Source organism: Acinetobacter sp. YQ_14 (genome assembly GCF_043102985.1).
GTDB lineage: Bacteria > Pseudomonadota > Gammaproteobacteria > Pseudomonadales > Moraxellaceae > Acinetobacter > Acinetobacter venetianus.
The window spans coordinates 1-57,671 of record NZ_JBICJJ010000023.1 but is presented as its reverse complement, the minus strand read 5'-3'; the positions used below and the strand labels follow the sequence as shown (position 1 = coordinate 57,671).

General features: G+C 39.1%; 53 protein-coding genes (1 of these 53 running past the window's edge). 29 read left to right on the top strand and 24 right to left on the bottom strand.

Going from position 1 to position 57,671, the window contains the following annotated elements; all coding sequences use genetic code 11:
• From adeJ to sdsA, 5 genes are all read right to left on the bottom strand, one after another.
• Positions 1–2,932, bottom strand: partial view of a multidrug efflux RND transporter permease subunit AdeJ gene (gene adeJ, locus ACF8D3_RS11800; protein ID WP_004877001.1) — the 5' portion only. It extends 242 nt beyond the left edge of the window; the window shows 2,932 of its 3,174 coding nt (coding positions 1–2,932); it begins with the start codon at positions 2,930–2,932; its stop codon lies beyond the left edge, outside the window.
• A 12-nt stretch (positions 2,933–2,944) separates the two neighbouring features.
• Positions 2,945–4,204 (bottom strand): efflux RND transporter periplasmic adaptor subunit, encoded by a 1,260-nt coding sequence (locus tag ACF8D3_RS11795; protein ID WP_004877000.1) that lies wholly within the window; start codon positions 4,202–4,204, stop codon positions 2,945–2,947.
• Positions 4,191–4,841, bottom strand: a complete 651-nt coding sequence (locus ACF8D3_RS11790; protein WP_004876998.1) for a phosphatase PAP2 family protein — start codon at positions 4,839–4,841, stop codon at positions 4,191–4,193. The genes ACF8D3_RS11795 and ACF8D3_RS11790 overlap by 14 nt, the downstream gene beginning before the upstream one ends.
• Positions 4,842–4,994: 153 nt before the next feature.
• Positions 4,995–7,049, bottom strand: coding sequence for a site-specific recombinase (locus ACF8D3_RS11785; protein WP_312104413.1), 2,055 nt, complete (start codon positions 7,047–7,049; stop codon positions 4,995–4,997).
• Between the two features lie 16 nt (positions 7,050–7,065).
• A complete protein-coding gene (sdsA, locus tag ACF8D3_RS11780; RefSeq protein WP_019383878.1) occupies positions 7,066–8,043 on the bottom strand; it encodes an All-trans-nonaprenyl-diphosphate synthase in 978 nt (325 codons plus the stop codon).
• A 448-nt stretch (positions 8,044–8,491) separates the two neighbouring features.
• On the opposite strand from sdsA, the gene rplU reads away from it, so the two are divergent.
• On the top strand, positions 8,492–8,803 hold the full coding sequence (rplU, locus tag ACF8D3_RS11775; protein WP_004652230.1) for a 50S ribosomal protein L21: 312 nt from the start codon (positions 8,492–8,494) through the stop codon (positions 8,801–8,803).
• An 18-nt stretch (positions 8,804–8,821) separates the two neighbouring features.
• Positions 8,822–9,076 (top strand): 50S ribosomal protein L27, encoded by a 255-nt coding sequence (gene rpmA, locus ACF8D3_RS11770; protein WP_004640422.1) that lies wholly within the window; start codon positions 8,822–8,824, stop codon positions 9,074–9,076.
• A gap of 67 nt (positions 9,077–9,143) precedes the next feature.
• Here the strand turns inward: rpmA and ACF8D3_RS11765 are convergent, their stop codons facing one another.
• The gene (locus ACF8D3_RS11765) at positions 9,144–10,013 is read right to left on the bottom strand and encodes a pirin family protein (protein WP_312104408.1); all 870 of its coding nucleotides are present in this window, start codon (positions 10,011–10,013) and stop codon (positions 9,144–9,146) included.
• 301 nt (positions 10,014–10,314) lie between these two features.
• Here ACF8D3_RS11765 and lolA point away from each other — a divergent pair, with 301 nt between their 5' ends.
• From lolA to ACF8D3_RS11735, 6 genes are all read left to right on the top strand, one after another.
• Positions 10,315–11,010: an outer membrane lipoprotein chaperone LolA gene (gene lolA, locus ACF8D3_RS11760; protein ID WP_312104405.1), complete on the top strand. Its 696-nt coding sequence runs from the start codon at positions 10,315–10,317 to the stop codon at positions 11,008–11,010.
• 166 nt (positions 11,011–11,176) lie between these two features.
• Positions 11,177–12,652, top strand: a complete 1,476-nt coding sequence (locus tag ACF8D3_RS11755; protein ID WP_312104402.1) for a carotenoid oxygenase family protein — start codon at positions 11,177–11,179, stop codon at positions 12,650–12,652.
• A 106-nt stretch (positions 12,653–12,758) separates the two neighbouring features.
• Positions 12,759–13,508 (top strand): RsiV family protein, encoded by a 750-nt coding sequence (locus tag ACF8D3_RS11750; protein ID WP_312106193.1) that lies wholly within the window; start codon positions 12,759–12,761, stop codon positions 13,506–13,508.
• 117 nt (positions 13,509–13,625) lie between these two features.
• Complete coding sequence (gene serS, locus ACF8D3_RS11745; RefSeq protein ID WP_192414294.1) at positions 13,626–14,897, top strand: serine--tRNA ligase; 1,272 nt, start codon at positions 13,626–13,628, stop codon at positions 14,895–14,897.
• 67 nt (positions 14,898–14,964) lie between these two features.
• The gene (gene cysG / locus ACF8D3_RS11740; RefSeq protein WP_392471633.1) at positions 14,965–16,338 is read left to right on the top strand and encodes a siroheme synthase CysG; all 1,374 of its coding nucleotides are present in this window, start codon (positions 14,965–14,967) and stop codon (positions 16,336–16,338) included.
• An 89-nt stretch (positions 16,339–16,427) separates the two neighbouring features.
• Entirely contained in the window at positions 16,428–16,898 is a 471-nt protein-coding gene (locus ACF8D3_RS11735) for a tRNA (cytidine(34)-2'-O)-methyltransferase (protein ID WP_019383884.1), read from the top strand.
• A gap of 11 nt (positions 16,899–16,909) precedes the next feature.
• On the opposite strand, the gene ACF8D3_RS11730 is transcribed toward ACF8D3_RS11735, so the two are convergent.
• Together ACF8D3_RS11730 and ACF8D3_RS11725 are read right to left on the bottom strand one after the other, a co-directional pair.
• Positions 16,910–17,290, bottom strand: coding sequence for a VOC family protein (locus ACF8D3_RS11730; protein WP_312106199.1), 381 nt, complete (start codon positions 17,288–17,290; stop codon positions 16,910–16,912).
• Positions 17,291–17,301: 11 nt separating this feature from the next.
• The gene (locus ACF8D3_RS11725; protein ID WP_004876977.1) at positions 17,302–17,685 is read right to left on the bottom strand and encodes a helix-turn-helix domain-containing protein; all 384 of its coding nucleotides are present in this window, start codon (positions 17,683–17,685) and stop codon (positions 17,302–17,304) included.
• A gap of 117 nt (positions 17,686–17,802) precedes the next feature.
• Between ACF8D3_RS11725 and ACF8D3_RS11720 the strand changes: the two genes are divergently transcribed.
• On the top strand, positions 17,803–18,357 hold the full coding sequence (locus ACF8D3_RS11720; RefSeq protein ID WP_312106201.1) for a flavodoxin family protein: 555 nt from the start codon (positions 17,803–17,805) through the stop codon (positions 18,355–18,357).
• A gap of 50 nt (positions 18,358–18,407) precedes the next feature.
• Here the strand turns inward: ACF8D3_RS11720 and ACF8D3_RS11715 are convergent, their stop codons facing one another.
• The 7 genes from ACF8D3_RS11715 to rpoD all read right to left on the bottom strand — a co-directional run bounded on the left by ACF8D3_RS11715 (position 18,408) and on the right by rpoD (position 25,710).
• The gene (locus tag ACF8D3_RS11715; protein ID WP_004876974.1) at positions 18,408–19,820 is read right to left on the bottom strand and encodes an APC family permease; all 1,413 of its coding nucleotides are present in this window, start codon (positions 19,818–19,820) and stop codon (positions 18,408–18,410) included.
• A gap of 240 nt (positions 19,821–20,060) precedes the next feature.
• Positions 20,061–21,245 carry an iron-containing alcohol dehydrogenase gene (locus tag ACF8D3_RS11710; protein WP_004876973.1) on the bottom strand — a complete coding sequence of 395 codons (1,185 nt, stop codon included), beginning with the start codon at positions 21,243–21,245 and terminating at the stop codon, positions 20,061–20,063.
• Between the two features lies 1 nt (position 21,246).
• Complete coding sequence (locus ACF8D3_RS11705; RefSeq protein ID WP_004876971.1) at positions 21,247–21,780, bottom strand: hypothetical protein; 534 nt, start codon at positions 21,778–21,780, stop codon at positions 21,247–21,249.
• Positions 21,781–21,861: 81 nt separating this feature from the next.
• A complete protein-coding gene (lipB, locus tag ACF8D3_RS11700) occupies positions 21,862–22,518 on the bottom strand; it encodes a lipoyl(octanoyl) transferase LipB (RefSeq protein WP_392471632.1) in 657 nt (218 codons plus the stop codon).
• A complete protein-coding gene (locus ACF8D3_RS11695) occupies positions 22,505–23,251 on the bottom strand; it encodes a hypothetical protein (RefSeq protein ID WP_392471631.1) in 747 nt (248 codons plus the stop codon). The genes lipB and ACF8D3_RS11695 overlap by 14 nt, the downstream gene beginning before the upstream one ends.
• Before the next feature lie 146 nt (positions 23,252–23,397).
• On the bottom strand, positions 23,398–23,685 hold the full coding sequence (locus ACF8D3_RS11690; protein ID WP_004652212.1) for a YbeD family protein: 288 nt from the start codon (positions 23,683–23,685) through the stop codon (positions 23,398–23,400).
• A 138-nt stretch (positions 23,686–23,823) separates the two neighbouring features.
• Positions 23,824–25,710 (bottom strand): RNA polymerase sigma factor RpoD, encoded by a 1,887-nt coding sequence (gene rpoD, locus ACF8D3_RS11685; protein ID WP_026094036.1) that lies wholly within the window; start codon positions 25,708–25,710, stop codon positions 23,824–23,826.
• 352 nt (positions 25,711–26,062) lie between these two features.
• Here rpoD and ACF8D3_RS11680 point away from each other — a divergent pair, with 352 nt between their 5' ends.
• A complete protein-coding gene (locus ACF8D3_RS11680) occupies positions 26,063–26,269 on the top strand; it encodes a PA3496 family putative envelope integrity protein (protein ID WP_004876963.1) in 207 nt (68 codons plus the stop codon).
• A 76-nt stretch (positions 26,270–26,345) separates the two neighbouring features.
• On the top strand, positions 26,346–26,870 hold the full coding sequence (locus ACF8D3_RS11675; RefSeq protein WP_004876961.1) for a YecA family protein: 525 nt from the start codon (positions 26,346–26,348) through the stop codon (positions 26,868–26,870).
• A 138-nt stretch (positions 26,871–27,008) separates the two neighbouring features.
• Here ACF8D3_RS11675 and ACF8D3_RS11670 read toward each other — a convergent pair whose 3' ends face one another.
• A complete protein-coding gene (locus tag ACF8D3_RS11670; protein WP_312101871.1) occupies positions 27,009–27,614 on the bottom strand; it encodes a LysE family translocator in 606 nt (201 codons plus the stop codon).
• A 101-nt stretch (positions 27,615–27,715) separates the two neighbouring features.
• Here ACF8D3_RS11670 and ACF8D3_RS11665 point away from each other — a divergent pair, with 101 nt between their 5' ends.
• Entirely contained in the window at positions 27,716–28,597 is an 882-nt protein-coding gene (locus ACF8D3_RS11665; protein WP_312101874.1) for a LysR family transcriptional regulator, read from the top strand.
• Here ACF8D3_RS11665 and tmpT read toward each other — a convergent pair.
• The 3 genes from tmpT to ACF8D3_RS11650 form a co-directional block, all read right to left on the bottom strand.
• Positions 28,591–29,235 carry a thiopurine S-methyltransferase gene (tmpT, locus tag ACF8D3_RS11660; RefSeq protein ID WP_392471628.1) on the bottom strand — a complete coding sequence of 215 codons (645 nt, stop codon included), beginning with the start codon at positions 29,233–29,235 and terminating at the stop codon, positions 28,591–28,593. The two genes, ACF8D3_RS11665 and tmpT, sit on opposite strands and share 7 nt — an antisense overlap.
• Positions 29,236–29,290: 55 nt before the next feature.
• Positions 29,291–29,911: a DedA family protein gene (locus tag ACF8D3_RS11655; protein WP_312101880.1), complete on the bottom strand. Its 621-nt coding sequence runs from the start codon at positions 29,909–29,911 to the stop codon at positions 29,291–29,293.
• Positions 29,912–30,057: 146 nt separating this feature from the next.
• The gene (locus ACF8D3_RS11650; protein ID WP_007484151.1) at positions 30,058–30,990 is read right to left on the bottom strand and encodes a rhodanese-related sulfurtransferase; all 933 of its coding nucleotides are present in this window, start codon (positions 30,988–30,990) and stop codon (positions 30,058–30,060) included.
• A gap of 110 nt (positions 30,991–31,100) precedes the next feature.
• On the opposite strand from ACF8D3_RS11650, the gene ACF8D3_RS11645 reads away from it, so the two are divergent.
• Positions 31,101–31,592: a DUF1289 domain-containing protein gene (locus ACF8D3_RS11645; protein WP_029424821.1), complete on the top strand. Its 492-nt coding sequence runs from the start codon at positions 31,101–31,103 to the stop codon at positions 31,590–31,592.
• Here ACF8D3_RS11645 and ACF8D3_RS11640 read toward each other — a convergent pair.
• Complete coding sequence (locus tag ACF8D3_RS11640) at positions 31,589–32,245, bottom strand: DUF2306 domain-containing protein (protein ID WP_312101884.1); 657 nt, start codon at positions 32,243–32,245, stop codon at positions 31,589–31,591. The genes ACF8D3_RS11645 and ACF8D3_RS11640 overlap by 4 nt on opposite strands.
• Before the next feature lie 69 nt (positions 32,246–32,314).
• On the opposite strand from ACF8D3_RS11640, the gene ACF8D3_RS11635 reads away from it, so the two are divergent.
• Entirely contained in the window at positions 32,315–32,980 is a 666-nt protein-coding gene (locus ACF8D3_RS11635; protein WP_312101887.1) for a YARHG domain-containing protein, read from the top strand.
• Positions 32,981–33,052: 72 nt separating this feature from the next.
• On the opposite strand, the gene gltA is transcribed toward ACF8D3_RS11635, so the two are convergent.
• A complete protein-coding gene (gene gltA, locus ACF8D3_RS11630) occupies positions 33,053–34,327 on the bottom strand; it encodes a citrate synthase (RefSeq protein ID WP_004876951.1) in 1,275 nt (424 codons plus the stop codon).
• Positions 34,328–35,229: 902 nt separating this feature from the next.
• Between gltA and sdhC the strand changes: the two genes are divergently transcribed.
• The 11 genes from sdhC (at position 35,230) to ACF8D3_RS11575 (ending at position 48,083) form a co-directional block, all read left to right on the top strand.
• On the top strand, positions 35,230–35,631 hold the full coding sequence (sdhC, locus tag ACF8D3_RS11625; protein ID WP_023014208.1) for a succinate dehydrogenase, cytochrome b556 subunit: 402 nt from the start codon (positions 35,230–35,232) through the stop codon (positions 35,629–35,631).
• Positions 35,631–35,996 (top strand): succinate dehydrogenase, hydrophobic membrane anchor protein, encoded by a 366-nt coding sequence (gene sdhD / locus ACF8D3_RS11620; RefSeq protein WP_004876948.1) that lies wholly within the window; start codon positions 35,631–35,633, stop codon positions 35,994–35,996. The genes sdhC and sdhD overlap by 1 nt, the downstream gene beginning before the upstream one ends.
• Positions 35,997–36,008: 12 nt before the next feature.
• Positions 36,009–37,904, top strand: coding sequence for a succinate dehydrogenase flavoprotein subunit (gene sdhA / locus ACF8D3_RS11615; RefSeq protein ID WP_004876946.1), 1,896 nt, complete (start codon positions 36,009–36,011; stop codon positions 37,902–37,904).
• A gap of 14 nt (positions 37,905–37,918) precedes the next feature.
• Entirely contained in the window at positions 37,919–38,629 is a 711-nt protein-coding gene (locus ACF8D3_RS11610; RefSeq protein ID WP_004664446.1) for a succinate dehydrogenase iron-sulfur subunit, read from the top strand.
• Positions 38,630–39,323: 694 nt separating this feature from the next.
• The gene (locus tag ACF8D3_RS11605; RefSeq protein WP_061392654.1) at positions 39,324–42,164 is read left to right on the top strand and encodes a 2-oxoglutarate dehydrogenase E1 component; all 2,841 of its coding nucleotides are present in this window, start codon (positions 39,324–39,326) and stop codon (positions 42,162–42,164) included.
• Positions 42,164–43,354, top strand: coding sequence for a 2-oxoglutarate dehydrogenase complex dihydrolipoyllysine-residue succinyltransferase (gene odhB / locus ACF8D3_RS11600; RefSeq protein ID WP_005227096.1), 1,191 nt, complete (start codon positions 42,164–42,166; stop codon positions 43,352–43,354). The genes ACF8D3_RS11605 and odhB overlap by 1 nt, the downstream gene beginning before the upstream one ends.
• A 60-nt stretch (positions 43,355–43,414) precedes the next feature.
• Positions 43,415–44,848, top strand: a complete 1,434-nt coding sequence (lpdA, locus tag ACF8D3_RS11595; RefSeq protein WP_061516954.1) for a dihydrolipoyl dehydrogenase — start codon at positions 43,415–43,417, stop codon at positions 44,846–44,848.
• Positions 44,849–44,985: 137 nt separating this feature from the next.
• Positions 44,986–46,152: an ADP-forming succinate--CoA ligase subunit beta gene (gene sucC / locus ACF8D3_RS11590; RefSeq protein WP_004640348.1), complete on the top strand. Its 1,167-nt coding sequence runs from the start codon at positions 44,986–44,988 to the stop codon at positions 46,150–46,152.
• Between the two features lie 12 nt (positions 46,153–46,164).
• Positions 46,165–47,055: a succinate--CoA ligase subunit alpha gene (sucD, locus tag ACF8D3_RS11585; RefSeq protein ID WP_003655479.1), complete on the top strand. Its 891-nt coding sequence runs from the start codon at positions 46,165–46,167 to the stop codon at positions 47,053–47,055.
• Positions 47,056–47,250: 195 nt separating this feature from the next.
• On the top strand, positions 47,251–47,727 hold the full coding sequence (locus tag ACF8D3_RS11580; RefSeq protein WP_392471623.1) for a DUF6985 domain-containing protein: 477 nt from the start codon (positions 47,251–47,253) through the stop codon (positions 47,725–47,727).
• Positions 47,728–47,747: 20 nt separating this feature from the next.
• Complete coding sequence (locus ACF8D3_RS11575) at positions 47,748–48,083, top strand: hypothetical protein (RefSeq protein ID WP_392471621.1); 336 nt, start codon at positions 47,748–47,750, stop codon at positions 48,081–48,083.
• A gap of 59 nt (positions 48,084–48,142) precedes the next feature.
• On the opposite strand, the gene ACF8D3_RS11570 is transcribed toward ACF8D3_RS11575, so the two are convergent.
• The 3 genes from ACF8D3_RS11570 to trpS all read right to left on the bottom strand — a co-directional run bounded on the left by ACF8D3_RS11570 (position 48,143) and on the right by trpS (position 51,944).
• Positions 48,143–49,852 carry a flotillin family protein gene (locus tag ACF8D3_RS11570; RefSeq protein WP_023014213.1) on the bottom strand — a complete coding sequence of 570 codons (1,710 nt, stop codon included), beginning with the start codon at positions 49,850–49,852 and terminating at the stop codon, positions 48,143–48,145.
• Between the two features lie 29 nt (positions 49,853–49,881).
• On the bottom strand, positions 49,882–50,526 hold the full coding sequence (locus ACF8D3_RS11565; protein WP_061396671.1) for a YqiJ family protein: 645 nt from the start codon (positions 50,524–50,526) through the stop codon (positions 49,882–49,884).
• A 404-nt stretch (positions 50,527–50,930) separates the two neighbouring features.
• A complete protein-coding gene (gene trpS, locus ACF8D3_RS11560) occupies positions 50,931–51,944 on the bottom strand; it encodes a tryptophan--tRNA ligase (protein ID WP_004876928.1) in 1,014 nt (337 codons plus the stop codon).
• Positions 51,945–52,108: 164 nt separating this feature from the next.
• On the opposite strand from trpS, the gene ACF8D3_RS11555 reads away from it, so the two are divergent.
• The 4 genes from ACF8D3_RS11555 to ACF8D3_RS11540 all read left to right on the top strand — a co-directional run.
• Complete coding sequence (locus ACF8D3_RS11555) at positions 52,109–53,032, top strand: DUF808 domain-containing protein (protein WP_392471618.1); 924 nt, start codon at positions 52,109–52,111, stop codon at positions 53,030–53,032.
• 35 nt (positions 53,033–53,067) lie between these two features.
• On the top strand, positions 53,068–53,961 hold the full coding sequence (locus tag ACF8D3_RS11550; RefSeq protein ID WP_312101907.1) for a neutral zinc metallopeptidase: 894 nt from the start codon (positions 53,068–53,070) through the stop codon (positions 53,959–53,961).
• A 280-nt stretch (positions 53,962–54,241) separates the two neighbouring features.
• Positions 54,242–55,741: a sodium:proton antiporter gene (locus ACF8D3_RS11545; RefSeq protein WP_136456944.1), complete on the top strand. Its 1,500-nt coding sequence runs from the start codon at positions 54,242–54,244 to the stop codon at positions 55,739–55,741.
• Positions 55,742–56,454: 713 nt separating this feature from the next.
• Positions 56,455–57,671 (top strand): BapA prefix-like domain-containing protein (locus ACF8D3_RS11540; protein ID WP_392471614.1); only part of this gene is annotated, 1,217 nt, incomplete at its 3' end.

The window sequence follows — 57,671 nt, the reverse complement described above, 5'->3', positions numbered from 1 at the left end:
GTAACGTTGCTTCAAACAGGTCTTCACCTTTTTCTTGCAACTCTTTTGCAAATTCTACGATCAAAATCGCATTTTTCGCAGACAAACCAATTACCGCAACAATCGCGACTTGGAAGTAGATGTTAAAGGATAAGTTTGGATCGCCTTTAATCACCATGCCTAACCATGTCAAAGTAAATGCACCGATGATACCTAATGGAACAACAAGCAATACTGATACAGGGATAGACCAGCTTTCATATAACGCAGAAAGACATAGGAATACAATCAATAATGAAAGAATCAATAAAGGAACTGTCTGGTTACCAGAATCACGTTCTTCTAAAGATAAACCTGTCCATTCGTAGTCAAAACCTTGTAAGCCCATTGACGGTAACTTGCCAATAATTTCTTCCATCGCAAGCATTGCATCACCCGAACTGACGCCTGGAGCTGGAGTACCTTGGATGTTAACAGATGATACACCGTTATAACGCTCTAAACGAGGTGAACCATAAGTCCATTCACCTTTTGCAAAGGCAGAGAATGGAACCATTTCACCTTTGTTATTACGCACATACCACTTGTTCAAGTCTTCAGGCATCATGCGAGTATCCGCTTCACCTTGGACATAAACTTTCTTCACACGACCACGATCAACGAAGTCATTGATGTATGAACCACCCCAAGCCATGCTCATCGTACTGTTAATATCAGCGATACTGATACCCATAGCACCTGCTTGCGCTTGATCAATCGTAATTTGATATTGAGGTGTATCTTCCTGACCGTTAGGACGAACACCAGCAAGACGTTTGTCTTGAGCTGCCATACCTAAGATCGCATTACGTGCAGCAACAAGTTTATCGTGACCTTGGCCACTGACATCTTTCAACTGAATATCGAAACCAGACGAAACACCGAGTTCAGGCATCGCAGGTAACTGCAATGGCATGATGTACGATGCATCTTTCACGATCATATTCAATGCCATACCACGTTGAATGATGGCACCAATTTGTGATTCAGGTGTGGTACGCTCGCCCCAGTCTTTCAATTTAATGAAGGCTAGACCCGCATTTTGACCGACCCCAGTGAATGAGAAACCAGATACCGTAAAGATAGAATCTACGTTATCTTTTTCTTTATTCATGAAGTAATCAGTCATTGTCGTGATCACTTTATCTGTACGTTCAAGGCTGGCACTTGGCGGTAATTGTACCAGTGTCATGACTACGCCTTGGTCTTCCTCTGGTAAGAATGAAGACGGCAGCATTTTGTACAGACCGACTAACGCAGCAATCACAGCAATATAAATAACCCCAGAGAAAAGCTTATGGTGTGTCATACGATTGACACCACCTTGGTATTTCACAGAAAGTTTATCAAAGCTGCGGTTAAACCAACGGAAGAAACGTGCAAAGATATTGTTGCTTTCTTGCTTGTTTGGATCGTGTTGTTTTAACAATGTAGCGCATAGGGCAGGGGTAAAGGTTAATGCAACGATCAAAGAAAGAATCATCGCTGTAACCAAAGTGATCGAGAACTGACGGTAAATTACCCCAGTTGTTCCACTGAAGAACGCCATTGGTACGAATACAGCGGTTAATACGCTGGTAATACCAACCAAGGCACCCGAGATCTGGCTCATTGATTTTTCAGTTGCAGGTACAGGTTCAAGATGTTCTTCTTGCATAACCCGCTCTACGTTCTCTACAACGACAATTGCATCATCGACGAGGAGACCGATTGCTAATACCATCGCGAACATGGTTAATGTGTTGATCGAGAAGCCGAACATGTTAATAACGGCAAATGTACCTAACACTACTACTGGAACGGCAAGTGTAGGAATAATCGTCGCACGCCAGTTCTGTAAGAACAGGAACATGACGATAAATACTAAAACAACTGCTTCAATTAATGTATGTACAACACTTTCAATCGATAAACGAATAAACGGTGTTGTGTCATACGCAAGTTTGTCTTTTAAGCCACTTGGATAGTTATGGCGCAATTCTGATAAACGTTTTTCTACAGCTGCAGCTGTATCCAATGCATTGGCACCAGTTGCAAGTTTAATTGCTACACCACCAGCAGGACTACCATTGAATTTAGAATCGAACTGATAGTTATCAGAACCTAACTCAACACGAGCAACATCACCCAAAAGAACCTGCGCACCAGTCGAAGTATTCTTGAGGAAGATTTTTCTAAACTGTTCAGGTGTTTGCAGCATACTTTGTGCATTTACAGTTGCGTTCAGTACTTGTCCTTTAGTTGAAGGCGCACCGCCTAACTGACCTACAGCAACTTGAGAGTTCTGCGCGCGAATTGCAGCTGCAACATCACTTGGAGTGAGGTTGAAACTTGTTAATTTCGCTGGATCTAACCAAATACGCATCGCATAAGAGCCACCAAAGACTTGGATCTCACCAACACCCGCAACACGACTGAGTGGCTCAGAAATATTTGAGTTCACATAGTCTTTAATATCTGATGCTGATAAGCTTCCATCTGGTGAGTAAAAGGCAACAACCTGCATAAAGCTTGCACCAGATTTAGTTACTCGGACGCCTTGGCGTTGTACGTCTTCGGGTAAAAGTGCTGTCGCAGATTGTAATTTATTTTGAACCTGAACCTGTGCGATATCTGGATCGATACCTTGTTCGAAGTTCAAGTTAATCGATGCTTGACCATTACCCGCACTGTTAGAAGAAATGTAACGTAAACCATCTAAACCATTCATTTGTTGTTCGATGATTTGAGTTACTGTGTTTTCAACAGTTTTAGCAGATGCCCCAGGATAAGTTGCAGAAATGGTTACCGTGGGGGGAGCAATCGTCGGATATTGAGCAACTGGCATTTTTGTTAGCGTGAGAATCCCCGCCAGCATAATCACCAGTGCAATCACCCATGCAAAAATTGGGCGATGAATAAAAAATTGAGCCATGCAATCTACCCCTTAAGCTTGTGCAGTTGCTTTTTGTTCAGCTTTTGGTGCGTCGGCCTGTTTTTTCTGTTCGGCTGCTTGTGGTGCAGCACCTTGAGCTTGAGGCGCATTTGCTTGTGGTTGGTAAGGCTTAGTTGAAACCTCTTGACCTTCTTTCACCTTAGCAACACCATCTACGACGACTTTATCGCCAGCTTTTAGACCTTCAGTCACGATCCAATCTTGACCTTTAACACCTACAGTTGTAATTGGACGAGTCTCAATAACCCCTTTAGCATTTACAACCATTGCAATCGCTTGACCTGTAGGCAAACGAGTAACCGCTGCTTGAGGAACCAAATAAGCATTTGGCAAAATTCCCTGAGAAATTTTGGCAGTTGCATACATACCTGGTAATAGCAAATGGTTCGGGTTTGAGAATACGGCACGTAATGTCACTGTTCCAGTGTCGGGATTTACACTTGCGCCAGAGAATGCTAACTGACCTTCAATAGGATAGTCAGAACCATCTTCAAGTGTGATTTTTACGCGTGTATTACCACTGCTATCCAAGCTACCTTTGCTCATTTGCTGACGAAGGCGTAGTAACTCAGCGCTTGATTGGTTGATATCAACATAGATTGGATCAAGTTGTTGAATCGTCACCAATGGATCAGCCTGATTCGCTGTCACTAACGCACCAGAGGTTACGGAAGAACGGCTAGATTGGCCTGAAATCGGTGCACGTACAGTAGAGTAACCCAAATTAATTTCAGCATTTTTAAGTGCTGCTTGAGCCGCTGCAACATCTGCTTCCGCTAATTTCACTTGAGCATTAATGTCATCATATTCTTGTTTAGAAACAGCATTTGTTCCAACAAGTTGACTATAACGACCTTCTTTTACACGTAAAGCATTTAAGTTTGCTTGTTGGCGTAACAGAGCCGCTCGAGCATTATCAGCCGTTGCACGATTGGTATTTGCGTCGATTTGATAAAGCGCTTGACCTGCTTGAACGTAACTACCTTCAGCAAATAAACGTTTTAAAATCACACCACCAGTCTGTGGACGAACTTCAGAGATTTGATATGCAGCCGTTCGTCCTGAAAGTTCTACACTTTGTTCTACGCTTTGTGGTTGAGCAACAATGACACCAACTTCTGGAGGCGGCATTTTTTGAGCAGCAGCTGCTTGCTGTGCATCTTTAGGATCTTTGCTACAACCAACAAGCGCGATGCTTGTTGCTAATGCGCAAGCAGTGAGGGCAGGTGCCCAAAGCTTAGCCGACATCATTATTCCACCTCAATTTAGATTTTTTATCTAAAAACAAATTGTTGCTGAAATTGCTTTGATACAGCCAAAACCAAAGCAACGAAGTCCAAATTAACCCAATTCCCCAACCTGCAAGTACATCGGTTGGATAGTGAACCCCTGCATAAACTCTAGATAACCCCATGAAAATAAACCATAAAGTAGATACTAAAATGACGCTTTTGCGGTACTTATGCTCTCTAAATAGCAACATAGATAAACTCGCAAGGGTTGCAGCATATAGGCTATGGGCACTTGGGAAGGATGCTCCATAACTTTGAACCAAATGATAAAATTCCAAAGGTCTTGGCCGATCAATGCCCCATTTCAGAAGCCAACCAATCACAATACTTCCACTTACACTCAAAGCAAGAAAAGTCACTTTTTTATAATCTTTAATCCGAATGTGGTAGACACAAAAAAACACAGTTAAAAATAGTAAAAAAGGCATTCCGCCTAGTCTAGAAAGCAGAACTGCTACATTGTTAAGCGCAAATGAGCGATGTTCAAATAAAGTTTGAACACTCAATAGATCAAAAGCTGATGCGTTGGAATAAAGCAGTCCAAACACACCGAATCCTAAAAAAATGCAACCAATACAAAGTAGTAGGTGCGGCATGCGAACCTCATTTTTTTGCTTAACCATTGTTCAGGGTTGTATAGTGTTTGAAAGTGTACTTGCGAGTACACTTTTGGTCAAGTCTTGAAATTTTATGATAATTTCATTTTCAGATTTTTTTAAGGTTCAGTAAAAAAACATAACAAAATTTGATTAGTGTCTCACTTTCTGTTCCACTGAATTTTCATCATCAACTTCAATTGGTTGTTTCGGTGGCCAGAAAAAATCACTTGGTCGAGTCAAGAAGTGTGTAAGTACTAATTTCGCTAATGGTTTCCATTGCGCAAAACGGACACGACGTGCGCGTAGAGCAACAATAATCGTAAGTGTAAAACTGACAAACAAGTTAGTTAAGCCAATCAACATAACGCCTAAAAATGACACAAGGATTAAACCAATATCTGGCGAGCCACTAATCGTCATTAGACCTTGGATAAAGTTTGCTGAAGCAAAGGCGATATGACGGATATCTAAAGGCAAGCCTAAAATAAAGCCAATGGTGCCAATACTGCCGAGCATGATGCCGAATAGAAAGTTACCAGCAAGCGCACCTAAGTTCGTTTCAATATAGTTTGCAAACTTGTCTAGGCGTTGTTCTCCCATCCAGCGTTTTAAGCGACGATGTTGTTTTAAACGAGGGCCAACTTTGCGATATACGGCGAGGTTATCAAAATAACCTGCGATTAAACCCGATAAGAATAAACACACCCCAGCGATAGCGGCGTGAGGTACAGCCAAAGAGGTGAATGGATTTAATGAATGTAGGGTTTTCGCTGCTTTAGTGGTGGAGAGCAGTGGTTCGTGTAAATTGTATTGCCAGAGAAATGTGATCAGCGCCGCCACAGGGATTGCAATCGAAATATTGCCTAAAATCGCTACGAACTGGGTACGAATAATATTAATAATCAGTGCCGCAAGTTCTGCGATCTGGGCATTTTTACTGCCTTTCTGCTGTTGTACCGTAGCGGCAAGAGCGGCTGCGGTCATCGCAGGTTGTTTAGTCGCAACAGTAAAATGAAGTACATGGATCAGCATGAAGCCTAAGCCATAGTTCATGCTATATAGAAAAGCTTGCATAAACGGTGCAAGAACAAAACGTGCGGTTAGGATTTTCAGCGTTGCCATCAGCGCAATAATCGCACCAGCTCCAGCGGCAGCTTTGTACATTCCCCAGAAACCAGACTTGTCCGTACTCACATAGTGTTCACCAGTCTTACTTGCATTTTCAGTTACCTGTAAAGCAATCAGTTCACTGGTTGAACTTAATAGGTATCGAACACTTTTTTCATCATAATGTGCTTGTGTTAAGTCGGTAATCAACTCGCCAAGAGAGGTATAACGAACCTCATTTTTACTGGCTAGCAAGCTAATTAATAACTCAATGCGATCTAATGCTTGTTCAAGCAAAGATAGCAAATACGTTAAACTAATACTGACACCGATACGTTTAGTCGCACGACGTATTTTCAGTACTACATCACGGCATTGATCAAGCATAACAAAAGCTTGAGATGCATCTGGTGGGGGGAGTACAACGACAGCATCCTGATCATCAACAATTTTTTTATACTTTTCTATAAATTCAACAATTTCTCGGTTTTGAACCAAGAACGGGGATTCATATTCAATAATGTCTGGTTGTGCATTAATAAATTCAGGATATAAACCAATACCGCTAATACGATAGGATAGAACGGTAATCGCTTTAATCAGTTCATTCTTTGAGATTTGCTTTTCTTTGGTGTTGCTTTGGCTTTCACTAATTAAGCTAAATAAACTGATCCAATCCTGTTTCTCGATCAAGATCAGCCAATCACTATCAGTTTCCTGATGGAAAACTTTCCCAACCAATGTTTTGAGTTGCTGACCATCTTCAACTAATGGAAGGAAGTGCGCACCCAAACGCTGGCTTAACTGATTCCAAAAACCATCTAAAGATAAAATACCGCTGTCGGCATATAAACTAATTTGCTTATATTGACTGATCAACTTGAGTAAGAAGTTTTGCAGCAAGATTGCAGATGTTGGTGTGAGTAACAATGTTTTAATCAACGAATGAATACGTTGTTTAACTTCTTCTGCATCATTGGGATTTTTTGGTCGTAAACGATTGACCAATTCAATCATTAGGTTTTCATCAAGAACAGCTTGAGGTTGGTCAAGCTGTTCCTGCATTTTTAAAAAGAGATCAGTTAAATTAAAATGCATAGGCACTCATAAAAAATTATTGTAAACGGTGTAAGGCCATTAAGGTCAGATTGATGAGTGCTTGGCGATATTCATTATCTGGTAAAGCTTTTAAAGCTTCTAAAGCGGCATCCGTTTCTTGCTGGGCACGTTTTTGACAATAATCCAAAGCGCCCGAGTTATGCACAATTTCAATGACTTTATCTAAATGCTCGATTCCGCCTGTTGCGATACTGCGACGAATAATTGCATGATCATCGCCAGTTGAATGAGCTAATGCTGAAATTAACGGTAAAGTCGGTTTTCCTTCCATTAAATCATCACCGATATTTTTACCTAATGTTTCTGCATCAGAAGTATAGTCTAAAATGTCATCAATGATTTGAAAGGCATTACCAAAGTGACCAGCAAAACGGCGCAATGGTTCACGATATTCTTCTGTACCTGCCAAAATTGCTGCGCCTTCTGTCGCAAGTTCAAAAAGACGTGAAGTTTTCCCGTGAATAATTCTTAAATACGTTTCTTCGGTTGTTTCGGGTTGATGTTGAGATTGCAACTGTAACACTTCACCTTCTGCAATTTCACAAGTGCCTGTTGAGAAATCTTTTAATAAGGTAATGTTGTTTAGATCGACCAATAAATCAAAAGAGCGCGCAATCAGAAAGTCCCCGACTAAAACCGCTGTTTGATTATTCCACGTTGCATTGGCAGTAGGACGGCCACGACGGAGATTAGATTCGTCTACGACATCATCATGTACCAAGGTTGCAGTATGCAGCATTTCAATAATTGCAGCCAAATGTTGCGCGTGCTGCATATTCGCTAAACCACAAGCTCGTGCTGCAAGTAAGCACATAATTGGGCGCATCCGTTTTCCGCCAGCTTCAACAACATGTTTGCTGACAGACATCACCAAACCGACTTTAGAGCTAATCCCTTCATTGATCAGGTAATCCATCGCAGCAAAATCTGTCGCAACAGGGGAGAGAATGTCTTGCTTAAAATCGATAACCATATGAAGGAAAACCTCGTACAGGTGAGTAATGGCGCTAAGTGTATCAATTAATCTTTTGCTAAACAGTTATACAGGCTGTGTAATCCGTCATTTAAAACATGATGATGAGTTTTTTGGTGTTAATTTAGGCAGAAAAATGGTTTTCGCACATAACCTCAATACTCTACTTTTGACTTAGTTCAAACACAGTTTGTTCTTGTCGCAATTTGTTTTTAAAAATGTATTGTAAATCACGGAAAGAATCAATCAAAACAACGTATCTGCAATCTAATTGATTTTATTAAAAAATCTAAACAATATTCAGATATGTGAGCATTTGTGCGAAATGACTTGTTGTTTGATCAAATTTCACTTAAAATTTGTCCCCTTGTATAACCCCAGTGGCGTTCGTCTTAAGATCGATATGTCCCTTTATCGGCACGACGACACGGGCAAGTTGGAGTACATTATGTACGCAGTAATCCAAAGCGGTGGTAAACAGCACCGTGTTGTTGAGGGTGAAACCCTTAAAGTAGAATTATTGAAAGCTGAAACTGGCGCGACTATTACGTTTGATGACGTATTAATGGTTGTTAACGGTGACAACATTCAAATCGGTGCTCCAGTTGTAGCTGGCGCAAAAGTAACTGCAGAAGTAGTTGGCCATGGTCGTCACGACAAAATCCGCATCATCAAAATGCGTCGTCGTAAACACTACCGTAAGCAACAAGGTCACCGTCAATGGTTTACCGAGTTGAAAATTACTGGTATCGCAGGCTAACACGAGGAGTAAATAGACATGGCAACTAAAAAAGCCGGTGGATCGACTAAGAACGGTCGTGATTCGAATCCTAAGATGTTAGGTGTTAAAGTTTACGGTGGTCAAACTGTAACTGCTGGTAACATCATCGTTCGTCAACGTGGTACAGAATTCCACGCTGGTGCAAATGTTGGTATGGGTCGTGACCATACTTTATTTGCTACTGCTGACGGCGTAGTAAAATTTGAAGTGAAAGGTCAATTTGGCCGTCGCTATGTAACTGTTGAAGCTTAAGTTTTAATAGTTCAAGAAAACCCGCTTTTAGCGGGTTTTTTTATATCTCAAATTTTGAGCCATTTGTTTAGTTAGAAGCTTTCCCAAAAGTACCATTTTTTAAGTCTTCATAGGCCTGTAGAATTTCTTCATAGCTATTCATTACGAAAAAGCCATGTCCATTGATTGGTTCTTGTAATGGTGGTGCGGATAAAAATAATAAATCACAATGTTCTAAGGTCTTGATGGCAACATCGTTATCGAAGCTCGACATGACGGCCAAAGCTTGTTCTTCTAAAATTTCTTCATCTTTTGCGAATTGGAGCTTGCCTTTACGCAAATAAATAAGGGTGGTGTCTCCATGTGATGCTGGCAAGGTGAGGTGTTGGTCTTTATTGAGATGAACATCTAAGACATTCATCGGACTAAAGGTTTTTGCAATTCCGAATGTATTCTGAAATTGTCCTGCCACGATACGAACATAACCTGCATCTTGATCAAGTTGTACTTTAGGGATGGTTTCGTTTAACAAGCTTTGATAGCGGGGTGGCGACATTTTTTCTTTAGCAGGCAAATTAACCCATAATTGCACCATTTCAAAGTATCCACCTTGCTCACGGAATGCAGGACTAAAATGCTCTATATGCTGAATGCCAGAAGCTGCTGTCATCCATTGAATATCACCTTGAGCGATGATGCCGCCTTGACCTGTTGAGTCTTGATGTTCTAGTTCGCCAGCAAAAACAAAAGTCACCGTTTCAAAACCACGATGTGGATGCTCATTGACGCCTTTTTTAGTGCTTTTCGGTGCTAAGCGTCCAGGCCCTAGATGATCTAATAATAAAAAGGGTGAAGTTGTATTGCCTAATTCATGATACGAGAACACAGAGAGTGCAGGGTAAAAATCCCCAATTGAAAAATACGTGTCATTCCGTTGAATAAAGGCAAGACTTTTCATAATTCGTGGCTGTTGTTGTATTTGATGGTATTTAGACTAACAAAATGTAGTGTTTCGTCTAGTTGATTCTTTAGACATTATTTTATGTGAAGGCTTTATATGACCTATTTAGAGTAGTCTAATTCAGGTTTTGATCGTAATTTTTATCATTACAATTCCTACATAAACGCTGCAACTTCATACATAATGCAGGACTTTGCGACATGAAATAAACAAAACCTGTGCTTTTCTTCATTTTTTTAGTGATCAAAAACAGTAAGATGTCGTCATAACAGTAGAAATCTGATAGAAGGTTCATTTTATGAATTTCGTAAAAAAAATGGCTTACGCGGCAACTTTAAGTGCAATGACTTTAGCTCCAGTGATGAGTACACAGGTGTTTGCAGCTCCTGTCGCAGCTTCGACTCAGCAAGCAACGACAAGTTTGGTTCAACAGTTGTCTGGTTTGCAGCGTCTAACAGCAGATTTTGAGCAAACAACGAAAGTAACCAATAACAAAAATGTGCAGAAAAAAGGTTTAACTGCACAGCATATGAATCAAACTTTCAAAGGTGTGATGAAAGTTGAACGCCCTGGAAAATTCTACTGGGAAACAACTAGTCCTGCGAAACAAACGATTGTGACCACAGGTAAGGTCGTGTGGATTTATGATCCTGATTTACAACAAGCAGTCCGTCAAAGCCTAGATGATCAAATTGCCAATACACCTGCATTATTATTGTCGGGTAATACTAATCAAATTATGCAGTCATATCGTGTAACGCAGCCTGACCGTACGAAGTTGTATTACACTTTATATCCAAAGCAAGAAGACAGTGCTTTCCAAAGTATGACGATTAGTTTTGGCGCAAATAAAGCACCTAACTTAATGGTATTACAAGATTCATTAGGACAAACCACCTATGTTCGCTTTAGTAATCTTAAAGTGAATCCAACGATTCCAGCATCAGTCTTTAATTTTGAGCCACCAAAAGGCACAGATATTATTGATCAGTAAATGATTGCAGATGAATAGAAAGCAACCTACGGGTTGCTTTTTTTAGGATAGGTTAAAATTCAAAAGCCTTGATATTTATACTATCTATTTATTTTGATAGTTTATTAGATTTAAAAGGTGGTTTATTTTATCATATAAATAATAATTTAAGAATTTCCTAATAAAAATGAAAGATTTGGCTGATCAAAAAGTAATTAATAGTTATCCTAAAATGACAGCTTTGAAATCGCTGAAAAATGTTTTAAAACAAAAGTTGATTAGGATTATCGGTTTGTTTCTAAGACGAAACTCCTCATGGAATGAGAATGGTATTTATCAAAAAATCGTATACCGACCTGTACATGAAACTGAGATTTCTAATTTTAAAGTGATTGGAGAAATTCCAAAGCATCTACATGGTTTATTACTGCGGATTGGTTCGAATCCTATCTATGCCAAAAAACTAACATTGTTTGAATGGTATATGGGTGATGGTATGGTTCATGGGCTTAAACTGCGAAATGGAAAGGCGATCTGGTTTAAAAGCAAAATGATTGCAACAGATACTGTGCAGAAAAATAAAAAAAAGCAATATGTACAGGGATATAGGAGGGGGGCTCATGATGTTGTTAACACAAATATCTTTAAGCATTTTGGAAAGCTGTGGGCTGTTATTGAGGCGGGTGCTTTCCCAATTTGTTTGGACTTTGAGTTAAATACGGAACGTTATCAGCTTTTTAACAGTGATGCTGATTTACCTTTTACTGCACATCCTCGTAAGGATCAGAAAACGGGACATTTACATGCGATTTGTTACGATGCCCTTGATCGTAAAAATGCGTATTACCAAGTGATTGATGAGCAGGGCGAATTGGTCCATGTGAGTCAAATTCCTTTGCAGCATGGTCCGATGATTCATGATTGTCTCATTACAGAGCAGGATGTGATTGTTTTTGATTTTCCACTCACATTTTCCATCACTCGATTATTTACAGGCAATAGTGTGCCTTATCAATGGAATGAACAATATCAGGCGCGTATTGGTATTTTAGCGCAGTATGGGCATGCTGAAAAAATCCGCTGGATCAATGTTGATCCTTGTTTTGTTTTCCACGCCGCGAATGCTTATCGGGACAATAAAAACCAAATTGTATTGGATGTTTTGGTACATCAAAATGATTTTGAACATTCTCAACATGCGGCTTATGAAGATCAACGCGCCATATTGGAGCGTTGGACGGTTGACTCAAACTTAACAAGCATCCACAGAATGGTTGTTGATGCTGATATTCAAGAGTTTCCAAAAATTGACGAGCGCTATATCGGGATGCCTTATCGTTACTTGTATACTTTGAGCTTTCCCGAAAATAGTTCATTCAATGTTTTGAAAATTCATGATTTGGTTTTACAAACCAGTCTAATTTATGATTTGGGTCAACAATGGATTATTGGGGAAGTGACATTTGTACCTGAGAATTCTCAAAGTGTTGAGGGGCAAGGTTATTTAATGACATATGTACACCACATAGATGGTCTGACTTCAAAAGCGGTGATACTTAAAGTGAATGGTGTAGAGATGAGCGTTCAGGCCGAAATAGAATTGGGGGGCCGTATACCGTTAGGTTTTCATTGTAATTGGGTTGATTTGGAGGAAAAAGTATAAGTAAACATATTAAGAGGGTAGAGTTGAAAATATAGATACATTTCTTAATTTCTTCTGACAACAAGGCTTTGTATAGTGATGAAAAACATCAGAGACTTGTATAACGATGAAGACGGTAAAATTACTCCCATTGATTTCAATCATGACAGTTGTTGCACTGGTCGGCTGTCAACCGAAACAAGATCAAACAACAAAGGTTGAAAGAACAGATATTCCACTTATTCAGGCAAAAGTCGTTACTGTCAAAATTCCAAAGCAGAAAGTGTGTTTGGAAGATGGTTGTACTAATTATGATTTGCAAACTGTGGAAACCAATCAAAAATGGATTGATGATTATTTTGTAAATCGCATGAAAAAAGCAGAACCAAATGCGTTTGCTGATTTACCTGATCAACAAGTTAAAGAGCCAGCCAATCAAGCTTTGCAAAGTGAAAGTAGTACCTATGTTCGCTTCGTTGGACAAAACTATAATTTAGCGACTTTTGCAATTCAAACTTATTCTTATTCAGCGGGTGCGGCACATGGTATGTCACATCAAGAGTTTGTGAATTTTGATTTAGCCAATAAAAAACATATTACGGTCAGTGAACTCCTTAAACCTGATATGAATCAGAAACTTCGTGATGAATTATATGCAGCCAATCAAAACTGGTTAGAAGAGCATAATATTAAGAAAGATCAGTTAGAGATCAGCGATAATTATTATTATGGCGTGAATGGTATTGTCTTTGTATATCCACTTTATGAATTAGCATCTTATGCTGAAGGGATGAGTGAGCTAACCCTACCATATTATGCTGCGAAGCAATTTATCAAAGCTGAATATTTACCAAGTTTACCTAAAGAACCAAATTAATCAGTTTTTCAGCACCTACAATCCGTTGTAGATGCTGAGTCTTTGTTTTCTATCGCTGTATTTTTTTAGGTTAAAGCCTTACACTATAGCCAGTTTTTTCTCTATTCATGATTGATTATGATCGACCCAAAATTACTCAGAAATAATATTGAAGCAGTGAATACTGCTTTAGCAAAACGTGGAATTCAGCTGAATGTACAAGAGTGGGCTGATTTAGAAGCTCGCCGTAAAGATTTACAGTCGAAAGCTGAAAATTTACAAGCTGAACGTAACGCTGGTGCAAAACAAGTTGGTCAAATCAAAAAGTCGGGTGGAGATGCATCTGAAATCATGGCACGTATGGCTGCGATTGGTGATGAAATCAAAGCGGCAGAAGTTGCCTTGGCTGAGTTGCAAACAGAACTAGAGCAAAAGTCGCTTGCGATCCCCAACTTACCAGATGAGTCTGTTCCAGAAGGTAAAGATGAAAGCGATAATTTAGAAATTTTAAAATGGGGTACGCCGCGCCAGTTTGATTTTGACATCAAAGATCATACTGATCTTGGTGAGTGGATGGGTGGGCTTGAATTTGAAACTGCGACGAAGCTAACGGGTTCTCGTTTCAGTGTGTTGAAAGGACCATTAGCGCGTTTACAACGTGCTTTAACGCAATTCATGCTAGACACACATACACTTAAGAATGGCTACACAGAAGCTTATGTACCATATTTGGTCAATGCCGATACTTTACGTGGTACAGGCCAATTACCTAAATTTGAAGAAGATCTATTCAAGCTGCAAGGCGAAAAAGAATATTATTTGATTCCGACAGCAGAAGTGCCAATCACAAACTTTGTGCGTGATGAAATTATTGATGCTGACCGTCTACCTCTTAAATACTCAGCGCATACGCCATGTTTCCGCAGTGAAGCAGGTTCTTATGGACGTGATACACGTGGTTTGATCCGTCAGCATCAGTTCGATAAAGTTGAAATGGTGCAAATTGTTAAGCCTGAGCACTCTATGGAAGCACTTGAAGAGCTAACTGCACACGCAGAGGGCATTTTACAAGCGCTTGGCTTACCTTACCGTAAGATTTTGCTCTGTGGTGGTGACATGGGCTTCGGTGCTGTTAAAACCTATGATTTAGAAGTATGGGTACCAAGCCAAGATACGTATCGTGAAATTTCTAGCTGCTCAAATATGGGTGATTTCCAAGCACGTCGTATGAAAGCACGCTACCGCGTAGATCAGAAGAAGATCGAATTGGTGCATACGTTAAATGGTTCAGGTTTGGCTGTAGGTCGTACTCTGCTTGCAGTGATGGAAAACTATCAACGTGCAGATGGTTCTATTGAGATTCCTGAAGTGCTACGTCCATATATGGGCGGTGCAACGTATATTGACTAAACTGTGCATCTAATTTGTGCATAGTTTTTGCTTTATCTCAGTCAGATTGAAAATATAGAGGCGTGATGTGGAAATTTTCCCAATCTCTTTAAAGTTGCAACAGCAACGTTGTCTGATTGTTGGAGGTGGGCATATTGCCTACCGTAAAGCAAATTTGTTGGTCAAAGCAGGTGCAACGGTCGATGTGATTGCACCTGAGATTGAACCTGAGCTACTTCAGCTTGTAGTGAAGTCAGCAGGACATTATATTCAAGCTGCTTTTTCTGAAAGTATTCTCGCAACGCCTTATCGTTTAGTGATTGCTGCAACTGATCAAACTGAAGTCAATAAAGCCGTTTTTGAACAATGCGAACAGCGTAATCTACTAGTGAATAGCGTGGATGATATTCCGCATTGTCGCTTTATGGTGCCAGCAATTATCGATCGTTCACCTTTAGTGATTTCAGTTGCATCGAATGGCGCATCGCCTGTTTTATCTCGACAGCTGCGTACTCAGATCGAAACGATTGTGCCACATGGTATGGGCAAACTCGCCGAGTTTTCTGGACAGTGGCGTAAGCAAGTTAAAGCAAAAATTTCTAATCCAGATGAACGTCGTATCTTTTGGGAAAATTTGTATGCAAGTCCGCTGAAAGAGCAAGTGTTCAATGATAATTTAGATGTCGCCAATGATCTGATTGAACAGGCATTAACTGAATGGAGCGCACCGAAAGGTGAGGTGTATTTAGTAGGCGCGGGGCCGGGTGATCCTGAGCTTTTGACGCTAAAAGCCTTGCGATTGATGCAACAAGCTGATGTGGTGATTTATGATCGCTTAGTGTCTGCACCTATCTTAGATTTGTGCCGTCGCGATGCTGAAAAAATCTATGTGGGTAAAGCACATTCTAATCATTCCGTTCCGCAAGATGGTATTAATGCTTTATTGGTTGATTACGCGCAGCAAGGTAAACGTGTTTGCCGTTTAAAGGGCGGTGATCCATTTATATTTGGGCGTGGTGGTGAGGAAATTCAAGAATTGGTAGAAGCCAATGTGACTTTCCAAGTCGTTCCGGGCATTACTGCTGCTTCTGGCTGTTCAGCCTATGCTGGTATTCCATTGACGCATCGTGATTATGCACAAAGTGTTCGTTTTCTTACAGGGCATTTAAAAGAGGGTTCGCCAGAACTTCCTTGGAATGAATTGGTTTATGAAAATCAAACCCTTGTGTTGTATATGGGCTTGGTTGGTTTAGAGCGGATTTGTGAGCAATTGATTGCACATGGTCAGCGACCGAATATGCCTGTTGCTCTCATTTCTAAAGGGACAACACCTGAACAAAAAGTGGTGGTTGGAACTTTGGCTGATATTGCAACTAAAGTGTCAGAGCATCATATTGTAGCGCCGACTTTAACCATTATTGGTGAAGTCGTGAGCCTACGTGAACAGTTAAAATGGCAATAAATCTCCCCCAACCCCTTTTTAAAAAAGAGGGGAGTTCCTCCCTTTGAAAAAGGTAGGCTAGGAGGGATTATGAAAAGTAGAGAAAATTTGTGATTCATGTTGTTCTATTCGAGCCTGAAATTCCAGCGAATACAGGTAATATCATCCGTTTATGTGCTAATACTGGCGCACAGCTTCATTTGGTTAAACCCTTAGGTTTTGAACTCGATGATAAAAAGCTTAAACGTGCGGGATTGGATTATCACGAATGGGCAAGAATGCAAATTTGGGACAATATCGAGCTTTGCCTTGCTGATTTAAAAGCAAAAGGTGTTGAGCATGTTTTCCCATTAACAACTAAAGGAACGGCAACACCGCACACGGTTGATCTAAATCGTCCTGTGGCTTTATTGATGGGGCCAGAAACACGCGGTCTGCCAGAGCAAGTACGTTTAATGTTTCCACAAGAACAGTGGATTCGTTTGCCAATGGCGGAAAACTCAAGAAGTTTAAATCTGTCGAATGCAACAGCGGTGATTGTTTACGAAGCATGGCGTCAACAAGGCTTCAAACAACTCTAATTAATGCATGGCTATACATCGCCATAGGGAGTTGCAACAACGAGAGTATAGCCATTTGGGTCTTTAAACCAAACTTCTCGATGATGTGCATTCGCGTTATATTTAGGCCCTTCTAAAATTTCGACTTGATGATTTTGTAGCTTTTGTACAATCTCATCAAATTGAGAACTCTCAAACCACAATAATACGCCATTACCAATCGTAGTATTTGGACTACCAATATGGGAGTGTTCATGTGCTTGCCATTGATGCAGTTGCAGAACCAAGTGCTGGTTAAATATTAACTGTTCATATTCTTTGCCACCATGTCCGCTACTAAGTCCCAACATGGTTTGATACCATAAACTGGTTTTCTCGACATCTTCTACCGCAATTAAAGGTTGTGGGTGCATATATTCACCATTTATTTGGATTCTTCTGTTTGGGTTGCATCAAAGCGTTGTTGTGCAGTGATCACTTGTTCAATATTGGTTTCAGCCCAATCTTTCAATTGATAAGCCATTTTAGCTACCTCTAATCCTAGTGACGTTAAAGAATAATCGACACGTATAGGTGAGGTGTTTTGCACTTGCCGCTCAATGAATCCATCTCGCTCCAGCATTTTTAACTTTTGCGATAAGACTTTGGGTGAAATCCCTTGAATACTTTTCTTGAGCAAATTGAAGTGCTGAGTTTCTCTTGCTAGCACATTGATAATCAATAATACCCATTTATCTGCAATTTTTTCAAAAAATAACCGAGCAGGGCAATGTTGTTGATAAATATTATATTTTAATGCCTGATTCATTAAAAACATCCTTAAAACTTCAGTTAAATTGTGCTAGTTACCAATTGGTAACTAATTGACACCTAGTTTCTAAAATATATCATTAAATCGAACTTTTTAAAAATTTGGATAAAACTCATGTCAAACATCGCAGTTGTTTATTATTCTGGTTATGGTCATACAAAAGTAGTTGCTGAAACTTTTGCGCAAACAATCCAAGCTTCGCTGATTGAAATTGATCAAAACGGAGAAATTTCTGAGCAAGCTTGGCAAGCACTTAGCGAAGCACAAGGTATTGTATTTGGAGCACCAACTTATATGGGTTCTGCGCCGTGGCAATTCAAAAAATTTGCTGATGCTACTTCTAAAGTTTGGTTTACACGGGGTTGGCAAGATAAAGTGTTTGCAGGCTTTACCAATAGTGCAAGTCTGAACGGTGATAAGCAAGTGACATTAATTCAGTTACAAACACTGGCGTCACAGCATGGCGGAATTTGGGTAAGTTTGGGGCTGTTACCAGCAAATACTAAAGAAGCAAAACGTGAAGATTTGAATAATTTGGGTGGTTCAGTAGGTTTATTAGTGCAAACACCATCTGATGCTAGCGTGGACGAAATCCCGACAGGCGATTTAGAAACAGCAAAACTTTATGCGCAACGTGTCCAAACGATTGTTGAAAAGTTACATGGCTAATTGAACATAAATAAAAAGGCGCATCAAGCGCCTTTTTATTTGTCGACAGTTTATAGTCTGTCATCAAATTCATTGTGTTGAGGAGCAGAGTATTTAAAACCTTTAGTTTTATAACCAAGATATAAAATACCAAACATTGCCCACCACAAGCCGTATTTGAGTGCTGTCTCTTCAATTTCTAACCACATTGCAAAGACACTGAGGAAGCCGAGTAGTGGAATAATCACAAAGCTCAGAATATCTTTAAAGTTCTTCGTGCGACCATCTCGTAATGCATAACGAGAAATTACTGATAAGTTTACAAAGGTAAACGCAGTTAAAGCACCGAAACTGATCATTGAAATGACAATATCAAGATTCATGAAACCAGCAGTTAACGCAACGGCACCCACAATCAAAATATTATATGAAGGGGTGAAGTTTTTTGGGCTGATATGACCAAAGATTTTCTTATTAATTACACCATCTCGACCCATCACGTACATCAAACGAGATACACCCGCATGTGCTGAAATACCTGATGCCATTACAGTGACGATTGCAAATGCTAGAACATATGACTGGAATAATGAACCACCGACTAATAGTAAAATGTCAGGCTGTGTGGCAGCAACATCTTTAAAGTATGTTGTAGGATCATTCGGGAAATAGATCTGCATAAAGTAAGTACTGATAATGAAAATCACACCCGCGAATAATGCCGTTAAGAAAATTGCTTTAGGGAGTGTTTTCTCAGTATCTTTGGTTTCTTCAGCAAGTGAACTTAGTGAGTCAAAGCCAGTGAATGAGAAGCAAAGTAACGTTGCACCAGTGATGAGTGCGCCGACTGAAGTTAGTTCATTCCAGAAAGGCTCTAAGCTCCAAAGCTGATAACGTGTTTCAGCCGTGATAGGACCGTCGGCATTCACACCCATTTGAAGTTTTTGATAAACTAAATAAGTGAATGTGCCAATTACGATGAGCTGTACTAAAACGATCCAACTGTTAAAGTTCGCCACAAATCGTGCACCACGTAGGTTAACACCTGTCATAAATGCTGTGAGAACAATTACCCATATCCAGTGGTTCACTGATGGGAAAAGTGCTTCTAAATAAATAACAGCAAGAATGATATTGACCATTGGTGAGAGTAAGTAGTCTAACCATGAAGACCAACCCACCATGAAACCAACATTCGGGTGAATGGATTTTTGGGCATAGGTATATGCCGACCCAGAGGAAGGGTAGCGACGAATCATATGACCATAGCTAATCGAGGTAAACAAAATTGCAATCAATGCAACAATGTAAGAGGTTGGCACATGGTAATGACTTTCTTCAGATACTAGACCGAAAGTATCGAACAAAGTCATTGGTTGGATATAAGCCAAACCAATGATGATAATGTGCCAGAGTCCTAGCGTTTTTTGCAGTTTAGCTGCCGATTGAGTCCCAGAAGTATTTGTCAACGGCGTTGTCCTCATAATCGTTGATCAAGGATCAGCTTTAGTGTCAAGGATCGTTTGAGACGAACGATCCCCCCGATAAAAATCTAAAGTGCGCAAATCTATCCTAATTTAAGGCAGTTTGTCAGTAGCTTTGGAGATTTTTTAGCAATTTTTTAGCCAATTTGCCAAGAAAAAAGATGAATGAAAATTCACGAAACCAATAAAAAAGGTTCGATTTAAGAAAAAATCGAACCTTTTGGTGTTTTAAGTATTGATTTACCAAGCTTTTTTAAGAATAGCTTTCAGGTCATCTATATTTGCTTCTTTTGGATTATAAATGATAGATCCATCATTTAATGCCTTCTCAGCAACTTCATCTAACTGAGCTTCAGTGACCTTTCCTGTCTCTCTTAAGGTGCGGGGAAGCTTAGTTAAGCTAAATAATCGATCACGCATGGTCAAAATTGTGGCAATTGCTTTTTCTGCCCGGAGATTGGCAGGAGTCTGTGCATAAATGTCTGCGCCTGCAAGCGGTAATAATAATTCACCGATCTTGTCGCCATTGATCTCTTTGTTGTATTCCAGCACATATGGCAAGAATAAGTTCATGCATAAACCGTGGGGTAGATGTGCAACTGCACCTAAAGCATGACCTAAAGAATGTACTAAGCCAACCATTGAGTTTGAGAATGCGATACCGGCCATCGTTGAAGCCTGAGCAAGTTCTAAACGACCTTGAGCATCACTTGGATTGTCCAATACTTTGAATAGATTTTCACTGATTTTTTTGATCCCAGCACTTGCATAAGCATCACTTAATGGATTTGCTGCTAAGCATGTATAAGCTTCAACGCAATGAGTCAGTGCGTCCATACCTGTCATGGCTGTAAGGTGCGGTGGCAAAGTTTGCGTCATGCGTGGATCAAGGATCGCAGCATGTGGCATCAAATAATATGAAGCGAAAGCTAGTTTTACATTTTTCTGTGTGTCAGAAACAACAGCAACCATTGTTGCTTCAGAACCAGTACCAGATGTCGTTGGAATAACGAAAAATGGTTTTAATGGTTTTGGTAGATTGTGTGCACCAGAATACTGTAGTAAATCGTCACCGCCTTCAGAAACTAGAATATTGGTGGCTTTAGAGGTATCAATTACTGACCCACCGCCAATCGCAATGATCGCATCACATTTTTGTTTACGATAAAGCTCAGCTGCTTGACGAACGACTTCTAAACTTGAATCTGGTGGAACATCATCAAAGATTGCGCCAATGACTGCATCAGTTGTACTGAAAGCAGCTTCAATTGGATTGAGTAAACCATTTGCACGTACGCCTTTATCTGTAATGATCATTGGACGTTTTGCGCCTAAAGTGGCAAGTTCAAAAGGGATATGCTCTAACGCAGCGTTACCAGCAATTACTTTTACAGGACAAAAAAACTCGTAATAAGGCTTAGCCATGTTATGCGCTCCGTTTGAGATATGATTTCGCTACTTTAAGATAAATGTTTTTCGCACCCGTGAATTTTTCTTTTAATGTCAATTCGGCTGGGTAGCGTTTTACAGCAAGTGAAGCGATCAATTTAGGTAAGATCAGGGCTTCCATTTTATTCAAGCAACGTACAAGACGAATTGCGCTTGAAACATCACCATCAGCGATCATGCGATCATTGGCAAATGCCTGTGCCGTACTTTCTTGGAAAGAAAATACAAGAAATGCATGCGTTAGATGCTTGAAGGTAATGGTTAAATCAGGCTTTCCTTTGAAATTCGGTAAAAGCTCTAATTGTTTTTCTTCTGTTACACGAGCAATAAATGCAGGTCCATTTGGAAATACATTCATTGAAAGTATGAAGCCAATAGGAAATTTTGAAACTTCCTGTTGTACTTCACTGTCCACTTGGCTTGCCATTACTAAACCACGACCAACAACATCCATCATGAGTTTTACGTAGGCAAATTGCAAAGTGGGCTTCACTGCTTTGGTCGAAATCACTTGCGTATCCCTTGTTAAAATTATGCAAAAGCAAATTTAGAGTAATTACTCTAATTTATTTCTTTAGAATTGAAAAGTAATTTATTCAGATTTGACTTCAAGGTCATGAAAGAAATTTGTATTTTTTAAATAATCAACAAAATCATGACAAAGTTGCTCAAAGCTTGGGTAAGCTTTAAGCAAGTCTTGTAAGCGTACCATTTCTAAACCGGCGTATCCACAAGGATTAATGGTTTGGAAACCGCTTAGATCACAGTCAATATTTAAAGCTAAGCCGTGATAACTACGACCACGACGAATTTTAAAACCTAAAGAACCGATTTTACGTCCATGCACATAGACACCAGGTGCGTCTGGTTTCGCATAAGCCTGAATATCATATTGCTGAAGTAGATCGATCATCGCTTTCTCAGCAAAGCTAACCAATGTGCGTACATGCCATTTCAGGCGATTCAAATCAAACATGAAATAGGCAACCAGTTGACCTTTACCATGCCATGTCACTTGTCCACCACGGTCAGTATGAACAACAGGAAGGTTACTATGTATGAGGATATGTTCTGCTTTGCCTGCTTGACCTTGTGTTAACACATCTTGATGCTGTAATAACCAAACTTCATCTGGTGTAGTTTCATCACGGTGTGTTGTAAAGTCTTTCATTGCTTCAAAGCGTGCTGTGTAATCTTGTAGATCATTGAAGCAGCGAATAATTAAGGAGGGTTTATCAAGGTTCGTCACAATAAACTTCCTTTGTCTGAATGAATACGGTGTTGCGGAAAACCTGTTCCAATTGCTCATCTTCAGATTGATGCGGGTTGGCGCAATTTGACCAGTCACGAATCAATTGAATTTGTGCATATTGCACGGCATTTTTACTTTGTAATTTCGCATCAAAATCTTGTGCACGTTTTGCTAGGAAATCTTGATTATTTCCAAGCTTTAACTGATGTTTATTTTCTTCTTCCAAAGATTTTTTTGCATTCTGGAGTAGGGTGTTGCTATTTCGTGTATTCAGCGATTTGGCAATAGCAAAACATTGTTGACCATAGTCGCTGATCAACAATTTTTCAGGCTGTGAAAATGCAGCAGCAGTTAAGTAATTATGTCGATATTCTTGATCAAGAGCAGTAAGTAAATTTTGTTTAAGTGTTTGAAATGCCTTGAGCGGTATCGGATGAAGATTGTTTAATTGGGTTCGAGTGTTTTTATATTCTTGATCAATTTCTTTCAGTTTGATTTTCACAATATCTTCAGGTTTGAATGCATAAGATCTGCTATTTAATAGGCTTGTATGATGCAATTGCATCATTTGCACGGTATCTTGTAATTGCTTTTCTGAATATTGCTGAGGATTATATTGTCCTTCAAACTCACACAGATCATTTTGCCATGTAAAAGTCTTAGTTTTTGCATAGCATAAATTGGCGAATGAAACTGTAATTGCTGCGATTAGAAGCACATGCTTTTTCATCTGTAGATTCGCAACCATACATTAAAGAATTGTAGAACGGTATTTTAAGATATTAACTGATTTTTATCAGTAATTCAGTTGATTAGATATTATGTTGAAATCGGTATAAAAAAATCCAAAACACTTTCGTATTTTGGATTTTTATATTAAAGCGCTGTCTTAATTAAAGGACACGCTGCAAGATCAGCGTATAAGGCATGAACTTGTTCCAGCTCTTCAAAGCGTAATTGTGCAGTTAAAGAGTGGTATTTACCTGTACGTGACGGCTGAACTTTTACTGTGTCGCCATCAAATTCAGGAAAGTGCTTCTGTAGAATATCAACAACAGCTACTCGAAGTTCATCCCCAGCATTACCAATCAGTTTGATTGGATAGTCCATTGGGAAAACCCAAAGATGTTCTTGTAATTCACGAGAAGGAGTGCGGTCTAACATGAGCAACCTCTTAACTTGAAACGCCTGCATCAGTGCAGGCGCTTATGATCTATAACATAGATGGGGATGAAGTGTTGAACTTCAAGTCTTATACGGATTCAAAACAGAGTCTTGATTCCGTATAAGGTGGCCCAAATATTAGTCATTTTCTAAGAATGAACGTAAGTGTTCTGAACGAGAAGGATGGCGAAGCTTACGCAATGCTTTTGCTTCGATCTGACGAATACGCTCACGTGTTACATCAAACTGTTTACCGACTTCCTCTAAAGTATGATCGGTTGGCATATCGATACCAAAACGCATTTTCAATACTTTGGCCTCACGTTCAGTTAAGTTCTCTAGGACTTCACGCGTCGCTTCTTTTAAGCCTTCTGAGGTCGCAGCATCCACTGGAGAAGTGATGTTTGAGTCCTCAATGAAGTCACCAAGATGCGAATCTTCATCATCACCGATCGGTGTTTCCATCGAAATCGGTTCTTTCGCGATTTTAAGTACTTTACGAACTTTAACTTCATCCATTTCCAAACGTTCGCCTAACTCTTCAGGTGTAGGCTCACGGCCCATTTCTTGAAGAAGTTGACGAGATACACGGTTGATTTTGTTAATCGTCTCGATCATGTGCACAGGGATACGAATGGTACGAGCCTGATCCGCGATCGAACGTGTAATCGCCTGACGAATCCACCATGTTGCATAAGTCGAGAATTTATAACCACGACGGTATTCAAACTTATCTACGGCTTTCATCAAACCGATGTTACCTTCCTGAATCAAATCAAGGAACTGTAAGCCACGGTTAGTGTATTTCTTCGCAATCGAAATTACCAAACGTAAGTTTGCTTCGACCATCTCTTTCTTCGCACGGCGCGCTTTTGCTTCACCGACAGCCATACGCTTAGAGATATCTTTAATATCTTTAACGTTTAGACCAAGTTCTTTCTCGATATCAGCAATCTTTTGTTGGAACGCTAATACGTCAGGTCGTACTTTTTCTAAATGTGCTTTAGTCTCAGCAGGTGCTTTCGCAATCTGCTCATCTAACCAAGCTAGGTTTGATTCTTGTTCAGGGAAGGTTGTACGGAACTGAGTACGATCCATACGACCACGACGAACTGCATAACGCATGATTTCACGTTCATTTGAACGGATTTGATCATGTGTACCACGAATCATTTCAGAGATGATTTCAAATAAACGAGGAGTGAATTTGAACATCATGAATACAGCAGCTAAAGCTTCAAGAGCCGCTTTTGCTTCATCACTGTTACGACCATGTTTTGCAATAACCGTTTTAGTTTCATTCCAAGCAGCTTCTAACTCAGAAAAACGAACTTTCGCAACTTCAGGGTCTGGGCCTGAGTCGCCTTCAGAATCATCATCACTTTCTGACTCTTCTTCTTCGTCATCATCATCGAGTTTAACGTCTTTGGTTTTAGATGAAGCTTTTTCATCTTCCTCTATTTCTTCAGATTCCTCTTCTAAAACTTCAGGAATCTCTTCATCAGTTTCTGGGTCTAAATAACCAGATAGAATATCGGCAAGACGACGCTCACCAGTCAAAAAGTCATTATATTCTTGTAAAACTACTTCAACAGCGTTTGGCCAGTAAGCGATTGAATGTAAAACGTCACGAATACCTTCTTCGATACGTTTTGCAATGCTGATCTCACCTTCACGGGTAAGGAGTTCAACTGTCCCCATTTCACGCATATACATACGCACAGGGTCAGTGGTACGACCAGGCTCACTTTCAACCGATGCTAAAACAGCAGCAGCTTCTTCCTCTGCAACCTCATCCGCAGCTTCAGTAGATTCGCCAAACATTGCATCGTCAGTTTCAGGTGCACGCTCATGCACAGGAATACCGACGTCTTGAAGCATCTGAATGATGTCTTCAATCTGTTCGCTTTCTGTAATCGAGTCTGGGAGATGATCGTTAACCTCAGCGTAAGTTAAGTAACCTTGTTCTTTGCCTCGGCTAATCAGAGCCGCTACTTGCGAAGTAGGGGAATTCATATCGCTCATCTTTGCTTACTCTTTGTTGAATCTGTGGCGGTGAAAAACCGTGCATGATAGCACAATTCACTGGGAATGTTTTGGATTTGATCCGTTTGCTTTAAATAAAAAAATACGTTTGATTTCACGGTAGTTTGTTGAATATGGGGTTAACTATTATTTTTTCAAGCATCAAGTCCTTTCGAAATGAAGGAAATTTTCATTCTTGTTGCCCTTAATCTATAAATACACAAAAAAACCGCCGAAAAAAAGTACAAATTGGCGATTTATAGCAAAAAAATAAAATAAAACTTGACAAGAATTTTGAAGAAAGATAAATAGCGGCTAGACCCATTTAAATTTTTCATATTAGAGGTACTTAGTGTCTTCTACAGATTTTGAATTAGATGATGATAACTATGGCGATGATGATGTAAGTTTTGATGAGTCATCAGGAAAACTTACTGCCAAAGAATCATTAGAAAAGCGCCGTTTGATCGATGACTTATTAGCTCAACGTCGTCTCGAGCGAGAGTTAAAAGATTTTGATTATGATTTCGACGACGATGACCTCGATGACGAAGACTAAGCAAAATTGCTAAGACTTTATGGTCGAAAATGTTATGCTGTTGCCGATGTATTTTTAAAGTTGGATTAAAGAAAGAATGAGCACGTTAGATTTAGACTTATTGAGTAATTATCTCGACGGTGATCAAAACGAATACGGTCTAGATTTCGCAGCGACTCATGGCTTTTTGTGTGCTATTGCCGTTGGTCCAAAATTTGATCGTTGGTTAGATGAGCTTTTCGAGAGCAACCAAAAGAAAGTTCCAAGTGAAATTGTTGAACAAATCAAAGCATGGTTAGAATCGATTCGCCAAGATTTAGCGAATGAAAATGGAATCGAGTTTCCATTTGAAATCGAAGAAGCTGATGTAGATTCTAGCTTAGGTGATTGGAGCGTTGGTTTCGTCGATGCAATGTTCTTAAACGAAGAGGCATGGTTTGCACCAGAATTTGAAGAGCAATTGGTTGATTTAACTCTACCAATCATGGTGTTTAGCGGAATTGATGAAGAAGATCCGCAAATGGAATCATTCCGCCGTAATGGTCAGTTGATGGATGAGCTAGCTGAAGAAATTCCAGAAAACTTGAATGAAATTTATTTGATGTACCATACGCCTGCGTAAGGATGAATTTTGCAGTGATGTCATCTCAGTGCAATTATAAAACTAAGTGAATTAAAAACGTCCCCTAGAGGACGTTTTTTATATAGAGGATTTTGATTTACAGAGATCGTATATATTCTTGAGGGTATTGTGATTAAATTACAAACTAGACAATAATAAACTTAGACCTAAGCCACTTAGCACAGAGCCAATAATTCGATTAATAATAACTTGTTTTGCTAAAATTTTATTTCGAATAGTTGGTGTGGAGCAAAAATATGCAATCAATAAAAACCAGACTAAGTGACTGAAAGAGATAAATGCACCGTAACTCAAAAGATGAACAAAGTTATTTTCTGAACTCATAATTTGTGAAAATAAACTAATCACGAATAATGTCGTTTTGGGGTTTAAACTATTGGTTAATATGCCTTGTTTAAATGCTTGAAAAGCACTAATGGAAATATTTTTAGCATTGAAAGAAACTTTTTCCTGAGTAAATGTTTTATAACCGAGAAATATTAAATAAGCAGCGCCAATGTATTGAATAATTTGTAGAAGACTCGGAATATTGTTTTGTAAAAAACTTAGTGCAATTAAGCTATAGCTGATGTGAACCCAAACTCCACTGGCAATACCGCATGCGGTTAAGGTACCGAGCTTACGACCAAATAAATAACTATTTCGGGTGACTAGTGCAAAGTCAGCACCAGGACTAATCACAGCCAATACGGTAACCAATACGATAGCAATTATTTCATTCACTCAATTGACCTTGTAAAAATATACTAATGATTTATATATTTTTCATATATTTGCTATATTTAAAATCGAAGTTAATTTTGATTGATATATGAGATTTTGGAATGATTGAAAGGTTGTCTTTGAATTCTCTTAAGTTTTTCTATTATGTGGCACGCTATGAAAGCGTTACCGTTGCTGCGGAAAAGCTATTTGTCACCCAAGGTGCGGTAAGTAAACAATTAAAAAACCTAGATGATACGTTGGGTTATGCTTTGTTTGATCGAGAGGGTAGACATCTGATTTTAACTGATCGAGGACGGATCTTGTTTGAATGTTGCCAGCAGGTTTTCCAACAAATTGACCAGTGCCTAATACAGTTACAAGGTGAGATAAAATCGCAAAATACCTTGATCGTATCTTGTGAACCAACTATTGCCATGAAATGGCTTATTCCTCGTCTAGGCAAGTTTAAGCAGCTATATCCAAATATCGAAGTAGGTTTGTTGACCAGTGGTGGAGCAGTTGATTTTGATACTCAGAATATTGATTTAGCCTTGAGACGCAATGATTTTGATTGGGGTAAAGCTGTTTATAGCGAAAAAATTGCAGATGAATACATGCTGTGTGTTGGAAAACAAAATACTCAGTCGGTTGATCAGATATTCATTTCATCTTCAAGACCGAAACTTTGGCAGAAATTTTTAGAAGTTCAAAATGGTCGCTTTAATGAGCTAAATAAGTCCGTGTTGGAACATTTTTATTTATGTATTGAAGCTTCAATCGCTGGGCTAGGTGCTTCTGTGGTTTCAGCCTATATGGTTGAAAGGGAGATCAAGTATCAGATGTTAGAAAAGCTGAGCCCTGTATATAAAGATGACTCAGCTTATTTTTTACTGTCAGCTTCACCATTTGAAGATGATGTACGCAAAGTGATTTTTAAAACTTGGTTGATCGAGGAAATGCAAGCAAGCCAAGCTGAATTTTCTGCACTCAATATTCAATGACTTGTCGAAGTTTTTTCTAATAACCAAACATTTTCTTTTGCATCCACTTTTCCTTTGAGCTTTTCATACTCTGAGACTAATTGCTTGATTTGATAATGGCTTGCGTAATATTTTCTGATTTCTTGTTCAGGAACTGAGAAAGGAGGGCCTGCTAAAAGGTCTTGATCATATTCAAAGCTAATTAAGAGTTGAGGGGCATTCTGAGTCAGTTGTATTAGATGTTGGGTATATGTCTCACGCATATGTTCAGGTAATGCAACCAACGCCGCTCGGTCATAAGTTGCATCAATTTTTGAGATATGATCAATATTTAGTTCAAAAAAGTCACCAACATATAGGTCAATACTTTGATGATGGTAATGGGTCAAATCTCCAACTTGAGACACTGTGAACTCAAGCTTGAGTTCAGATATAAGTTCTTCAATTGCAATTGGGCTAAGATCAATCCCCGTGACATGAAATCCTTGCTCAAATAACCATTGGATATCTAGGCTTTTTCCGCATAATGGAATGAATATACGCGATTGAGGTTGTAAGTTTAATGATTGAATGTGTTTGATTAATAGAGGATTGGGGCTAGATAAATGAAATCCAATATTATTGCTTTGCCATTTGTCATGCCAAAATTCGTGTTTCATTATCTATCCTTAATTTTTTACTGAATGACTTGAAATATACGTTGTTGCTTCATTTTTAGCTATTTTTAGACTTATTAAGATAAAATCTTTTGAAGCACCACCAAGCGATATAGATAGTGACAATCGTTAAAATGAAATAGCTCATACGTTGCATAATTGCAGTCATGAGTGCTTGATTTTCACTAAAATGATAACCGAGATAAGCGAGAAAGCTAGTCCAAATAATAGTGCCCGCACTACTATAAATCATGAATTTTGCAAAAGGCATTCTGCTCATACCAGCGGGTATACTAATTAATGAACGAACAGCAGGGATCATACGTCCAAAGAAAACAATACGATGACCATGTTTATTAAACCAATTCAGCGCTTTCTCTAGGTCAGTAACTTGAATACGTAAATATTTTCCATAGCGCTCGATGAATTTAAATAATTGAGACTGAGGAACTTTCCTTCCTACCCAATACAACAACATTGCGGCAACGATAGAGCCAATGCTGCCAGCGATGATCACACCAATCAGGGTAAGTTCACCTTTTGAGGCTGTATAGCCTGCAGAAGGCATAATAATTTCGGAAGGAATTGGTGGAAAGACGTTATCCAGAAACATTAAAAATGCGATACCTAGATACCCAAGCTTTTCCATGATGGATAAGACCCACTCTTCAAGACCCATGCTACCCTTATATGTTTCATTTGATTATTGTTTTTAGAATAGTAGTGCTTGATCTAATGCTCAATGAGCAAATCGTTACATGTTTTAAATTTTTCAGATAATAAAAAAGCCATAGTCAAAACTATGGCTTAACTATGCTTTAGCGCTTATAGGCGTTTACGTTTTGCAGCAGCAATTTGCGATTGGCGCATACGGAAACCTTCTTTTTGTTTTTCTGTGGTTTTGTCGATACAGAAAACACAAGACACACCATGTTCATAACTTGGAAGAGCTGCTTCTTCTTGCGTTAAAGGCCAACCACATGCGTGACATTTGATATTTTCGCCTTCTTCAACACCATGTGTGACTGCAGTACGACCATCAAAGACGAAGCATTCTCCTTCCCACATGCTTTCTTCAGCTGGTGTTTCTTCAAGATATTTTAAAATACCACCCTTCAGGTGATACACCTCATTAAAACCTTCTTGTAGGAGTAGTGAGGTTGATTTTTCACAACGGATACCACCTGTACAGAACATCGCAATTTTCTTATCTTTATGCTGTTCAAGGTTTTGTTTTACATATTCTGGGAATTCGCGGAAAGTTTCAGTTTTAGGATCAATTGCACCCTTGAACGTACCTGCTTTGTATTCGTAATCATTACGCGTGTCGATTAAAATGACGTCATCACGGCTGATTAGCTCATTCCATTCTTTAGGATCTAGATAGTGACCAACTAAATCACGAGGTTTAACTTCTACGCCTAAAGTTACGATTTCTTTTTTAAGCTTGATTTTCATTTTACGGAATGGTTTTTCAGAGCTTTCTGACTCTTTATATTCCATTGCGTTAAAACCTTCGTTTAAAAGAAATTGATGAATGCGATCAATTGCTGCACGATCACCTGCAACAGTACCGTTAATTCCTTCTGAAGCAACAATTAGAGTTCCACATAAATTGATGTTATTCACTAAGTCCAAAAGACGTTGTTGCAGATCCGCTGCATCTGAAACTTCTTTAAATTGATATAGTGCCGCAACAACCCAATTATTGGTCGCTTGCTGTTCTACAGGTGCAAGCTGTTCTACAGTAGCGTTCATGGATAACTCCAAATGTATTAAGATAGGAAAAATAAGGCGCGTATTTTAGCGTGAAATTTAGAAATAAGCGAGAAAACCATAAAATGAATATGGTTTTAAAGGAGTTGGTTTTGAGTAATGATCGTCGAATTCCATCATTAACCCCGTGTGCAGGGCGTTGTTCAACGGTATTTGGTGATCTAGTTTGTCGAGGGTGTCGTCGTTTCAATCATGAAGTGATTCAATGGAATACTTACACACCTGACCAACGCTTAATGGTTTGGAAGCGTTTAGATGCGCAATTGGATCAGATCTTAGTCCCGTTATTGCCAAATGCAAATCTTCAACATGTCGAAGGCTTTATTCATGGTAAGCATATCCGTATTTTGGAAAATGCCAGTAAAGGTCGTAAGTTGTATCATGCTCTAAAAATTTGTGAAAAGAATAAACACTTAGCGCATGAAAGCGGTTTAGGTATTCACGATAAGCAAGTGAAACCTGTTTGGGATGAGTTTGAGCGCCGTGTTCTTGCACTTGCTAAAGCGAGTTATGAGTTGGCTTGGTTGCGGGCAGATGGAATTAGTTCCAATTTATTGCGTGCTTTAGAGGAAGATGAAATTTAATTGGATTTTGTCTTTTTTGCTAATCGATAGATGATGAGTTCCGCAATTAATAGATTAATTGTCCATCCAAGCCAAGCTTCAAGTTGGTAAATATGCAGTGGTGTGAGCCAATCAAAATACGGTTGTAACTCATATAAAATGAGCTTCCATGTTCTTAGGCTCAATGCTGATAGAGCAAGCGCAAAGCTTCGAATCATCCAGTTACGATGTTTTAGCCATTGTTTATGCATAGCGAAATATAGCGCTAAGGCGGTACTGCACCCCCAAAGTAATCCCAAAACAACAAAGCAGATTTGAGTGCTAAGACCACCATTGGCTGAAAATGCAAGAATAAATCCACTCGGTAGGGCAAATCCAAGTGTGGCGATGATATAGAGCCAGCCTGCATAACGATGTAAACGGGGTAGATTTTGACGAATGCTTCGAGAAAACTGTGTAAAACCTGCTAACAAAACAAAGCTACTTGTGATGACATGCATCTGAAAGCCAATCCGCCAAGGTTGGGTGTTGACGACATCTTGTTTTAATACCAAAAAATTGGTGTGATCTGACCAAGGAAAATAATTTAGGCAAATTTCAGTCATGAGCCAGCATAGATAACTGAACATGAGAAGGCTCAAAATTTGTAAAAATTGATTTAGGCTTTTCCACATAAAAAGTGATCACTATTATGGTATGGTATTCAAAAAACGAAATAATTTTAGTTGAACGAGAATATATACATGCAAAATTTTAAACAATTATTGATCTTAACTGTTGGTTTGGCAACGAGTACTTTTTCTATAGCACAAACGATGCAAATTGCACCTTCATGGACAGGTTTGTATAACGATGAACAGAAAATTTCATTATTCTTTCAACAAAAGGGCACAGATGTGTCTGGTTATAGTTTGTTAAATGGTAAGCAGACAAATTTTAAAGGCAATATACAAGCCACGGATACGAGCTATAAACTAATCTTGAATGAAGTCGGTCAAGGTGCTGACATTGGTAAGTTTATTTTAGAGTTCAAAAGTAATGCTGCACCTATTGAGGCGCAATGGTTGCCTACAAGTAAATCTGTAAAGCCGAAATTTTTTAGCTTGGATGCTCAACAGTGCAAGTATGCAAAAGGGCAGGGAGATTTCCCTGAAACATCCACTCGACTATTAAAAGATGGGGATTTGCAGGTTGCGAGAGGTGAGTTGGAATATATGCGTAATGAGATTTATGCACGTCATGGTTATGCATTTAAAACGAAGGAATGGGCAAATACATTCGCGATGTATGACTGGTATATGCCGTGTTATACCAATGTAGAAGGAAGACTATCTAAAATCGAAAGAGAAAATGTAAAACGTATTAAGATGGTCGAGCCCTATGCACAAAAGATGGATTGGGGACGTTAAAATTTCCGTACATGGTTGAAATAAAAAAGCTGCCAAAAGGCAGCTTTTTTAACATTAACTTTACTTAGAAAATTAACGTTTGATATCGCGTTGTGTTTCACCAGTATAAAGTTGGCGTGGACGACCAATCTTGTATGGTGACGCGTGCATTTCTAACCAGTGGCTGATCCAACCAACAGTACGTGCAAGCGCGAAGATAACAGTGAACATCTCAACTGGGATACCAATCGCTTTTAAGATGATACCTGAGTAGAAGTCAACGTTTGGATAGAGTTTACGTTCTACGAAGTAAGGGTCGTTCAATGCAATTTTCTCAAGTTCCATCGCAAGAGCAAGCTGTGGATCATTGATACCTAATGCTTCAAGAACTTCGTCACAAGTTTGCTTCATTACTTTAGCGCGTGGATCGAAGTTTTTGTAAACACGGTGACCGAAGCCCATGAGTTTAACTTCTTTACGCTTCACTTTTTCCATGAATTCAGCAACGTTTTCAACGCTACCAATTTCATCAAGCATTTTAAGAACGGCTTCGTTCGCACCACCATGCGCAGGTCCCCAAAGTGCTGAAATACCTGAAGAGATACAAGCGTAAGGATTCGCGCCAGTTGAACCTGCAAGACGAACTGTAGAAGTCGATGCATTTTGTTCATGGTCAGCATGAAGTGTGAAGATACGATCCATTGCTTTAGCAAGGATAGGATTTACTTTATAATCACGGTCAGCAGGTGTAGCAAACATCATGTGTAAGAAGTTTTCTGCATAACCTAAGTCATTACGTGGGTAAATGAACGGTTGACCTACTGTATATTTGTAGCTCCACGCTGCAAGCGTAGGAATTTTAGCAATTAGGCGAATTGCAGTAATTTCACGGTGGTTGATATCTTCGATATCTAAACCGTTGTGATAAAACGCAGATAAAGCACCAACAACACCAACCATTATTGCCATTGGGTGAGCATCACGACGGAAACCATTAAAGAAACGGCTTACTTGATCGTGAACCATTGTGTGGTTACGTACTTTAGCGTCAAATTCTGCTTTTTGTTCAGCATTTGGAAGCTCGCCATTTAATAATAAGTAGCAAGTTTCTAAATAGTCTGCTTGAGTCGCTAATTGATCAATTGGATAGCCACGGTGCAATAACACACCTTTGTCACCATCAATGAATGTGATCTTAGATTCGCAAGCAGCTGTCGCCATAAAACCAGGATCGAAAGTAAAGTGACCAGATGCTAATACATCTTTAACGTCAATTACATCTGGGCCCAATGTGCCGCTGTAAATTGGTAATTCAATTTCTTTGCCATCAAGCTGTAATACGGCTTTTTTGCCAGTTGCTGCAGACATTCAATAGATCTCCTGTCCTGGTGAATGATTATCTGACTCGAAATCCTAATCTTGTCATGTGCGAATCAGACGGTGTCAAAATTTGCTATAAGATTAGTGGCTACTAGAATTTTGTCAATTATACTTAGGGATAAAAAATGACGTTCTTAAAGTCAATGAGTCATTCAGTATCAACGAAAAAATTGAGTAAAATCACAGCACCGGTCGAGTATAATATGTCAAATCAGGTTTTAGGTGCATAAAAAAAGTGAAGCGCCAGTACAATTGTAAGTAAATTTTTTATCTCGGCATCTTTTGCCAATGACTGATTAATTTATATAAAAAGCCTGAAACCCTATATATCTCACGGCTTAGATTTAATTAAATATTAAAATTTAATCAAGAGTAGAGAAGTCTTGGTTGTTATTTGACTCATTGTGGTGCGATCAACTGGTTAAAAAATAACAGGTGGTTTTTTGGAAGTTTAACTTTTTTAAATAATTTATCAGGTATTTATATTTAATATATAAATGTGGGGTATTCTTTTTGGCTATGTCATTAAACATTCAAATTTAACCTTTATATGGTTATGTCAGTCGACTTTTTTAGGTTTTTTATAAAGATTTTTTTTGCTACTTAATTACTTATCGAGTAAATAGATAAATAATTTTTATTATAAAAAACAGTGGTATATTTTTTTTTGTGGGTTGAATTCATAATGTTGATTTTGAAAGTTTTTGTGAATGATTCTTATTTATTGATTTTTTAGACTAAAGCGAAAGCTGATTGTTTGTATTTTGATATTTCACGTTTTATAATTCGGTGTCGTTATATAGGTTAGGCATGTGCTGTGCTTGCCTAACAATGCCAGCTTTCCTTTGAATTAATTCAAACAAACTCCAGTTGGAGTTTCTACCTACAGGATGCCCGCTGTGAAAAGCAACAGACCTGTCAATTTGTCCATGGGTCAGGTGTTAGCGGTAAATTTACGCTCACCCGTGGCTATTGCATCAATTCTACACCGTCTATCAGGTGTAATCGTTTTCTTATTAGTCGCAGTTCTTTTATGGATTTTGGATAAATCTTTATCTTCACCAGAAGGATTTGACTACGTTAAAAATGTCGTTTTCGGAAATATCCTTGTACGTTTCATCGTATGGGTATTTGTAGCAGGTTTAATTTTCCACTTTATCGCAGGGATCAAGCACTTGCTTGCTGACATCGGTTTTGCTGAAGAATTACAAAGCGGTCGTATCGCAGCTACAATTTCATTGATCTTGTCTGCGGTTGGTATTGTCGCAGCATTCGTATGGATTATGTTCTGATGAAAAGTGCTACAGGTTTAACAGGTTCAGGTTCTCGCGATTGGTATATCCAGCGTGTCAGTGCTGTAGTGTTAGCTGCATACACTGTTGTTATGTTCGGTTGGATCCTTTGTAACAGTGGATTTGGTTACGAACAATGGGCAGGCTTTATGCTGACATTGCCAATGAAGATCTTTTCTTTATTAGCAGTATTATCGCTCGTTGCACATGCTTGGATTGGTATGTGGCAAGTCTTTACTGATTATGTAACGACTCGTCAAATGGGTCCTTCAGCTTCAGGTTTACGCCTTGTACTTACTTCTGCTGTCATTATTTCAGTGATCGTGTACGCAATCTGGGGTATCCAGATTTTCTGGGCAAATTGATAGGAAGAGATCATGGGCGCAATTAACCCTAAAGAAGATTATTCAAATATTCAAAACCTCACTTTCGACGCTGTTATTGTTGGTGGTGGTGGTTCTGGTATGCGCGCTGCTTACCAACTTGCTCAAGCTGGTTTAAAAGTTGCGGTATTGACCAAAGTATTCCCAACACGTTCGCATACAGTTGCCGCTCAAGGCGGTATTGGTGCGTCGTTAGGAAACATGCAAGAAGATAACTGGCACTATCACTTTTATGACACGGTTAAAGGTTCTGACTGGTTAGGCGATCAGGACGCAATCGAGTTCATGACGCGTGAAGCGCCAAAAGTTGTTTACGAGCTTGAACACTTAGGTATGCCTTTTGACCGTAACGAAGATGGTACGATCTATCAGCGTCCGTTCGGTGGTCACTCTGCAAACTACGGTGAAAAAGCTGTTCCACGTGCTTGTGCTGCTGCTGACCGTACGGGTCATGCATTGCTCCATACTTTGTATCAAAGCAACGTAAAAATGGGTACTCAGTTCTACGTTGAATGGATTGCACTAGACTTGATCCGTAACGAAGCGGGTGATGTTCTTGGTGTGACTGCAATTGACCAAGAGACTGGTAACATTGCCGTATTCCAAGCGAAAGCGACATTGTTTGCTACTGGTGGTGCTGGTCGTGTTTATCGTGCATCAACCAACGCTTATATCAACACTGGTGACGGTCTTGGTATGGCTGCTCGTGCTGGTATTCCATTACAAGATATGGAGTTCTGGCAGTTCCACCCAACGGGTGTTGCGGGCGCAGGTGTATTGTTGACTGAAGGTTGTCGTGGTGAAGGTGGTATCCTTCGTAACAAAGACGGCGAACCATTCATGGAACGTTATGCTCCAACTTTAAAAGACTTGGCACCACGTGACTTCGTATCACGTTCAATGGACCAAGAGATTAAAGAAGGTCGTGGCTGTGGTCCTAAAGCGGATTATATCTTGCTTGATATGACTCACTTAGGTGCTGAGACGATTATGAAACGTCTTCCATCTGTATTTGAGATTGGTAAGAAGTTCGCAAACGTTGACTGTACTAAAGAACCAATTCCAGTAGTACCAACAATCCATTATCAAATGGGTGGTATTCCGACGAATATTCATGGTCAAGTTGTTGTACCACATGGTGTTGAAGAGGGTGAATTCTCTGCTCACTATGATAAAGATACTAAAGAGTATTCTTATAAAGGTACGCGTGATTATGTGAAACCTGTAAAAGGTTTCTACGCGATTGGTGAGTGTTCTTGCGTATCTGTACATGGTGCAAACCGTTTAGGTACTAACTCATTACTTGACCTTGTTGTATTTGGTAAAGCAGCTGGTGAGCACATTATCGACTATGTAACTAAGCATCATGGCGATGATTATGCACCGCTTCCAACTGATGTATTGGTTAACACGTTAGCGCGTATCCGTAAGCTTGATGATTCAACGACGGGTGAAAATGCACAAGAAGTTGCTGATGCAATCCGTGATATCGTTCAGGATCACGCTGGTGTATTCCGTACTCAAGCATTGCTTGACAAAGGCGTGAAAGAAATCCTTGCGATTGAATCGCGTGTTCGTAACATTCATTTGAAAGACAAATCTAAAGTATTTAACACAGCGCGTGTTGAAGCATTAGAAGTTGAAAACTTATATGAAGTTGCGAAGGCGACTCTGATTTCGGCTGCTGCTCGTAAAGAATGTCGTGGTGCGCATACAGTTGTTGACTATGAGTTAGCACCTGATCACCCAACTTATTCTTACGGTCGCCGTGATGATGAGTGGATGAAACATACATTATGGTATTCATCAGACAACCGTCTTGAATATAAACCAGTACGTTTCAGTCCATTAACGGTTGAAGCAATTGAACCTAAACCACGTACATTCTAATCGGGAGAACAAAGATGAGTAGAGGCACTCGTACATTCGAAATCTACCGCTACGATCCTGATAAGGATAAAGCGCCGTATATGCAAACTTTCAAACTTGAGTTAACAGACAAGCATCGTATGTTGCTTGACGCGTTACTTGCGTTGAAAGTGCAAGATGAATCATTAACATTCCGTCGCTCTTGCCGTGAAGGTATTTGTGGTTCGGATGGTGTGAACATCAATGGTAAAAATGGTTTAGCGTGCTTGTGGAACTTGAACGATTTACCAGAGAAGATTGTGATCCGTCCTTTACCTGGTTTACCAGTTGTAAAAGACTTGGTTGTGGACATGAACCAGTTCTATGATCAATATGACAAGATTCAACCGTTCTTGATCAACAATCAGCCAGCACCAGCGAAAGAGCGTTTACAGTCTCAAGCAGAACGTGAACACTTAGATGGTTTATATGAATGTATTCTTTGTGCATGTTGTTCAACTTCATGCCCATCATTCTGGTGGAACCCTGATAAATTCTTAGGTCCATCTGCATTGTTGAATGCATATCGTTTCATCATCGATTCTCGTGATACAGCGACTCAAGAGCGTTTGGCTCGTTTAGATGACCCATTCTCTCTATTCCGTTGTAAAGGCATCATGAACTGTGTATCAGTATGTCCAAAAGGGTTAAACCCAACGAAGGCAATTGGTCACATTCGTAACATGTTGTTGGATCAAGCTGGTTAATTCAGTTTGTTTCTGGAAACGGGAGTTTCGTAAGAAACTCCCGTTTTTTATTTGATGATTTTTATGAATTGACGTGCTTGATTATTGTTTTAATCATTGCTGTTGATTGTTAAAACTGATTGAAAAATTTATGGAGTTTGTTTTTTGATCGGTGTGCTTAGCATTTGTGCGAGATTTGTAGAGAATCTTTAACTTTGGTCGATAAGAGTGCAACTTTTATAAAAAGGGCGTTATATTAGAATATAATTTGATGTGTGTATTTCGCTGATTTATGGATGGTATGTGTCAAAAAAATCAATCCAAGCTTGATTACATGTTAGCATTTGTGCCAGTAACTGAAAGCAAAAAATCAGTATATTCTTGCGTTTAGATTGGGAATATCTGTGACTGATTTATGCAGATTATTCGGTAAAAGTCAATTTAGAAAAGTTAAAAATTTATTTAATTTTTCTAAAATGATTTGCAAAAAATTGCTCGATGTCGTCGAGTATAAAAGATGAGTTATGTGCCTTAAATTGCTGGGTGTATAGCTCATTTGTTACATCAAAGGGAATACTCCTGATGTGTAGTGATAATGTCCTAGGGTTGGATAACCTTGGGTAGTAGTGTCTTGTTACCAATTTGGCACTATGAATCATGGGTGTGCTTAAAAGGCAACCTGTATTATTTTTTGCAATAGGAAATGGGTCCAAAAATGCAAGAAGTTGCTGACGCATTGCGTCTTGACACTGAACTTTCCGCTGATAGTGCAGCGTATATTGAAGAGCTTTACGAACAGTACCTAGCATCACCAACCTTAGTGTCAGAGGATTGGCGAGAATATTTCGATAAATACCCTAAGGGTGACCAACCACACGGTAGTGTGCGTGAGCAATTCCTCTTATTGGGTCGTAATGCAAACAGAGTTCAACCTGTTGTACAAAGCACTGTCAGTACAGAACATGAGCGTCGCCAAATTGGTGTATTACAATTAATCGCCGCTTATCGTAATCGTGGTCATCAAAAAGCTAAATTAGATCCATTAGGTCTCGCTAAACGTGAAGACGTTCCTGATTTAGATTTGTCTGCTCATAATTTGACTAAATCTGATTTGGATACCGTATTCAATACAGGTAACCTTGCAATTGGTAAAGCAGAAGCAACATTGTCTGAAATGGTTGAGGCAATGGAGGCAACTTACTGCGGTTCTATCGGTGCAGAATATATGCACATCGTTGACACTAAAGAAAAGCGTTGGATTCAACAACGTTTAGAAGGTGTTCGCGGTAAATTTGGCTATACCAATGATCAGAAAAAAGGTTTCTTAGAGCGTTTAACAGCTGCGGAAGGCCTAGAAAAATATCTTGGTAACAAATTCGTTGGTGCGAAACGTTTTGGTGTGGAAGGTGGAGAATCTTTCATTCCAATGATGAATGAAATCATTCAACGTGCTGGTGCTGTTGGTTGTAAAGAAGTTGTGATTGGTATGCCACACCGTGGTCGTCTCAACCTTCTTGTGAATATCATGGGTAAAAACCCAGCTGACCTTTTCGGTGAGTTCGAAGGGAAGAGCCTACATAAGAAAGGTTCTGGTGACGTTAAGTACCACCAAGGTTTCTCTTCAAACGTAATGACTCCAGGTGGCGAAGTTCACTTAGCATTGGCGTTTAACCCATCTCATTTAGAAATTGTTGGTCCAGTTGTAGAAGGTTCTGTTCGTGCACGTCAAGTTCGTCGTAAAGACATTGGTGGTGACGACGTTCTTCCTGTAATTGTTCATGGTGATGCTGCTTTTGCTGGTCAAGGCGTAAACCAAGAAACGTTCCAAATGTCGCAAACACGTGGTTACACAGTGGGCGGTACGGTTCATATTGTGATTAACAACCAAGTTGGTTTCACAACGTCTGATCCACGCGATACACGTTCTACAGAATATTGTACTGATGTAGCGAAAATGATTCAGGCTCCGATCTTCCATGTGAATGGTGATGATCCTGAAGCTGTAATTTTTGCGACTCAAATTGCACATGATTTCCGTCATGAGTTCCGTAAAGATGTCATCTTAGACTTGTTCTGTTATCGTCGTCGTGGCCACAACGAAGCGGATGAACCATCTGCGACTCAACCATTGATGTATCAAGTCATCAACAAGAAAGCGACTACACGTACTTTATATGCTGATCAATTGGTACAAGAAAAAGTACTTGATCGTGCAAGTGCTGATGCAATGATTGAAGGTTATCGCTCTGACTTAGAAGCAGGTAATCATGTTGCAAATGCATTAGTTCGCGAACCAAACAAGAAAATGTTTGTTGATTGGTCTCCGTACTTAGGTCATGAATATACTGACGTTTGGGATACAACATTCAAGCTTGATCGCTTAAAAGAACTTGGTAAAACGATGAATACATTACCAGAAGGTTTTGTATTACAACGTCAAGTACAAAAAGTGATTGATGATCGTATCAAAATGCAAACTGGTGAAATGCCATTGAACTGGGGTGCAGCTGAAACTTTAGCGTATGCAACTTTGTTAGATGATGGTTTCCTTGTTCGTATTACAGGTGAAGACGTTGGTCGTGGTACATTCTCTCATCGCCATGCGAAATTACACAACCAAGTCGATGGTTCTGTTTATATTCCGCTTTGCCATATTAAAGAAAACCAACCACGTATTGCTGTTTATGACTCTTTGTTGTCTGAAGAAGCTGTTCTTGCATTTGAATATGGCTACTCAACAACATTGCCGAAGAGTTTGATTGTTTGGGAAGCTCAATTTGGTGACTTCGCGAACTGTGCGCAAGTTGTAATTGACCAGTTTATCGCTTCGGGTGAAACCAAGTGGGAGCGTGTTTGTGGTTTAACAATGTTGTTACCACATGGTTATGAAGGTCAAGGTCCAGAGCATTCATCTGCACGTTTAGAGCGTTTCTTACAGCTATGTGCTGAAGACAATATGCAGGTGATGACTCCAACGACTCCAGCGCAAATCTTCCACGCGTTACGTCGTCAAGCAGTTCGTCCAATTCGTAAGCCAATGATCGTAATGTCACCAAAATCATTGTTACGTCATAAACTTGCGACTTCTACTCTGGATGAGTTAGCAAACGGTACATTCCAAACTGTGATCGATGAAATTGATCCAATCAACAAAGCTGACGTAACTCGCTTAGTACTTTGTGGTGGTAAGGTTTATTACGATTTACTCGAAAAACGTCGTGAGCTTGGTTTAAGCAATACTGCGATCGTTCGTGTAGAGCAATTATATCCGTATCCGCAACAACGCTTAGCTGAGGTTATGGCTCAGTATCCGAATATTAAAGAACTTGTTTGGGCACAAGAAGAGCCGAAGAACCAAGGCGCTTGGTTATTCATCGTTCCTCGCTTGTACGAAGACGTTCTTAAATCTGGTAAACAAATTAGTATTAGCTATGCTGGTCGTGAAGCATCTGCCGCACCTGCTTGTGGCTCACCGTACTTGCATGCAAAACAACAAGCTCAGCTTATCAATGACGCACTCGCGATTGAAGTTGAACAATCAGGAGATTCTAAATAATGGCAACCGAAATTAAAGCACCGGTATTCCCAGAGTCAGTTGCTGACGGCACGATCGCTACTTGGCACAAGAAAGTAGGTGAACCTGTATCACGTGATGAAGTGATCTGTGACATTGAAACCGATAAAGTTGTTTTAGAAGTGGTTGCTCCAGCTGATGGTAGCTTAGTAGCAATCATCAAAGATGAAGGCGATACCGTTCTTTCTGATGAAGTAATTGCACAATTCGAAGCTGGTGCTGTTTCTGCAGCTGCTCCTGAAGCTGCTGCACCAGCAGAAGCGGCTCCTGCTGCGTCTGCACCTGCGGCTGCTGCATCAACTCAACCTGTTGATCAAAACCAAGCGCCTGCGGTTCGTAAAGCATTATCTGAAACTGGTATCAATGCTGCTGATGTACAAGGTACAGGTCGCGGTGGTCGCATCACTAAAGAAGATGTTGCAAACCATAAACCAGCTGCTTCAGTTCAACCATTAAGCGTTGCTGTTGGTGAGCGTATTGAGAAACGTGTTCCAATGACACGTTTACGTAAGCGTGTTGCTGAGCGTTTATTGGCGGCTACACAACAAACTGCAATGTTAACAACGTTCAACGAAGTTAACATGAAGCCAATCATGGAAATGCGTAAGCAATATAAAGATGCTTTCGAAAAACGTCATGGTGCTCGTTTAGGCTTTATGTCTTTCTTTGTTAAAGCTGCAACTGAAGCGTTAAAACGTTACCCAGCTGTAAATGCATCTATTGATGGCGACGATATCGTTTATCACGGTTTCTATGACATCGGTGTAGCAGTTTCTTCTGATCGTGGTCTAGTTGTTCCTGTACTTCGTGATACTGACCGTATGAACTATGCAGAAGTTGAAAACGGTATCCGTGACTATGCTTTCAAAGCACGTGACGGTAAATTGGGTATCGAAGATATGACTGGCGGCACGTTCACAATCACGAACGGTGGTACTTTCGGTTCATTGCTTTCAACACCTATTTTAAACCAGCCACAAACAGCAATCTTGGGTATGCATAAAATCCAAGAGCGTCCTATGGCAGTAAATGGTCAAGTTGAAATCTTGCCAATGATGTACTTAGCGCTTTCTTATGACCACCGTTTAATCGATGGTAAAGAAGCTGTAGGTTTCTTAGTAACAATTAAAGAATTGTTAGAAGAACCAGCTAAACTCATTCTTGATCTTTAATACTACAAATATTAGCTCCCGTATAAAGTAGTTCCTTTATATGGGAGTTTGGAGATAAAAATGTCTCAACAATTTGATCTTGTTGTTATTGGTGGCGGACCTGGTGGTTATGAAGCAGCAATCCGTGCTGCACAACTTGGTTTCAAAGTTGCTTGTATCGAAAAACGTATTCACAACGGTAAACCATCTCTAGGTGGTACGTGTTTAAACGTTGGTTGTATCCCTTCTAAAGCATTGCTTGACTCTTCTCACCGTTATGAAGCTACTGTTCACGAACTTGCTGAACACGGTATCACGACTGGTGAAGTTAAATTTGATTTAGAAACTTTGTTGGCACGTAAAGACAAAGTTGTAGATCAGTTGACTGGTGGAGTTGCTCAATTACTTAAAGGTAATGGTATCGAGTGGTTACAAGGTACGGGTAAATTACTTGCAGGTAAAAAAGTAGAATTCACACCGTTTGAAGGTGATGTACAGGTTTTAGAACCTAAATACGTAATCCTTGCAACGGGTTCTGTGCCTGTAAACATTCCAGTAGCACCTGTTGATGAAGACTTAATTGTTGACTCTACTGGCGCATTAAAATTCCCAGAAGTTCCTAAGCGTCTTGGTGTGATTGGTGCGGGTGTTATCGGTCTAGAGCTTGGTTCAGTATGGCGTCGTCTTGGTTCAGAAGTTGTTGTGTTTGAAGCATTAGATGCATTCTTACCAATGGCAGACAAAGCATTGGCAAAGGAATATCAAAAAATCTTGAAAAAACAAGGTTTAGATATTCGTATCGGTGCGAAAGTTTCTGGTGCTGAAACGAATGGTCGTGAAGTAACAGTTAAATATAACCAAGCTGGCGAAGACAAAGAACAAGTTTTTGACAAGTTAATCGTATGTGTAGGTCGTAAAGCATATGCAGAAGGTTTATTGGCAGAAGATTCTGGCATTAAACTCACTGAACGTGGTTTAGTTGATGTAAATGATCAGTGCCAAACATCTGTTGAAGGTGTTTATGCGATTGGTGACTTGGTACGCGGTCCAATGCTTGCACACAAAGCAATGGAAGAGGGCGTAATGGCAGTTGAACGTATTCACGGTCATGCTGCTCAAGTAAACTACGACACAATCATCAGCGTTATCTATACACATCCAGAGGCAGCTTGGGTTGGTTTAACTGAAGAACAAGCAGCTGAAAAAGGTCACGAAGTTAAAGCTGGTCAATTCCCATTTGCGGTGAATGGTCGTGCATTAGCTGCGGGTGATACTGCTGGTTTTGTTAAATTCGTTGCTGATGCGAAAACAGATCGTCTTTTAGGTATGCACGTTGTGGGTCCTAATGCATCTGATATCGTACACCAAGGTATGATCGCGCTTGAGTTTGTTTCTTCTGTTGAAGACTTACAGTTGATGACTTTTGGTCATCCAACATTCTCAGAAGTTGTACATGAAGCAGCGCTTTCTGTAGATGGTCGTGCAATCCACGCGATTCAACGTAAGCGTAAATAAAACATAAAGTGTGGTTCGCCACACTTTTTTGAATGAAGATGATTGTCTTATTTAGGCAATCATTTATTCAATATGTAGCAGTCTGGTTTTAAGAAAATCTAGGCTGTATCACTACAAACAACATAGTAGGTAACTAAATGAACTTACATGAGTATCAAGCTAAAGCATTATTGAAAGAATATGGCATGCCAGTACAAGAAGGTATCTTGGCAACAAATGCAGACGAAGCCGTTGCTGCATTTGAACAGCTTGGTGGTAAATTCGCAGTAATGAAAGCGCAAGTTCATGCTGGTGGTCGTGGTAAGGCTGGCGGTGTTAAAGTTGCAAAATCAAAAGAAGATGTAATCGAATTCGCTAACAACATCATTGGTACTCGTTTAGTAACGTATCAAACAGATGCAAATGGTCAACCAGTTAACAGCATCATCGTGGCTGAAGACGTTTATCCGGTTGAGCGTGAGCTTTACTTAGGCGCGGTTGTAGACCGTTCTAGCCGTCGTATTACTTTCATGGCTTCTACCGAAGGTGGTGTAGAAATCGAGAAAGTTGCGGAAGAAACTCCAGAAAAAATTATCAAAGTTGAAGTTGATCCTTTAGTTGGCTTACAACCATTCCAAGCACGTGAAGTTGCATTTGCTTTAGGTTTGAAAGACAAGCAAGTGAGCCAATTTGTAAAAATTATGGGCGCTGCTTACCAAGCATTTGTAGAAAATGACTTTGCATTATTTGAAATTAACCCACTTTCAGTTCGTGAAAATGGTGATATTTTATGTGTTGATGCGAAAGTAGGTATCGACTCTAATGCGCTTTACCGTTTGCCTAAAGTTGCTGCTTTACGTGACAAATCTCAAGAGAATGAGCGTGAATTAAAAGCATCTGAATTTGACCTTAACTATGTTGCTTTAGAAGGTAACATTGGTTGTATGGTTAACGGTGCTGGTCTTGCAATGGCAACAATGGACATCATTAAACTTTATGGTGGTCAGCCTGCAAACTTCCTTGACGTTGGTGGCGGTGCAACTAAAGAACGCGTAATCGAAGCGTTCAAAATCATCCTTGCTGATACTTCTGTACAAGGTGTTTTAATCAACATCTTTGGTGGTATCGTACGTTGTGACATGATTGCTGAAGCAATTATTGCAGCAGTTCAAGAAGTAAATGTAACTGTACCAGTTGTTGTTCGTTTAGAAGGTAACAACGCTGAGTTAGGTGCTAAATTACTTGATGAATCAGGTTTGAAATTAATTTCTGCGAACGGTTTATCTGATGCCGCAGAAAAAGTTGTAGCTGCAGTTAAAGCGTAAGGAGTATCAATCATGAGCGTATTAATTAATAAAGACACTAAAGTATTGGTACAAGGTTTTACTGGTAAAAACGGTACTTTCCACTCTGCACAAGCTTTAGACTACGGTACAAAAGTTGTTGGTGGTGTTACTCCAGGTAAAGGTGGTACAACTCACCTTGACTTACCAGTATTCAACACAATGAAAGAAGCTGTACGTGAAACAAATGCTGATGCATCTGTAATCTATGTACCAGCTCCATTCGTTTTAGACTCAATCGTTGAAGCGGTTGATTCAGGTGTTGGCCTAATCGTTGTGATCACTGAAGGTGTTCCAACGATCGACATGCTTAAAGCAAAACGCTACTTAGAAACTAACGGCAACGGTACTCGTTTAGTTGGTCCTAACTGCCCAGGCGTGATCACTCCGGGTGAATGTAAGATCGGTATTATGCCTGGTCACATCCACCAACCAGGCCGTATTGGCATTATTTCACGTTCAGGTACATTGACTTATGAAGCTGTTGCTCAAACAACTAAGCTTGGTTTAGGTCAGTCGACTTGTATCGGTATCGGTGGTGACCCAATCCCAGGTATGAACCAGATTGAAGCGCTTCAATTGTTCCAAGATGATCCAGATACTGATGCAATCATCATGATCGGTGAGATCGGTGGTACTGCGGAAGAAGAAGCTGCTGAATTTATCAAATCTAACGTGACTAAGCCTGTTGTTGGTTACATTGCTGGTGTAACTGCACCTAAAGGTAAGCGTATGGGTCACGCTGGTGCGATCATTTCTGGTGGTCAAGGTACTGCTGAAGAGAAATTCGCTGCGTTTGAACGCGCGGGAATGGCTTACACTCGTAGCCCAGCTGAGCTTGGTTCTACAATGTTGCAAGTTTTAAAAGAGAAAGGTTTAGCGTAATTCGTTAGATTTTAATCTTTAAAAAACCCCAATGGAGACATTGGGGTTTTTTATTAGAGGAATCTTGTCTAGCAAATTCACATTTAATTTGTGAAGGAATAGCCATGATAAAATATTTAATGTGGTTGTTTTTTGATAAATTTAAATCTTAATAAGAAAGTAATTGAGTTATACATCTAATTTCAGGAACGTTATATGGAATCGATTACGGGTATATCATTGGAAGGGATTGAGCCAGATGAATATGGCAGATATATTATTCCTTATGTCAGTGAAATTTTCGAAAAAGAAGTCACTTTAACTATTCCTACTGAAAGTGGAGTGATTGAAGAGTGGCAATTAAATCTGGCTTATCAATTTTGTGAAAAAGAAAAAGAACTGAAAGAACAGATCTTTGAAAGTATATTGGCTTACTATCACGACTGTTTGGTAGATTTAAAAGCTCAGTTCGGTGAAAATTTTGCCCATCTCGTTCCCTCAGTAGAAAACGCCTCTCAACTTAAAGAATTATTGACTTCTGTTGGCATTTACATTGGGGAATTAGAGCCACAAGATGAGGCTATTGGTTTACTTTTTGAGTGTTCATGGGAGCCAGAACATGGGCTAGGAGTATTAATCAACAATTGGGAAGTTAAAGAAGTAAGCCATCAAGATATTGCATTTACAATTTAACTAGAAGTTTAAGTGAAATAATGAAAGCTAAACAGGAAATATTTGATCTGCTTAGTTTGCTCAAGGTATTTGATGCAAACTATGTAAGCGATGAAGATTGTTTAAAGCTGCATGCTTTGGATGTAAACCATGCTGAGGATGTTATTACTGCTGTAAAGGCGTTACTTTTGCCTGAGTTAAATACATACTCTCAGGTTGTACAGCAACGACTAATCACTCTAATCCATGCAACAATTTTGGATTCTAGTGAAGACTTTATTGCGCTCTTTGATCGTATTGAACTTGTATTTGATAATGAAATTATTGATAAACGTGCTTTTATGTCTGCTTTATTGGCTGGGATTGAGTGTTTTTAATAATTTGTCTTGTTCCATTTTAATGCAATGGGACAAGACAATTCTGCAAAAAATTTATATTACTCAGTTTTAGGTTTTAACCCTTGAGTCAAACCATTGATATCGCCACCTTGTAGGCCAAGTTCATTCATTAAGCTATCAATCAAAGGCGCTTGCGAACGATAGCGTAGGGCACTATTCACGACTTGGTCAGATAAAGATGCTTGACCATTTTCTGCAACTTCTCCAGATGCACTGCTTCCACCTGCAAAACCATTTAAACCATTCACTTGGAGAATTTTAATATCATCGATATTTTCCATTGGTTTAACGCTTTCACGGATGATTTCAGGCAAGTGTTTGAGCATTGCTAAACGAACTTGCATTTCAACCTGTTCAGCAGAAAGTGTATTCGCTGCTTCATTGACTGCACGCGCACCTTCAGCATCAACTTGGTATTGTTTTTCTAAAGCTTGTGCAAGCAATACTTTCGCATCTGCTTCACCTTTTGCTTTTAAGCGAACTTTCTCAGCTTCAGCTTCAGCAGCAATACGGATTGCTTCAGCTTCATCGGCAGCCGCTTTCTTACCAGCATCAGCTGCAACGGTAATCGCAATCGCATCTTTTTCCGCTGTTTGTTTGGCAGCAACCAACTCAACTGCTTTTTGACGTTCTGCACGTTGAGTTTCACGTACAGTCACAACTTCTTCTTCTGCTTTTACTGCTTCTGCACGAGCTCTGTCAGCTTGTGCTTTGGCTTCTGATTCAGCACGAGATTTTTCTGCAATTGCAATCGCACGATCTTGTTCAGCAAGTTCAATAGTTTTCTTCTGCTCAACTTGAGCTTTTTCAATGAGCTGTGATTTTTGAATATTTTCATTCTCGACATCACGTGCAGCAGCAATTCTTTTCAAATCGACTTCACGTTCTGCGGCAATACGTGCTTCTTCTGCTTCACGTTTTTTTCCAGCCTCTTGGGATGCGATCTCAGCAAGTTGCTCGGCTCTACGAATCGAAATTTCACGTTCTTGTTGCAGTTTTGCGTATTCTTCTTCACGAGAAATTTCTAATCTTCTACGTTCTGCTTCTAAATCTTTCGCACGAATCGCAAGATCAGTATCTTGTTCGATGTCATTACGCTTCTTACGACGGTCTTCGATAGTTTCTGTAAGTTTAGTCAAACCTTCAGCATCAAAAGCATTTTGTGGATTGAAGAATTTAAAGCTTGTTTGATCTAAACCTGTAAGAGAAACTGTTTCTAGTTCTAAACCATTCTTTGATAAATCTTCAGAGACAACTTGTTGAACTTTTTGTACGAAGTCAACGCGCTTCTCATGTAACTCTTCCATAGCCATCTCAGCTGCTACAGCACGAAGTGAGTCGACAAATTTACCTTCAACTAAGTCTTTTAGTTCTTGAGGAGACATCGTTTTTCTACCTAATGTTTGAGCAGCAGTCGCAATAGATTCACCTGTAGGCTTAACACGGACATAGAACTCAGCCATCACATCGACACGCATACGGTCACGGGTAATAAGTGCTTGATCTGCTGCACGTTTAACTTCTAAGCGTAAGGTATTCATATTTACAGGAATAATTTCATGTAAAACTGGCAGTACAATTGCACCACCATTCAGAATCACTTTTTCACCACCGAAGCCAGTACGAACAAAAGAAACTTCTTTACTAGAACGTGTATATAAGCGGGCAACAATGACCCCAATAAAAATTAATGCAGCAAAGATAACGCCTGTGATTATTAAAATCTCAGTGAGCGCTGAGTTAAACATTTAAAGACCCTCGTGTAATAAATATAAAATTAACTAGCAATAGCTTGAAAACCAATTTTGGTTCTTTGTGTCAAAATAACATCTTGTCCTTGTTGGAAAACAATATCCTGCTCTGGTTCAACTAATACATAGTGTGTTTGACCAAATTGATCTTTCACTTTGGCTTGAGCAGGGGAGTTTGGTCGAGCTTCACCTAAAACGATGTGAGCAGTTCGACCAATCAGATCATCAGTATATATGGCTGTCGTTTCATCTTTAGGAATAATTTTAGAAATAAGTGCTGCACTGAAACGCACTATAGGCATTGATAGAAATAAGCATGCAGGCGCAATAATCCATGCAGAAAGATAGTGTTCAGTAACATTAAAGAAAATATCTTGAATAATTAAGCCTGTTAGCGCATAGACAGTGAGAAAAATGATTAACCAAACGAGAAGAGGGACTTTTCCTAGATATAGCCACTCTAATAGTTGAGTAAATAAGTTCTCAGGTTGATCAATCGAAACATCTGCATGATCAACATCAGTTAGACTATCTGGTAAAAATTGATCTATAAAACTGCTACTTCCACCAAATAACAATAAGATCACTTCAAGCATGCCAATAAACAAGCACAGCAATAACGCAATGCTGAAAACTATGTTTGACGGGTGTATTAATAAATCCCAAATCATGAGTCGTTCTCTTATATTTTTCTAAAAATATTTATAAAAATAAATTGCTTATAAGAGTAATTGTATCAAGTGTAAAATTCAACCTATTACAGACATATTCTTTAGGCGAAAAAAAACGCAATGATTGGGGTTGTCATTGCGTTGAACAACGAATCTGTTTAAAACAGTTTCGGTTGAAAGGAGAAATGTCATGAGATTAGTGTTACCTAACCTACATCGCTATATTATAAAAAAACCTGACTAAGTTCATAGGTATTCATGTTAACTACTGTTAATAGATGTTAATAAGTGACAAAAATTGTTAGTAACTGGATTTTTTATAAAGTTCCTTAATTAAACTTAAATCAATGGTTTAAATAAAAAAGCCCAACAAGTGGGCTTTTTTAGAGTAAAAGTAACGTAAATTAGAATTTAAATAAGCCTAATCCATCTTTTACTTCATCTAAAGTTTGCTGCGTGATATTACGACATTTTTCTGTACCTTGTTTAAGTACATCCATAATGTAATCAGGATCTTTTTCTAATTCAGCACGACGTTCGCGAATAGGTGTAATTAATTCTTTTAACACACCTTCAAGACGCTTTTTCACTGTGCCATCACCTAAACCACCGCGGCGATAATGTGCTTTTAATTCTTCAACTTCTTCTTTATTCGGATCAAAGGCATCAAGGTAAGTAAATACGATATTGCCTTCAACTTGACCTGGATCTTCAATACGTAAATGGTTTGGATCGGTGTACATAGCATTGACTGCTTTCTTGATATCTTTATCAGAAGCATTTAACACAATTGTATTGCCTAAAGATTTAGACATTTTTGCTTTACCATCGAAACCAGGTAAACGCCCCATATTTGAGAGTAAAGCCTTACATTCAGGTAAAAGATCATGTCCGATTTGGCGGTTTACACGACGGACTACTTCATTGGTTTGTTCAATCATTGGAATTTGATCTTCACCAACAGGCACAACAGTTGCTTTAAATGCAGTAATGTCAGCAGCTTGAGCGACTGGATAGCATAAGAAACCTGCTGGAATATCGCGCTCAAATCCACGCATTTGAATTTCAGATTTAATGGTTGGATTACGTTCTAAACGTGCAACAGTCACAAAGTTAAGATAAAGCATTGTGAGCTCATTCAGTGCAGGCAAGCATGACTGAACGCAAATTGTTGTTTTAGTTGGATCAATACCAACCGCTAAATAATCTAAAGCAACTTGAAGAATGTTATTACGAACTTTATCTGGATTGTCAGCATTATCAGTCAGTGCTTGGGCATCTGCTAATAAAAGATGTTGATGATGACTGTCTTGTAAACCTACACGAGAACGTAATGAACCAACAAAGTGGCCAAGGTGAAGTTGTCCAGTAGGGCGGTCGCCTGTCAAAATGATTGGACGTTGATCAGCATTACTCATGATATGTTCCAAGATTCAGTTATTTCATAAATATATAGATTGGCATTATTGTACGGGAAATAAATTTTTTTCGTCAGCGCTTGCTTCAACTTTTATTAAAATAATGTTGTGAAATTATTGAGTAATTCTACAATAGCCAGATAAATATAAACTAGGAAATAAAAATGGCGAGTGGTTTATTACTGTTACTAGATGATATTGCAACAGTTTTAGATGATGTTGCAGTCATGAGTAAAATGGCAGCAAAGAAAACGGCTGGTGTATTAGGTGATGATTTAGCTCTCAACGCCCAACAAGTCAGTGGTGTTCGTGCTGATCGTGAACTTCCTGTGGTGTGGAGTGTCGCAAAAGGCTCATTTGTTAATAAGCTTATTCTTGTCCCATTAGCACTTTTAATTAGTGTTGTCGCATCTTGGTTGATTAATCCATTATTAATGCTTGGTGGTCTGTTTCTATGTTATGAGGGCGTAGAAAAGGTTATACATTCTCTCTACCATAAAAAAGCCAAAACACCAGAAGAAGCGAGTGAAGAGCTACAGGAAGTCGAAGTTGACCTAGCAAAATTTGAAAAAGAAAAAGTAAAAGGTGCGATTCGTACAGACTTTATTTTATCTGCTGAAATTGTGGTGATTTCGTTAGGTACAGTTGCATCAGCAGCATTTATGACTAAAGTGACAGTATTGAGTATTATTGCGATCGTCATGACCATTGGTGTTTATGGCTTTGTTGCAATGATCGTTAAGATTGATGATTTAGGTTTATATTTAACACAACAAGTATCTGAATTTAAAAATAAAATTGGGCGTGGTTTACTGGCTTTTGCACCAGTTTTAATGAAAACATTATCTATTGTTGGTACGGTTGCGATGTTTTTAGTGGGGGGAGGTATTATTAGTCATACCATTCCACTGTTACATCATTTCACTGAAGAAACTGTCGATCATTTAGAACTGATACCAAGTTTTGGTTCGATTATTGGCGCATTAACCCCGACATTAATCAACTTAGGTGTTGGTTTTGCGGCAGGTATCATTGTGCTGCTTATTGTTAGTTTAATAAAAAAAGCATGGCCAAAAGCTAAAGCATAAAATAAACCGTCATCATCATAAATTGGAGAATAGATATGCGTTGGAAAGGTCGTAGAGTGAGCACCAATGTCGAAGATCGTCGTGGTGGTGGCGGAGCAAAAGCGGGTGGTATTAGTATTATTGGTTTAGTTGTGGCATTTGTTGCATGGAAATTCTTCGGAGTTGATCCTCAACAGGCTTATCAAGCCACACAAGCAGTTACAAATGCACAATCAGCTCAACAGGGAAGTGAGCCGCAAAATATGACTGACGATCAGAGAGAAGCACGAGACTTTGTCGGTACTGTGCTTGCGGATACAGAGGATACTTGGACGCCTGTATTTCAACAGCTTGGTATGACTTATAAACCACCAAAACTGGTTTTATTTAATGGTGTTGTTCGTTCAGGTTGCGGTACTGCTCAAGCAGCAATGGGGCCATTTTATTGTCCAGCAGATCAAAAAGTTTATATCGATACTTCATTTTTTAAAGATATGCGTCAGCAGATGGGAATATCTGGAGAGCAAAATCAAACTGAACTTTCTAGACAAGATCAAGCTGGAGATTTCGCTCAAGCTTATGTGATTGCTCATGAGGTTGGTCATCATATTCAAAATTTATTAGGCATTTCAGGGCAAGTACAACAAGCTCGTTCGCAAGCAAGTCAATCCGAGGGCAATCAACTCTCAGTTCGCTTAGAGTTGCAAGCTGATTGTTTTGCTGGAATTTGGGCACATCAAAATCAGCAACGGACTCAATTCTTGGAGCAAGGTGATATTGAGGAAGCCATGGATGCAGCTGAAAAAATTGGTGATGATTATTTACAGCGTCGTGCTACTGGGCAAGTCGTACCAGATAGTTTTACTCATGGTACAAGTGAACAACGTATGCATTGGTTTGAGCTAGGACTTAAATCGGGTGATATTAATCAGTGTAATACATTCAAATAAGCAGAGCCAAAGGTGTTCTGCTTTTGATTTCCATACCGAAGTTATACGAATAAAAAAATAAAAGTTCAGTAAAATAATTGTCATAAATACTGAACTTAGATGATGTGTCTATCTATAGACTCATATTTGTTATTTCAATAAGAACTAAGATGTCTTAGATAAAAACTCTACTTCAGTAATTGACAGTAAATAAATTGATGAGTTACGAATTCCACCGCGAAATCCAAACAGTTTGATTTGGAAAAATCGTTGTGCGTGATAAGTAATAACAAGGGGTAGTATGGGTAATTTTTTTCTTTTACAAGCTTTGACTGCTGTTTTTACGCTTTCAATTGCCACTACTATCTTCAATAAGCGCGTACTTGGATTTCCACAAGCAATTGGTGTACCCATTGTCTCAGCAATTTTTGTCTTCATTTTACAATGGGGTGCAAGTCTACTGAATGGTAATCAATTTATTACGATTAATATTCACAATATTGAATCGGCTGTACGTGAAATTGATTTCTATGACTTCCTCATCAATGGCGTTATCTGTTTCATTCTTACTTCTTCTGCATTGAAGTTTAAAATTTCTGATCTTAAAAATTATTGGAAACCAATCAGCATCTTGGCGACTATTGCACTAGTTTTGTGTGCAGTTATTTATGCTGGTCTACTTTATTTGTTCCAATGGGTGGTAGGTTATTCAGTGCCAATGTCAGTGCTTTTATTACTCGGTGCTGCTTTAGGTGCAACTGATCCGATTGGAATCAAAGGAGTTTTGAGTTCTATTCGAGCGCCACATCATCTAATTGTTAAGCTTGAAGGTGAATCATTATTTAATGATGCAATGTGTATTGCTTTATTCATGACTTTGCTGAAAGTTTTACAAGGTGAGCATTTCTCTCTATTGGCAACGATTGAAACTTTGCTATACGAGATTTTTGTCGCTGTCATCATTGGCTTTGCGTTTGGTTTCGGTATTTTGCGTCTCTTACGCGGAAAGCACGAAATGGAGTCTCTGATTCTAACGACTGCATTACTAGCGAGTGGATCTTACTTGGTCGCATTATTTGCACATGCATCTGCACCAATTGCTTGTGTGATTGGCGGATTGATTGTTGGAAATAAATGGCAAGAGTTTAGAGAACAACGCGAGATTAGAGAGGTCAATCATTTTTGGCATGCTGTAGAAGGGATCATAAATTCTTTTTTATTCACCTTAATAGGTTTAGAGCTCTTTATCCTTGATCTAAGTGCCAATTTAATTATTGGTGGAATTATTGCCTTTCTTATTTTGCACTTGTCACGCTTTGCTGCAAATTTTGCAGCATTTGCACTGTTTCCGTCATTCAGAAATAAAAGCTATAACGGCAGTTTAACGATTCTTTCATGGGGTGGTGTGCGTGGAGGAATTTCGCTTGCTTTGATTCTCGCTGTTGCGAATGTACCTGCACTCAGTCCATATAGCAGTATTTTAATTGGATATACATTTATCAGCGTATTACTGTCTGGTGTGGTTTGTGGGCTTGGCTTACCTGCGGTAATGAATGCATTTTATTTTAATCCCAATGAAGAAACAGAAGGAGTAAAAGGCTTCTATCAACGTCTCTGCAATAAAATGAACAGACGCGGCTTTAAATATATTGTGAGCGAAGATGAAAGTGGAAAAGAGTCTATTAAAATCTATAATCCAGAACGAATAACAACAATTAAGTCTGATGATGAATTGACAGAAATTTACCATCCGGAAAAAGTTAAAGAGGTTGAACGACTTCAGAATCCCCAAAACTTTTAATTAAAATTAACAGGTTCTTATTTGGAATTTTTAATAAATTTATTTCTGTTTTAAAGCTTACTAAACAGTAAAATGGTTATTTTGGTTCTTTAATTGAACTTGTTTAATTCTAGTATAATTAATTATTGGTTTTACTTAATCTAAATTAATTAAAAATAAGTATAACTGATATTTTTGATTTAAGTCTTTAGTCTATGTTTTTATCTTTATTCCTTATGGTTTATTTATTGTAAATCAATAAATCTGATATTTAGTGTAACAAAATGATAATTGTACATTAAATACAATTTAATAAACACATGAAGGTTTTTAGATTTAGCTATCCTGTAAATGAATAATATTTTTTAAAAAATTTAATAAATACAACTGATTAATTTTATTTTGAAATAAATTTTTTACTGGCTAATAAATTATCTTTATAATATATGGATTTTTAAAGTATAGGCTAATCATGATTTTTTTGGTCATTTTATTAATGTCTTTATTGTTTAAGAAAAATAAATTATTTAAATAGTTTTATTTATAAAACGTTAGGTTGTAAAACTTTATTGACCTTTTTTCTATGATGATGTTGTCATTTTTGTAAAGTTTTTTTGTGATGTGTTTAACAAAAGTGAATTTTAATTTAGATTTTAATAGGTATAGGAAATGATTAATAAACCAACCAAATATACATACACAAGAATTATTAAATAATCAGAGGAATAACGACCATGTCTGAAATCCAAATAATTTCTAAGGAAAGTCATAAAACCCTTTCTAATACAATGGAAAATACTACAACTCTACCTTCTGAGCCTGCTGTAGTATTAATTAAGGTTCCGTTAAAGGATATTGTCGTAATTAAAAAAGACGGTTTGAATGCAATTGTTTTTTTAAAAAATGGAGAAACAATTGTTGTTCAAAATTTCTTTAGTGAAAATAGTAATATTGATAATAGTCTTGTTATACAAGATGAAAACGGTCAGTTAGTTTGGGCTAAATTCAAAGAGGGTGAAAGTGACGCGGATGCAGACGCGGATGCAGATGCAGATGCGGATTCCGACAATGAAGGTGCTGTTTACTTAGAAGAAACACCAGCAGCTCTTCCTGAAGTTGTTGAAGCACCAGTATCTGATGTAATTTTTCAACCTATCCAATCTATAGAACCACTTTTATACAATGATGCATCAATGAGCCCATGGTTGTGGGCTATTCCTTTGGTTGCTGGCGGTATTATTGCTGCTGCTAGTGGCGGTGGAAGTGATAATAACAATAATAATAACGGTGATACGACACCACCAAATACAGACAATGTTGGTTTTACAGTTGATTCTGTGACTGATGATAATACTTTGAATGCTGCTGAATCGGCAGGTGATGTAACCATTACTGGTACTTTAACGAACATTCCTTCAGATGCTGCTACTACTGTTGTCACTGTAATTGTGAATGGTATGAGTTATTTAGCAACTGTTAATCCTGCCAATGGCACATGGAGCGTTGTGGTTCCAGGTAGTGGATTATTAGCTGATAGCAATAAAATAATTGAAGCGAATGTTAAGTTTACTGACGCTGCTGGCAATAGTAGTACGGTTACTGATACGCAAAGCTACTCTGTTGATGTCGATGCTCCGAATGCTCCGGTGATTAACCCAATTAATGAAAATGATCCAATTACAGGTACAGCAGAACCTGGTTCAACGGTGACTGTGACCTTCCCTGATGGGAGTACAGTGCAAGTTGTCGCTGGACCAGATGGTAGCTGGACAGTAGATAATCCTGGGTTAAATGATGGTGATCAGGTTACAGCAACAGCGACGGACCCAGCAGGTAATACATCAGATCCTGCAACAGCAACAGTAGATGGTTTAGCCCCAGCTATTACCATTGATGATATTATTACCAATGACAATACGCCTGCATTAACAGGTACGGTGAATGACCCAAC

Bases quoted from the DNA above. Each gene is read 5' to 3' on its own strand.
- ACF8D3_RS11665 (WP_312101874.1), top strand. From the start codon at position 27,716: ATGATTGAAAGGTTGTCTTTGAATTCTCTTAAGTTTTTCTATTATGTG.
- sdhC (WP_023014208.1), top strand. From the start codon at position 35,230: ATGCCCGCTGTGAAAAGCAACAGACCTGTCAATTTGTCCATGGGTCAG.
- ACF8D3_RS11785 (WP_312104413.1), bottom strand. From the start codon at position 7,049: ATGCATTTTAATTTAACTGATCTCTTTTTAAAAATGCAGGAACAGCTT.
- lpdA (WP_061516954.1), top strand. From the start codon at position 43,415: ATGTCTCAACAATTTGATCTTGTTGTTATTGGTGGCGGACCTGGTGGT.
- sucD (WP_003655479.1), top strand. From the start codon at position 46,165: ATGAGCGTATTAATTAATAAAGACACTAAAGTATTGGTACAAGGTTTT.
- lolA (WP_312104405.1), top strand. From the start codon at position 10,315: ATGAATTTCGTAAAAAAAATGGCTTACGCGGCAACTTTAAGTGCAATG.
- ACF8D3_RS11565 (WP_061396671.1), bottom strand. From the start codon at position 50,526: ATGATTTGGGATTTATTAATACACCCGTCAAACATAGTTTTCAGCATT.
- sdhA (WP_004876946.1), top strand. From the start codon at position 36,009: ATGGGCGCAATTAACCCTAAAGAAGATTATTCAAATATTCAAAACCTC.
- gltA (WP_004876951.1), bottom strand. From the start codon at position 34,327: ATGTCTGCAGCAACTGGCAAAAAAGCCGTATTACAGCTTGATGGCAAA.
- ACF8D3_RS11755 (WP_312104402.1), top strand. From the start codon at position 11,177: ATGAAAGATTTGGCTGATCAAAAAGTAATTAATAGTTATCCTAAAATG.
- ACF8D3_RS11790 (WP_004876998.1), bottom strand. From the start codon at position 4,841: ATGCCGCACCTACTACTTTGTATTGGTTGCATTTTTTTAGGATTCGGT.
- ACF8D3_RS11580 (WP_392471623.1), top strand. From the start codon at position 47,251: ATGGAATCGATTACGGGTATATCATTGGAAGGGATTGAGCCAGATGAA.
- ACF8D3_RS11750 (WP_312106193.1), top strand. From the start codon at position 12,759: ATGAAGACGGTAAAATTACTCCCATTGATTTCAATCATGACAGTTGTT.
- ACF8D3_RS11610 (WP_004664446.1), top strand. From the start codon at position 37,919: ATGAGTAGAGGCACTCGTACATTCGAAATCTACCGCTACGATCCTGAT.
- trpS (WP_004876928.1), bottom strand. From the start codon at position 51,944: ATGAGTAATGCTGATCAACGTCCAATCATTTTGACAGGCGACCGCCCT.
- rplU (WP_004652230.1), top strand. From the start codon at position 8,492: ATGTACGCAGTAATCCAAAGCGGTGGTAAACAGCACCGTGTTGTTGAG.
- ACF8D3_RS11765 (WP_312104408.1), bottom strand. From the start codon at position 10,013: ATGAAAAGTCTTGCCTTTATTCAACGGAATGACACGTATTTTTCAATT.
- ACF8D3_RS11675 (WP_004876961.1), top strand. From the start codon at position 26,346: ATGAGCACGTTAGATTTAGACTTATTGAGTAATTATCTCGACGGTGAT.
- ACF8D3_RS11570 (WP_023014213.1), bottom strand. From the start codon at position 49,852: ATGTTTAACTCAGCGCTCACTGAGATTTTAATAATCACAGGCGTTATC.
- ACF8D3_RS11655 (WP_312101880.1), bottom strand. From the start codon at position 29,911: ATGGGTCTTGAAGAGTGGGTCTTATCCATCATGGAAAAGCTTGGGTAT.
- ACF8D3_RS11690 (WP_004652212.1), bottom strand. From the start codon at position 23,685: ATGTTAGACCGCACTCCTTCTCGTGAATTACAAGAACATCTTTGGGTT.
- ACF8D3_RS11795 (WP_004877000.1), bottom strand. From the start codon at position 4,204: ATGATGTCGGCTAAGCTTTGGGCACCTGCCCTCACTGCTTGCGCATTA.
- ACF8D3_RS11640 (WP_312101884.1), bottom strand. From the start codon at position 32,245: ATGTGGAAAAGCCTAAATCAATTTTTACAAATTTTGAGCCTTCTCATG.
- ACF8D3_RS11545 (WP_136456944.1), top strand. From the start codon at position 54,242: ATGGGTAATTTTTTTCTTTTACAAGCTTTGACTGCTGTTTTTACGCTT.
- ACF8D3_RS11635 (WP_312101887.1), top strand. From the start codon at position 32,315: ATGCAAAATTTTAAACAATTATTGATCTTAACTGTTGGTTTGGCAACG.
- ACF8D3_RS11550 (WP_312101907.1), top strand. From the start codon at position 53,068: ATGCGTTGGAAAGGTCGTAGAGTGAGCACCAATGTCGAAGATCGTCGT.
- ACF8D3_RS11715 (WP_004876974.1), bottom strand. From the start codon at position 19,820: ATGAGGACAACGCCGTTGACAAATACTTCTGGGACTCAATCGGCAGCT.
- ACF8D3_RS11720 (WP_312106201.1), top strand. From the start codon at position 17,803: ATGTCAAACATCGCAGTTGTTTATTATTCTGGTTATGGTCATACAAAA.
- odhB (WP_005227096.1), top strand. From the start codon at position 42,164: ATGGCAACCGAAATTAAAGCACCGGTATTCCCAGAGTCAGTTGCTGAC.
- rpmA (WP_004640422.1), top strand. From the start codon at position 8,822: ATGGCAACTAAAAAAGCCGGTGGATCGACTAAGAACGGTCGTGATTCG.
- ACF8D3_RS11650 (WP_007484151.1), bottom strand. From the start codon at position 30,990: ATGAACGCTACTGTAGAACAGCTTGCACCTGTAGAACAGCAAGCGACC.
- rpoD (WP_026094036.1), bottom strand. From the start codon at position 25,710: ATGAGCGATATGAATTCCCCTACTTCGCAAGTAGCGGCTCTGATTAGC.
- ACF8D3_RS11730 (WP_312106199.1), bottom strand. From the start codon at position 17,290: ATGCACCCACAACCTTTAATTGCGGTAGAAGATGTCGAGAAAACCAGT.
- ACF8D3_RS11710 (WP_004876973.1), bottom strand. From the start codon at position 21,245: ATGGCTAAGCCTTATTACGAGTTTTTTTGTCCTGTAAAAGTAATTGCT.
- serS (WP_192414294.1), top strand. From the start codon at position 13,626: ATGATCGACCCAAAATTACTCAGAAATAATATTGAAGCAGTGAATACT.
- ACF8D3_RS11725 (WP_004876977.1), bottom strand. From the start codon at position 17,685: ATGAATCAGGCATTAAAATATAATATTTATCAACAACATTGCCCTGCT.
- ACF8D3_RS11695 (WP_392471631.1), bottom strand. From the start codon at position 23,251: ATGAAAAAGCATGTGCTTCTAATCGCAGCAATTACAGTTTCATTCGCC.
- sucC (WP_004640348.1), top strand. From the start codon at position 44,986: ATGAACTTACATGAGTATCAAGCTAAAGCATTATTGAAAGAATATGGC.
- sdsA (WP_019383878.1), bottom strand. From the start codon at position 8,043: ATGGTTATCGATTTTAAGCAAGACATTCTCTCCCCTGTTGCGACAGAT.
- ACF8D3_RS11555 (WP_392471618.1), top strand. From the start codon at position 52,109: ATGGCGAGTGGTTTATTACTGTTACTAGATGATATTGCAACAGTTTTA.
- sdhD (WP_004876948.1), top strand. From the start codon at position 35,631: ATGAAAAGTGCTACAGGTTTAACAGGTTCAGGTTCTCGCGATTGGTAT.
- tmpT (WP_392471628.1), bottom strand. From the start codon at position 29,235: ATGAAACACGAATTTTGGCATGACAAATGGCAAAGCAATAATATTGGA.
- ACF8D3_RS11605 (WP_061392654.1), top strand. From the start codon at position 39,324: ATGCAAGAAGTTGCTGACGCATTGCGTCTTGACACTGAACTTTCCGCT.
- ACF8D3_RS11575 (WP_392471621.1), top strand. From the start codon at position 47,748: ATGAAAGCTAAACAGGAAATATTTGATCTGCTTAGTTTGCTCAAGGTA.